The sequence below is a fragment of the Variovorax soli genome (assembly GCF_031454625.1).
Lineage (GTDB): Bacteria > Pseudomonadota > Gammaproteobacteria > Burkholderiales > Burkholderiaceae_C > Variovorax > Variovorax soli_A.
In genome coordinates this window covers 220,759-276,205 of record NZ_JAVDRF010000002.1, presented here as the reverse complement: position 1 = coordinate 276,205, position 55,447 = coordinate 220,759, and the positions used below count along the sequence as shown (strand labels likewise).

General features: G+C 67.9%; 56 protein-coding genes and 2 tRNA genes (1 of these 58 cut by a window edge). 42 read left to right on the top strand and 16 right to left on the bottom strand.

Annotation, left to right across the window (positions count from 1 at the left end; genetic code table 11):
* Positions 1-29: 29 nt before the first annotated feature.
* The 14 genes from J2739_RS05210 to J2739_RS05145 all read left to right on the top strand — a co-directional run bounded on the left by J2739_RS05210 (position 30) and on the right by J2739_RS05145 (position 13,425).
* Positions 30-1,712 (top strand): FAD-dependent oxidoreductase, encoded by a 1,683-nt coding sequence (locus J2739_RS05210; RefSeq protein WP_309899237.1) that lies wholly within the window; start codon positions 30-32, stop codon positions 1,710-1,712.
* Positions 1,713-1,810: 98 nt separating this feature from the next.
* Entirely contained in the window at positions 1,811-2,515 is a 705-nt protein-coding gene (locus J2739_RS05205) for a glutathione binding-like protein (RefSeq protein WP_309899235.1), read from the top strand.
* 39 nt (positions 2,516-2,554) lie between these two features.
* Positions 2,555-2,631, top strand: a tRNA-Pro gene (locus J2739_RS05200).
* A 349-nt stretch (positions 2,632-2,980) separates the two neighbouring features.
* Positions 2,981-3,247, top strand: a complete 267-nt coding sequence (locus J2739_RS05195) for a hypothetical protein (RefSeq protein ID WP_309899233.1) — start codon at positions 2,981-2,983, stop codon at positions 3,245-3,247.
* Positions 3,248-3,730: 483 nt separating this feature from the next.
* Entirely contained in the window at positions 3,731-4,630 is a 900-nt protein-coding gene (locus J2739_RS05190) for a LysR family transcriptional regulator (RefSeq protein ID WP_309899231.1), read from the top strand.
* 133 nt (positions 4,631-4,763) lie between these two features.
* Positions 4,764-5,774 (top strand): Bug family tripartite tricarboxylate transporter substrate binding protein, encoded by a 1,011-nt coding sequence (locus J2739_RS05185; RefSeq protein ID WP_309899228.1) that lies wholly within the window; start codon positions 4,764-4,766, stop codon positions 5,772-5,774.
* Positions 5,775-5,800: 26 nt separating this feature from the next.
* Positions 5,801-6,709, top strand: a complete 909-nt coding sequence (locus tag J2739_RS05180; RefSeq protein WP_405053830.1) for an amidohydrolase family protein — start codon at positions 5,801-5,803, stop codon at positions 6,707-6,709.
* 59 nt (positions 6,710-6,768) lie between these two features.
* Positions 6,769-7,692, top strand: a complete 924-nt coding sequence (locus J2739_RS05175; protein WP_309899949.1) for a Bug family tripartite tricarboxylate transporter substrate binding protein — start codon at positions 6,769-6,771, stop codon at positions 7,690-7,692.
* Between the two features lie 51 nt (positions 7,693-7,743).
* Positions 7,744-8,433: an RraA family protein gene (locus J2739_RS05170; RefSeq protein ID WP_309899226.1), complete on the top strand. Its 690-nt coding sequence runs from the start codon at positions 7,744-7,746 to the stop codon at positions 8,431-8,433.
* Positions 8,430-9,359, top strand: coding sequence for an NAD(P)-dependent oxidoreductase (locus J2739_RS05165; RefSeq protein ID WP_309899224.1), 930 nt, complete (start codon positions 8,430-8,432; stop codon positions 9,357-9,359). The genes J2739_RS05170 and J2739_RS05165 overlap by 4 nt, the downstream gene beginning before the upstream one ends.
* A gap of 197 nt (positions 9,360-9,556) precedes the next feature.
* The gene (locus J2739_RS05160) at positions 9,557-10,546 is read left to right on the top strand and encodes a tripartite tricarboxylate transporter substrate-binding protein (protein WP_405053829.1); all 990 of its coding nucleotides are present in this window, start codon (positions 9,557-9,559) and stop codon (positions 10,544-10,546) included.
* A 56-nt stretch (positions 10,547-10,602) separates the two neighbouring features.
* Positions 10,603-11,574 (top strand): tripartite tricarboxylate transporter substrate binding protein, encoded by a 972-nt coding sequence (locus J2739_RS05155; protein ID WP_405053828.1) that lies wholly within the window; start codon positions 10,603-10,605, stop codon positions 11,572-11,574.
* 3 nt (positions 11,575-11,577) lie between these two features.
* On the top strand, positions 11,578-12,483 hold the full coding sequence (locus tag J2739_RS05150) for an amidohydrolase family protein (protein ID WP_309899222.1): 906 nt from the start codon (positions 11,578-11,580) through the stop codon (positions 12,481-12,483).
* Between the two features lie 30 nt (positions 12,484-12,513).
* Entirely contained in the window at positions 12,514-13,425 is a 912-nt protein-coding gene (locus J2739_RS05145) for an SMP-30/gluconolactonase/LRE family protein (RefSeq protein WP_309899220.1), read from the top strand.
* A gap of 195 nt (positions 13,426-13,620) precedes the next feature.
* Here J2739_RS05145 and J2739_RS05140 read toward each other — a convergent pair whose 3' ends face one another.
* Positions 13,621-14,523, bottom strand: a complete 903-nt coding sequence (locus J2739_RS05140) for a LysR family transcriptional regulator (RefSeq protein WP_309899218.1) — start codon at positions 14,521-14,523, stop codon at positions 13,621-13,623.
* A gap of 143 nt (positions 14,524-14,666) precedes the next feature.
* Here J2739_RS05140 and J2739_RS05135 point away from each other — a divergent pair, with 143 nt between their 5' ends.
* The gene (locus tag J2739_RS05135) at positions 14,667-15,044 is read left to right on the top strand and encodes a cupin domain-containing protein (RefSeq protein WP_309899216.1); all 378 of its coding nucleotides are present in this window, start codon (positions 14,667-14,669) and stop codon (positions 15,042-15,044) included.
* 26 nt (positions 15,045-15,070) lie between these two features.
* The gene (locus J2739_RS05130; protein ID WP_309899214.1) at positions 15,071-15,559 is read left to right on the top strand and encodes a c-type cytochrome; all 489 of its coding nucleotides are present in this window, start codon (positions 15,071-15,073) and stop codon (positions 15,557-15,559) included.
* A 331-nt stretch (positions 15,560-15,890) separates the two neighbouring features.
* On the opposite strand, the gene J2739_RS05125 is transcribed toward J2739_RS05130, so the two are convergent.
* Complete coding sequence (locus J2739_RS05125; RefSeq protein WP_309899212.1) at positions 15,891-16,079, bottom strand: hypothetical protein; 189 nt, start codon at positions 16,077-16,079, stop codon at positions 15,891-15,893.
* 136 nt (positions 16,080-16,215) lie between these two features.
* Between J2739_RS05125 and J2739_RS05120 the strand changes: the two genes are divergently transcribed.
* Positions 16,216-16,292: transfer RNA gene (locus J2739_RS05120), tRNA-Arg, on the top strand.
* 27 nt (positions 16,293-16,319) lie between these two features.
* Here the strand turns inward: J2739_RS05120 and J2739_RS05115 are convergent.
* The gene (locus J2739_RS05115; RefSeq protein ID WP_309899210.1) at positions 16,320-16,514 is read right to left on the bottom strand and encodes a hypothetical protein; all 195 of its coding nucleotides are present in this window, start codon (positions 16,512-16,514) and stop codon (positions 16,320-16,322) included.
* A 185-nt stretch (positions 16,515-16,699) separates the two neighbouring features.
* On the opposite strand from J2739_RS05115, the gene J2739_RS05110 reads away from it, so the two are divergent.
* Positions 16,700-17,920: a RecQ family ATP-dependent DNA helicase gene (locus J2739_RS05110; protein ID WP_309899208.1), complete on the top strand. Its 1,221-nt coding sequence runs from the start codon at positions 16,700-16,702 to the stop codon at positions 17,918-17,920.
* Between the two features lie 41 nt (positions 17,921-17,961).
* Positions 17,962-18,462: a RecQ family zinc-binding domain-containing protein gene (locus J2739_RS05105; RefSeq protein WP_309899206.1), complete on the top strand. Its 501-nt coding sequence runs from the start codon at positions 17,962-17,964 to the stop codon at positions 18,460-18,462.
* A gap of 38 nt (positions 18,463-18,500) precedes the next feature.
* On the opposite strand, the gene J2739_RS05100 is transcribed toward J2739_RS05105, so the two are convergent.
* On the bottom strand, positions 18,501-19,598 hold the full coding sequence (locus J2739_RS05100; protein WP_309899204.1) for a response regulator: 1,098 nt from the start codon (positions 19,596-19,598) through the stop codon (positions 18,501-18,503).
* 385 nt (positions 19,599-19,983) lie between these two features.
* Here J2739_RS05100 and J2739_RS05095 point away from each other — a divergent pair, with 385 nt between their 5' ends.
* Genes J2739_RS05095 through J2739_RS05060 form a run of 8 tightly spaced genes read left to right on the top strand, consistent with a single transcriptional unit; the run spans position 19,984 to position 28,018 of the window.
* Entirely contained in the window at positions 19,984-21,777 is a 1,794-nt protein-coding gene (locus J2739_RS05095; protein ID WP_309899202.1) for a methanol/ethanol family PQQ-dependent dehydrogenase, read from the top strand.
* Positions 21,778-21,781: 4 nt separating this feature from the next.
* Positions 21,782-22,624, top strand: coding sequence for a substrate-binding domain-containing protein (locus J2739_RS05090; protein ID WP_309899200.1), 843 nt, complete (start codon positions 21,782-21,784; stop codon positions 22,622-22,624).
* On the top strand, positions 22,621-23,181 hold the full coding sequence (locus tag J2739_RS05085) for a c-type cytochrome (RefSeq protein ID WP_309899198.1): 561 nt from the start codon (positions 22,621-22,623) through the stop codon (positions 23,179-23,181). Before J2739_RS05090 ends, J2739_RS05085 begins: the two co-directional genes overlap by 4 nt.
* Positions 23,182-23,187: 6 nt before the next feature.
* Positions 23,188-24,150: a cytochrome c oxidase subunit II gene (gene coxB / locus J2739_RS05080; protein WP_309899196.1), complete on the top strand. Its 963-nt coding sequence runs from the start codon at positions 23,188-23,190 to the stop codon at positions 24,148-24,150.
* A gap of 7 nt (positions 24,151-24,157) precedes the next feature.
* Positions 24,158-26,122: a cytochrome c oxidase subunit I gene (gene ctaD, locus J2739_RS05075; protein ID WP_309899194.1), complete on the top strand. Its 1,965-nt coding sequence runs from the start codon at positions 24,158-24,160 to the stop codon at positions 26,120-26,122.
* A complete protein-coding gene (locus J2739_RS05070) occupies positions 26,119-26,715 on the top strand; it encodes a cytochrome c oxidase subunit 3 (RefSeq protein WP_309899192.1) in 597 nt (198 codons plus the stop codon). Before ctaD ends, J2739_RS05070 begins: the two co-directional genes overlap by 4 nt.
* Before the next feature lie 14 nt (positions 26,716-26,729).
* A complete protein-coding gene (locus J2739_RS05065; RefSeq protein ID WP_309899190.1) occupies positions 26,730-27,089 on the top strand; it encodes a hypothetical protein in 360 nt (119 codons plus the stop codon).
* Complete coding sequence (locus J2739_RS05060; protein WP_309899943.1) at positions 27,086-28,018, top strand: cytochrome c oxidase assembly protein; 933 nt, start codon at positions 27,086-27,088, stop codon at positions 28,016-28,018. The genes J2739_RS05065 and J2739_RS05060 overlap by 4 nt, the downstream gene beginning before the upstream one ends.
* 90 nt (positions 28,019-28,108) lie before the next feature.
* Here J2739_RS05060 and J2739_RS05055 read toward each other — a convergent pair whose 3' ends face one another.
* Both J2739_RS05055 and J2739_RS05050 read right to left on the bottom strand, forming a co-directional pair.
* Positions 28,109-29,143 (bottom strand): RNA methyltransferase, encoded by a 1,035-nt coding sequence (locus tag J2739_RS05055; protein WP_309899941.1) that lies wholly within the window; start codon positions 29,141-29,143, stop codon positions 28,109-28,111.
* A 100-nt stretch (positions 29,144-29,243) separates the two neighbouring features.
* The gene (locus J2739_RS05050) at positions 29,244-30,041 is read right to left on the bottom strand and encodes an exodeoxyribonuclease III (protein WP_309899187.1); all 798 of its coding nucleotides are present in this window, start codon (positions 30,039-30,041) and stop codon (positions 29,244-29,246) included.
* Positions 30,042-30,127: 86 nt separating this feature from the next.
* On the opposite strand from J2739_RS05050, the gene J2739_RS05045 reads away from it, so the two are divergent.
* The 3 genes from J2739_RS05045 (at position 30,128) to J2739_RS05035 (ending at position 32,787) form a co-directional block, all read left to right on the top strand.
* Positions 30,128-31,213 carry an ATP-dependent DNA ligase gene (locus tag J2739_RS05045; RefSeq protein WP_309899185.1) on the top strand — a complete coding sequence of 362 codons (1,086 nt, stop codon included), beginning with the start codon at positions 30,128-30,130 and terminating at the stop codon, positions 31,211-31,213.
* Positions 31,214-31,275: 62 nt separating this feature from the next.
* Entirely contained in the window at positions 31,276-32,100 is an 825-nt protein-coding gene (locus J2739_RS05040) for a YihY family inner membrane protein (RefSeq protein ID WP_309899183.1), read from the top strand.
* A gap of 39 nt (positions 32,101-32,139) precedes the next feature.
* Positions 32,140-32,787: a glutathione S-transferase family protein gene (locus tag J2739_RS05035; protein ID WP_309899939.1), complete on the top strand. Its 648-nt coding sequence runs from the start codon at positions 32,140-32,142 to the stop codon at positions 32,785-32,787.
* A gap of 34 nt (positions 32,788-32,821) precedes the next feature.
* On the opposite strand, the gene J2739_RS05030 is transcribed toward J2739_RS05035, so the two are convergent.
* Positions 32,822-33,772: a ring-cleaving dioxygenase gene (locus J2739_RS05030; protein WP_309899181.1), complete on the bottom strand. Its 951-nt coding sequence runs from the start codon at positions 33,770-33,772 to the stop codon at positions 32,822-32,824.
* Positions 33,773-33,819: 47 nt separating this feature from the next.
* Entirely contained in the window at positions 33,820-34,497 is a 678-nt protein-coding gene (locus tag J2739_RS05025) for a nitroreductase (protein WP_309899178.1), read from the bottom strand.
* A gap of 183 nt (positions 34,498-34,680) precedes the next feature.
* On the opposite strand from J2739_RS05025, the gene J2739_RS05020 reads away from it, so the two are divergent.
* The 6 genes from J2739_RS05020 to J2739_RS04995 all read left to right on the top strand — a co-directional run bounded on the left by J2739_RS05020 (position 34,681) and on the right by J2739_RS04995 (position 41,035).
* Positions 34,681-35,592, top strand: a complete 912-nt coding sequence (locus J2739_RS05020) for a LysR substrate-binding domain-containing protein (RefSeq protein ID WP_309899176.1) — start codon at positions 34,681-34,683, stop codon at positions 35,590-35,592.
* Between the two features lie 119 nt (positions 35,593-35,711).
* Positions 35,712-36,824, top strand: a complete 1,113-nt coding sequence (locus tag J2739_RS05015) for an iron-containing alcohol dehydrogenase (protein ID WP_309899174.1) — start codon at positions 35,712-35,714, stop codon at positions 36,822-36,824.
* Entirely contained in the window at positions 36,821-38,197 is a 1,377-nt protein-coding gene (locus tag J2739_RS05010) for an amidase (protein WP_309899172.1), read from the top strand. Before J2739_RS05015 ends, J2739_RS05010 begins: the two co-directional genes overlap by 4 nt.
* 117 nt (positions 38,198-38,314) lie before the next feature.
* Positions 38,315-38,734 (top strand): cupin domain-containing protein, encoded by a 420-nt coding sequence (locus J2739_RS05005; RefSeq protein ID WP_405053827.1) that lies wholly within the window; start codon positions 38,315-38,317, stop codon positions 38,732-38,734.
* A 313-nt stretch (positions 38,735-39,047) separates the two neighbouring features.
* Entirely contained in the window at positions 39,048-40,094 is a 1,047-nt protein-coding gene (locus tag J2739_RS05000; protein WP_309899169.1) for a glutathione S-transferase family protein, read from the top strand.
* Between the two features lie 53 nt (positions 40,095-40,147).
* On the top strand, positions 40,148-41,035 hold the full coding sequence (locus J2739_RS04995; protein WP_309899167.1) for a tryptophan 2,3-dioxygenase: 888 nt from the start codon (positions 40,148-40,150) through the stop codon (positions 41,033-41,035).
* 30 nt (positions 41,036-41,065) lie between these two features.
* On the opposite strand, the gene J2739_RS04990 is transcribed toward J2739_RS04995, so the two are convergent.
* Positions 41,066-42,442, bottom strand: a complete 1,377-nt coding sequence (locus J2739_RS04990; protein ID WP_309899165.1) for an MFS transporter — start codon at positions 42,440-42,442, stop codon at positions 41,066-41,068.
* Between the two features lie 363 nt (positions 42,443-42,805).
* On the opposite strand from J2739_RS04990, the gene J2739_RS04985 reads away from it, so the two are divergent.
* A complete protein-coding gene (locus tag J2739_RS04985) occupies positions 42,806-43,783 on the top strand; it encodes an amidohydrolase family protein (RefSeq protein WP_309899164.1) in 978 nt (325 codons plus the stop codon).
* Here J2739_RS04985 and J2739_RS04980 read toward each other — a convergent pair.
* Positions 43,770-44,738 carry a LysR family transcriptional regulator gene (locus J2739_RS04980; RefSeq protein ID WP_309899163.1) on the bottom strand — a complete coding sequence of 323 codons (969 nt, stop codon included), beginning with the start codon at positions 44,736-44,738 and terminating at the stop codon, positions 43,770-43,772. The genes J2739_RS04985 and J2739_RS04980 overlap by 14 nt on opposite strands.
* 31 nt (positions 44,739-44,769) lie before the next feature.
* Positions 44,770-45,306 carry a MarR family winged helix-turn-helix transcriptional regulator gene (locus J2739_RS04975; protein ID WP_309899160.1) on the bottom strand — a complete coding sequence of 179 codons (537 nt, stop codon included), beginning with the start codon at positions 45,304-45,306 and terminating at the stop codon, positions 44,770-44,772.
* 122 nt (positions 45,307-45,428) lie between these two features.
* On the opposite strand from J2739_RS04975, the gene J2739_RS04970 reads away from it, so the two are divergent.
* Positions 45,429-46,694, top strand: coding sequence for an acyl-CoA dehydrogenase family protein (locus J2739_RS04970; RefSeq protein WP_309899159.1), 1,266 nt, complete (start codon positions 45,429-45,431; stop codon positions 46,692-46,694).
* A 13-nt stretch (positions 46,695-46,707) separates the two neighbouring features.
* Positions 46,708-47,250 carry a flavin reductase family protein gene (locus J2739_RS04965; RefSeq protein ID WP_309899157.1) on the top strand — a complete coding sequence of 181 codons (543 nt, stop codon included), beginning with the start codon at positions 46,708-46,710 and terminating at the stop codon, positions 47,248-47,250.
* 27 nt (positions 47,251-47,277) lie between these two features.
* Here J2739_RS04965 and J2739_RS04960 read toward each other — a convergent pair whose 3' ends face one another.
* Positions 47,278-48,102, bottom strand: a complete 825-nt coding sequence (locus J2739_RS04960) for a crotonase/enoyl-CoA hydratase family protein (RefSeq protein WP_309899155.1) — start codon at positions 48,100-48,102, stop codon at positions 47,278-47,280.
* Between the two features lie 102 nt (positions 48,103-48,204).
* On the opposite strand from J2739_RS04960, the gene J2739_RS04955 reads away from it, so the two are divergent.
* The gene (locus tag J2739_RS04955) at positions 48,205-48,594 is read left to right on the top strand and encodes a DUF488 domain-containing protein (RefSeq protein WP_309899153.1); all 390 of its coding nucleotides are present in this window, start codon (positions 48,205-48,207) and stop codon (positions 48,592-48,594) included.
* A 43-nt stretch (positions 48,595-48,637) separates the two neighbouring features.
* Here the strand turns inward: J2739_RS04955 and J2739_RS04950 are convergent, their stop codons facing one another.
* Positions 48,638-49,540, bottom strand: coding sequence for an SDR family oxidoreductase (locus J2739_RS04950; RefSeq protein ID WP_309899152.1), 903 nt, complete (start codon positions 49,538-49,540; stop codon positions 48,638-48,640).
* Positions 49,541-49,633: 93 nt separating this feature from the next.
* Here J2739_RS04950 and J2739_RS04945 point away from each other — a divergent pair, with 93 nt between their 5' ends.
* Complete coding sequence (locus tag J2739_RS04945) at positions 49,634-50,509, top strand: CoA transferase (protein WP_309899150.1); 876 nt, start codon at positions 49,634-49,636, stop codon at positions 50,507-50,509.
* A 4-nt stretch (positions 50,510-50,513) separates the two neighbouring features.
* Here the strand turns inward: J2739_RS04945 and J2739_RS04940 are convergent, their stop codons facing one another.
* A complete protein-coding gene (locus J2739_RS04940) occupies positions 50,514-51,491 on the bottom strand; it encodes a Bug family tripartite tricarboxylate transporter substrate binding protein (protein ID WP_309899148.1) in 978 nt (325 codons plus the stop codon).
* Positions 51,492-51,670: 179 nt separating this feature from the next.
* On the opposite strand from J2739_RS04940, the gene J2739_RS04935 reads away from it, so the two are divergent.
* Positions 51,671-52,117, top strand: coding sequence for a universal stress protein (locus J2739_RS04935; protein ID WP_309899146.1), 447 nt, complete (start codon positions 51,671-51,673; stop codon positions 52,115-52,117).
* Positions 52,118-52,120: 3 nt separating this feature from the next.
* Here J2739_RS04935 and J2739_RS04930 read toward each other — a convergent pair whose 3' ends face one another.
* Together J2739_RS04930 and J2739_RS04925 are read right to left on the bottom strand one after the other, a co-directional pair.
* Positions 52,121-53,032, bottom strand: coding sequence for a hypothetical protein (locus tag J2739_RS04930; RefSeq protein ID WP_309899144.1), 912 nt, complete (start codon positions 53,030-53,032; stop codon positions 52,121-52,123).
* 95 nt (positions 53,033-53,127) lie between these two features.
* Positions 53,128-55,447: the 3' portion of a YgiQ family radical SAM protein gene (locus J2739_RS04925; protein ID WP_309899142.1), read on the bottom strand. 80 nt of this gene lie beyond the right edge of the window; 2,320 of the gene's 2,400 nt are visible here — the last part of the coding sequence; its start codon lies beyond the right edge, outside the window; the stop codon is at positions 53,128-53,130.

The following is a 55,447-nucleotide window of genomic DNA, read 5'->3' as shown; positions in this document are numbered from 1 at the left end:
CGAGCGATGCGCCCCCAGGAGTTCTCCCCATGACCGCTGAAGCCCCCGCCCGCACCATCGAAAGCCGGCACCACCAGATGTTTCCCACGCTGAGCGACGCCGAGATCGAGCGCGTGCGCCGCTTCGGCAGCCTGCTTCGGTACGCCCGGGGCGACTGCCTGTTCCGCGCCGGCGAGCCCGGCCCCGGCATGTTCGTGGTGCTGAAGGGCATCGTCGCGATCACGCAACGCGACGGCCTGGGCCGCGTGGTGCCGATCGAACGCCAGGGGCCGGGGCAGTTCCTGGCCGAGATCGCGCAGCTCTCGGGCCGCCCAGCCCTGGTTGACGGCCATGCGGACGAGGACGTCGAAGCGCTCCTGGTCCCGCCCGAGCAGCTGCGCGCGCTGATCATCGCGGAGGCCGACCTTGGGGAACGCCTGGTGCGCGCCATGATCCTGCGCCGGGTAGCGCTGATCGAATCGGGCGGCAGCGGCCCCGTGCTGATCGGGCCGCCGCAGTCGCCCGGCCTGCTGCGGCTGCAGAATTTCCTGCGCCGCAACGGGCACCCCTATCACGTGGTGGATGCCTCCGAGGACGCCGACGCCCAGGCTCTCCTCGAGCAGTACGGTGAGGCCGAGCTGCTGGTGGTCTGCCCCGACGGGTCGGTCGCCTCCAATCCGAGCGAGCACGCGCTGGCGCTGTGCCTGGGCATGGTCGATTCCGCCGAGCATGACGAGCTGTTCGACGTGCTGGTGGTGGGTGCGGGGCCGGCCGGGCTCGCCACCGCCGTCTATGCGGCCTCCGAGGGCCTGCGCGTGATTACCATCGATTGCCGTTCCTTCGGCGGCCAGGCGGGCGCCAGCGCGCGCATCGAGAACTACCTGGGCTTCCCGACCGGGATCTCGGGCGGCGCCTTGGCGGGCCGCGCCTTTGTCCAGGCGCAGAAATTCGGCGTGGAGATGCTGATCCCGGCCCAGGCAGCCTCCATGGACTGCAGCGCCGCAGAAACCCGTGGCGAGATCTCGGTCCGCCTCGCCGACGGCCGGCGGCTGCGCGCGAGGACGGCGGTGATCGCCAGCGGCGCCCGCTACCGCCGGCCCGAGGTGCCGCGGCTGGCCGATTTCGAAGGCCGAGGCATCTGGTACTGGGCCTCGGCGCTGGAAGCCAAGCTCTGTGCCCACCAGGAGGTGGCCCTGGTCGGCGGCGGCAATTCGGCCGGCCAGGCTGCGGTCTTCCTGTCGCAGCATGTCAGCAAGCTCAACCTGCTGGTGCGCGGCCCCTCGCTGGCGGCGACCATGTCGCGCTACCTGATCGACCGCATCGAGGCCACGCCCAACATCGAGCTCCATCCCCACACCGAGCTGATCCGCCTGCATGGCGAGCCCGATTCGGGACTCGATGGCGCCAGCTGGCGCGACCGGCAGAGCGGCGCCGAATTCGCGTGCCCGGCCCGCAACATCTTCCTGTTCATCGGCGCGGTGCCGGAGACCGAATGGCTCGAAGGCTGCGGCGTCAAGGTCGACAAGCACGGCTTCGTGCTCACGGGCGCGGCCGCGCGCGGCGGCTTTCCTGCCCGCCCCGCCGCTGCGCTGGAGACCAGCGTGCCCGGCGTGTTCGCGGTGGGGGACGTGCGCTCGGGGTCGGTCAAGCGCGTGGGCGGCGCCATCGGCGAGGGCGCGGCCGTGGTTGCGCTGATCCACAAGCACCTGGCCCCGAGCACCGTGGAGGCCTGAAAGGCGGCGCGGCGCTGCCGGCATCCGGGAAGCGTCCTGCACGAAAGACCACCGGCCGCTATGCTGGCCGGCCGTCCTTCATCCGTGGAACCCCTCGCATGTCCCAAGCGCCCATCGACGTCTATTCCTGGCCTACCCCCAATGGCCACAAGATCCACATCATGCTGGAGGAGTGCGGCCTGCGCTACCGCGCGCACCCGGTCAATATCGGCAAGGGCGATCAGTTCGAACCCGGCTTCCTGAAGATCAGCCCGAACAACAAGATCCCGGCCATCACCGACCCCGACGGGCCGGACGGCAAGCCGATCTCGCTCTTCGAGTCCGGTGCCATCCTGGTCTACCTGGCCGGCAAGACCGGCCGCTTCATGCCCGCGAGCGATCGTGGCCGCTACGAAGTGCTGCAGTGGCTGATGTTCCAGATGGGCAGCGTCGGCCCGATGCTCGGGCAGGCCCATCACTTCCGGCTCTACGCGCCCGAGAAGATCGCCTACGCGATCGACCGTTACAGCAACGAGGCGCGGCGCCTCTACGGCGTGATCGACAGGCAGCTGGCCAACCACGCCTTCATTGCCGGCGACAGCTACACCATCGCCGACATCGCCATCTTCCCGTGGCTGCGCAACTGGGAGGGCCAGGGCATCGTGCTGACGGACTTCCCGCACCTGAAGAAGTGGTTCGAAGGCATCGCTGCCCGACCGGCGGTGCAGCGCGGCGTCAAGGTGCTGGCAGACCTGCGCCAACCCATCACCGGCGACAAGGAGCGCGAGGTGTTGTTCGGGAAGACGCAATACGAACGCCGCTGACGGGTTGCGACGCCGCCCAGGCTAGAATCGCAGGCTCGTCGGGGTGTAGCGCAGCCTGGTAGCGCATCTGCTTTGGGAGCAGAGGGTCGAAGGTTCGAATCCTTTCGCCCCGACCATGAAAAAGTGAATGCCGATATGGGTTTACCGCCTGTATCGGCATTTTGCTTTAATGGCACTTTGCCTACGTTTTTTCGCCAGTGTCCACGTTCTCGAGCACGCCCGTGAAGGAGAAGCAAAGAGGGGCGGGGACACACTGTACCGAGCAGCCGTCACTCGTCCACCGAGCCAATTTTGCTTAATAGCCGAGGTTCGGTCACGATTGCCACCATGCCTTAAGGGAACATGTCTCTGCGCTCCGTTTTCTCAGCATCCGGTCGAAAACTGCCCTCGGAGCGGTCGAGAACATCGTCGGTCTACGCAACGACCGACTGCAAGCGCTGCAACCATCCTGAGTTTCAGATTCGCGTGTCGAACAACGCCATGCTGGCGGAAGACATCTCCTGCCTCCTGCGGTTCTTCGAGCAGCGGGTTGCCCACGGCATGAAGTTCCGAAGCGGTGAGAGCCTTCAGGTCGGCTGGATGTTCACCATGCTTGAGGACGGACCAGAAGGGTTTCTACGAGTTCTTGAGCCCGACATGAAGGTCAAATTCCTCGCAGTGCCCGCGGGATTGCAAGTTGTCGTGGACGGCGCGCGCATCGGCGTGCTTGGGGAAAGCGGCGAGTGCAACTGACTGCAGGCTCGCACCTAAGCGAGTTGAACAAGCTCAGGCAGCAACTCGCGTCCTCAACAGCCCGGTCTTGCGAACGCCGAGGCCAGCTACCGGCCCAGAAGCGGTCCCAACGTGAACCCTCAACTCAGCTAGGAGACATGCCAAGCGTGACGATTGACGTCGTAAGCTTCGACCCTGTGCGTGACCAGTACGCGCTGCATCTGGTCGAAGACGAAAAACTGCTCGACCGTGTCGACGAGGGGGCGCCCGATTGAAAGCAATTCAGGACCGGGTGTTCAGGGCCGTCGACGCAGCTATTGATGGGCAGCTCGCACGGAAGTACCCGGAAACGCTTGGGCAGACGGGTCGAATCAGGTGGACTGGCCCTTCGGGAACGATGATGAAGTCGAGGTGTTGGCAGTGCGAAGCCGAAGGCGCGGTGCGCATCGGGCTTGGGGTCTGCCGTGGGCACCGTGCTTCCGTGAGCCAAGGCGCCGGCTGACGATGGATCTGCGCGATCTTCAGTACTTCGAGGTGATCGCCGAACTCGAGCACATGGGGCGGGCCGCCGAGCGGCTGCACCGTACGCAGCCTGCGCTGACCAGTTGTGTCCGGCGATTGGAAGAGGCATGCGGCGCCGCCCTTTTCGAGAAGACGGGGCGCGGCATCACCCTGACCACAGCCGGCCATGCCCTGCTGAAGTGGGCGCAGCGGACGCGCTTCGACGTGGAGAGTGCGCGTCGCGAGATCCGCGACATCGGCCGTGGCCTCAAGGGCACCATCAACGTAGGCATCGTGCCGACGGCAGCGCAATTCCTGCTCCCGCCAGCCGCGCGCGAGCTGATGGCCGAGGCACCGGGCATCACTCTTCGAACAACGGTCGGCCTCGGCGACATCCTGACGCCGCTCCTTCACGCCGGCGAGATCGACCTCATGGTCGGAACCGAAGGGAGCAAGGAACCGGGTTTCACCTCGCAGTTCCTCGCGGAGGACCTGATCGTCGTCGCTGCCAACAGCACGCACGAAATCTTCCGAAAGCCCAAGCCGACGCTCAAGGACCTTCGAGGCTACCGGTGGGTGCTGCAACCACCCGGCGCACCCACGCGTGACTGGCTTGACCAGACCTTTGACCGGCACCGCCAGCCGCGCCCGGTCGTGCAGGTGGAAAGCACTATGCTGCTGATGCTTCCCAGCCTCATCAATGAAACCGGCCTTTTGAGTTTTATCTCACGCCTGCATCTGCAGGAGGGGCGCTCCGGTGCGGCCTTGCGCGAAGTGCAGATCAAGAACACGACGATGCGTCGACGCATGGTGGTGACGTACCGCGAGAGCGGCTATGTGTCGCCGGCAGCGCAGCGGCTGATCGGTCTGCTGGCGAAGCACGCTGCGGCGACGCTGGGTTGATACCCCAAGCGGGATTTATCGATTTCAAGAAATTATTGATTAGACCGCGCTGACATCAGCGCGAATACTTGCACTCCACGAATGCACCGGTCCATCCATAGGGCCGAGCAGTTCGACCAACGGAGACAAGTTCATGCTGATCGTTCGCACCCGCAGCGCCGCTTCGCGTCGCCTCCTCATCGCTGTCGCCGCCATCGCGGCAAACGTTCCCCTCGTGGCTCCGATCGGCGCATCCGCGCAGGCTGCCTATCCGTCGCGCCCGATCCGGTTGATCGTGCCGTTCCCGGCAGGCGGCGGCACCGACCTCATCGCACGCGAGGTCGCCAACAAGGTGGCGACCTCCAACGGCTGGTCGATCGTGATCGACAACAAGCCCGGCTCGGGCGGGAACCTCGGTGTCGACGCGGCCGCGAAGGCCGTGCCAGACGGCTACACGCTGGTGCTCGGGCAGACCAGCAACCTGGCGATCAATCCCACGCTCTACACGAAGCTGCCGTACAGCGTCGACAAAGATCTCACGCCCGTCGGCCTGGTCGCGAGCGCGCCGCTCGTGCTGGTGGTGTCGTCAGACTCGCCGTATAAGACACTGGCCGACATCGTGGCCGCGGCCAAGGCCAAGCCGGAGGCGCTGAACTATGCGAGTTCGGGCAGCGGCACCGTCGCCCACCTCGCCGCCGAGCTGTTCCAGAAGACCGCGAATGTCAGGTTCACGCATGTGCCCTACAAGGGCGCGGCGCAGGGGACGACCGATTTGATCGGCGGCCAGATCCAGATGTACATGTCGTCGATTCCGACGCTGATCGGCCACATCAAGAGCGGCAAGATGCGCCCGATCGTCGTCACTTCGCTCAAGCGCACCGCCGACCTCCCGGACGCGCCTACCGTGGACGAATCCGGGTTCAAGGGCTTCGAGGCCGCCACATGGTTCGGGGTCGTCGGGCCTGCCGGTCTCCCCAAGGACGTGGTCGCCAAGCTCAACACCGCCTTCAACAAGGCCATCGAAGACCCTGAGGTAAAGCGCAAGCTCGCCGCGCAAGGTGCGGAGGTGCGAGGCAGCACGCCGGAAGCCTTCAGCGCGTACATCCGCTCGGAGACGGTGCGCTGGGGCAAGGTCGTCAAAGAGTCGGGTGCCAAGGTCGACTGAGACTGTCACGAAGCCGGAGTCCCAAGATGCAGGCGTTGAACAGTGATGCGCTCAGCGCACCGTTCTCCGCAGGGACGGGTCGTGCCAGCGTCGACGTGCCAGCAGGCGCGTGCGACTGCCATATCCACGTCTATGACAGCCGCTATCCGGTAGTGCCCGGTGCACGGCTGACGCCGCCGGACGCAAGCGTCGCGGACTACCGGCAGCTGCAGCGGCGCACCGGGACCGAGCGCGTCGTCTTCGTGACGCCGTCGACCTACGGGACCGACAACACCGCCATGCGCGAAGCGCTCGCCGCCTTCGGCGACCGTGCGCGCGGCGTGGCGGTGATCGACGAGCGGACCGGCGCAGCCGAGCTGCAGGCATTGCACGACATCGGCGTGCGCGGCATTCGGATGAACCTTTCGCTGGGCGTCACGCATTCGACGGACCAGCTGGAGACCCTGGGCCGGCGCGTCGCACCCCTGGGCTGGCACCTGCAGCTGCTGGCGCCACCCGACGTGCTGGCCGCTTTGGAATCCCGTCTCATGCAGCTGCCGGTGCCCGTCGTCTTCGATCACCTGGCCCGCATCGCGCCGTCGCAGGCCGGCAAGCATCCGGCGCATGGATTGGTGCTGCGCATGCTCGACGGCGGTCGGGCCTGGGTGAAGCTGTCGGGCGCCTACATCGTCAGCGAGGCCGGCCCGCCTGACTACGCCGACGTCGAGGCGCTGGCGCGCAGCTACCTCGCGGCCGCACCCGACCGGGTCGTGTGGGGCAGCGACTGGCCGCATGCCTCCGCCACGGCAGGCCATCAGCCGATGCCCGACGACGCGCGGCAGATGGAACTGGTCGCCGCATGGACCCAAACGCCCGACGCCCTGCGGCGCGTCCTCGTCGCCAACCCCGCCGTGCTCTACGGCTTCGACGTCCAAGCTCTGGAAGAACACAAGTGATTTCTCGCCATCGACGCGCCTTCGGCGCCTTCGCCGTGTCCTGCATCGCCCTGGCCGCCATGCCGGTTCGCGCGCAGGGGGATTGGCCCACAGGCCGCCCCATCACGTGGGTGGTGCCGTACCCGCCCGGCGGCACGACCGACATCCTGGGCCGCGCCATCGCGCTGCGCCTGGGCACCTCGCTCGGTGCCACCGTCATCGTCGACAACAAGGCCGGCGCGACGGGAACGATCGGATCGGCCTTCGTCGCCAAGGCGCCGGCGGATGGCTTCACCCTGCTGGGGACGTCCATCGGCCCCCAGGCCATCGTGCCCAGCTTGCTGCCCAAGATGGCCTACGACCCGGTCAAGGCCTTCGAGCCGATCACGCTGATCGGCACGATTCCCCACGTCCTGATCGTCGGCAACGGCCAGACCTTCCGCACCGTGGCGGAGCTCGTGGCCGAAGCCAAGTCGAAGCCGGAGGTGCTCTCGTTCGCATCCGGCGGCAACGGCACCATCCTGCAGATGCAGGGCGAATTGCTGCGCCTGCAGACCGGCACGCGCATGACGCACGTGCCCTACAAGGGCGACACGCCGGCGATCCAGGACGTGCTCGCGGGCCATGCCACTTTCATGTTCGCGCCCGTCGCCGCCGCGCTGCCGCACATCCAGAGCGGGCGGCTGCGCGCGCTGGCCGTGACCTCGGCGGCGCGCCTGAAGTCGCTGCCCAACGTGCCGACCATGGGCGAGGCAGGCTTCAAGGATTTCGTGGTCGAGCAGTGGCAGGCGGTTTATGCGCCTGCAGGCACACCAGCGCGCGTGGTGCAGCGCCTGCACGAGAACATCGTGCGGATCCTGAAGGACGCCGAAGTCGTCGCCATGGCCGACAAGCTCGGCGTCACCCTCGTCGGCAGCACGCCGAAGCAGCTCGCCGACACCCAGAAGGCCGACCTCGCCAAGTGGGCCCGCGTCATCAAGGACGCCAACGTCAAGGCCGACTGACCGTCCCGCTTCACCCCGTCTTTGTCCTGATTCTTTTCTCGAAAGCCAACCATGTCCACCAACACCCCCGACATCATTCGCGACTTCGAACGCGTTCCCGCGCACATCGTGGCCCAGGCATCCGAACTGCAGCCCGCCATCCTGGCCGACGTCGCCGGCCGACGCGGCGCGATGCACGGCCGCATCAAGGCGCTTCGTCCGCGCATGAAGCTCGCCGGCACCGCCTTCACCGTGGAAGTCCGCCCCGGCGACAACCTGATGATCCATGCCGCCATTGCGATGGCGAAGCCGGGCGACGTGCTCGTCATCGACGGCAAGGGCGACCAGAGTTCCGCGCTGATGGGCACGATCATGATGACCGCCTGCCAGAAGCTCGGCATCGCCGGCGTCGTGATGGACGGCGCCTGCCGCGACAGCATCGAGATCGACGAGATGGACTACCCGGTGTTCTCGATCGGCACCAACCCCAACGGCCCCACCAAGGCGATCGGCGGGCGCATCGGCCACCCGGTCTCGGTGGGCGAGGTCACCGTGTACCCCGGCGACTTCGTGATCGCCGACGCTGACGGCGTGGTCGTGGTCGAGCGCGAGAAGATCGAGTCCCTCCTGCCCGCGGCAGCCAAGAAGGTGCGCGACGAGGCGGCCCGCATCGCCGCCATCAAGGAAGGCGACACCGCCGCCAAATGGCTGACCAGCGCGCTGCGCACCGCGGGCGTCCTCAAGGAAGGGGAGGCGCTGTGAGCAAGGTCCTGGTGACCGGCGCGGACCTCGCACCCCAGGCACTGGCCCTGCTCGAAGGCCACGAGGTCGTGTACGCGGGCAAGACCCCCACCGAGGACGGACTGATCGCGCTCTGCAAGACGCATGATCCTGTCGCGATCATCGTGCGCTACGGCAAGGTGGGCCCGGCCGTGATGGACGCGGCGCCCTCGCTCCAGGTGATCTCGAAGCACGGCAGCGGCACCGATACCATCGACAAGGGGGCCGCCAAGGCGCGCGGCATCGAAGTGGTCGCGGCCGTAGGGGCCAACGCGGCCGCCGTGGCCGAGCAGGCGCTGGCGCTGCTGCTGGCCTGCGCGAAGTCCGTGGTGCAGCTGAACGCACGCATGCATGCGGGCCACTGGGACAAGGCGACGCACAAGAGCCTCGAACTGGGCGGGCGCACCGTCGGCCTGCTCGGGCTCGGCGCCATCGGCCAGCGGTTCGCGAAGATGGCCGATGCCATGGGAATGCGGGTCATCGGCTTCGATCCCTATGCGACGAACCTCCCGGCCTACATCCCATCGGTGGACCTCGACACCATCTGGCGCGAGTCGGATGCCATCTCGCTCCACTGCCCGCTGACCGACGACAACCGCGGCCTGATCGATGCGCAGACGCTGGCGAAGTGCAAGCCGGGGGTCGTCATCGTCAACACCGCGCGCGGCGGGTTGATCAACGAGGCAGATCTGCTCGCGGCGGTCCGGTCGGGGCAGGTGGCGAGCGCCGGCCTCGACAGCTTTGCGGCGGAGCCGATGTCCGCCGGACACCCGTTCCAAGGCCAGGAGCGCATCGTCCTGAGCCCGCACATCGGCGGCGTGACGAGCGATGCCTACGTGAACATGGGTGTCTGTGCCGCGAAGAACCTGCTGGCCGTATTGGCGCGGCGGGCCACGGCCAACGCCTAGCGCGGAAGGGAGCGCGCTTCGGCGCCTTCGCAGGCTCGGGCGCGGTGCATGTGGCGGCAAACGGTCGCCGAACCCGAAAAGAAACGGGACAACCATGACCTCCTCTGTTCCGAGAAGAAGAACGATGCTCGGGCGCGCCGCAGGCACTGGCCGGCATCGTGTGCGTCCCCGGTGGCCCTCGATTGAAAGTGAACACCATGTCCCATCCATCCCATCAACTCCTCTTTGCCATGTCGATCCTGGCGGCGGCCGCGCTGCTGGCCGCCCCGGCCTCGGCCCAAACTGCCGCTTATCCCACCAAGCCGGTTCGCATCGTGGTCGGCTTCTCCGCGGGTGGCCCGACCGACGTGGTGGCCCGCGCCTTCGCGGACTTCGCATCGCGCTCGCTCGGGCAGCCCTTCGTGGTGGACAACAAGCCGGGTGCCAACACCATCCTCGCCGCCGAGGCGGTCGCCAGCGCCCCGGCGGACGGCTATACGCTGCTGGTTGGCGCCACCAACCACGCGATGATCCCGGCGCTCTACAGCGCACGGGTCAAGTTCGACGCGGTGCGCTCCTTTGCGCCGATCTGCACCGTCGCGGTCAGCCCGACCGTGCTCGTGGTCGGCCCTGCCATGCAGACGCCGACGCTTGCGGCGTTCCTGCAGCAGGTGAAGGCCAAGCCGGGCCAGCGCACCTATGCGACGCCCGGGACCGGCAGCTCCGGCCATTTCGCCAGCGAGCAATTCACCCGGCTGACCGGCACGACCATGAACCACATCCCGTACAAGGGCGCCGCGCAGGCCGTCACGGACCTGGTGGGCGGGCAGGTCGACAGCTCCTTCGCGACGCTGGGGTCGGTCCTGCCGCAGGTGCAGTCCGGCAAGCTCACGGCGCTCGCGGTCGCCTCGCCGCAGCGCTCGGCGCTATTGCCGAAAGTGCCGACCTTCGAGGAGGCGGGCGTGAAGGGTTACAGCGCCGATGCCTGGTACGGACTCCTTGCGCCGGCAGGAACACCACCGGCGATCGTCGCCGCGCTGGAGAAGGCCGCCCAGGCCTTCGCGCAGGCGCCCGCCACGGTCGACAAGCTGCGCGGGCTGGGTATGGATGCGCGCAGCGTGTGCGGCACATCCTTCGGCACTCAACTGCAGCGCGAAGTGCAGAGCTACAGCCGCATCGCGCGCGAGCTCGATCTGAAGACCGAATGACGACTCCGCGCGCCGAACCGCGTCGCGCCTTCCAACGAACACCAGGAGAACCTTTGATGTCCTTGCCTCTTTTTGCCGTCACCCGCCGCATCGCCATGGCCGCCGTCGCCTTGACCGCGCTGGCGGCGCACGCCGCCTTCCCCGACCGTCCGATCACGATCGTCGTGCCCTATGCCCCGGGCGGCGCCGCCGATGCGGTCGCGCGCGTGCTGGCTGCGCGCATGGGCGAGAAGCTGGGCACCAGCGTGATCGTGGACAACCGCGCCGGCGCCAGCGGCACGATCGGCGTGGCCTACGTCGCAAAGGCCAGCCCCGATGGCTACACCATGCTCTACGACGCCACGCCGTACTCGATCAACCCGCATCTCTTCCCCCGCATGCCCTATGCGGCGGATGCGCTGCAGCCTCTGTCGCTGGTGCTGGTCGCGCCCAACGCGCTGATCGTGAAGGCCGATTCGCCGTACAAGACAGTGGCGGATCTCGTCGCCAAGGCCAAGGCCACGCCCGGCAAGCTGAACTTCGCCTCGGGCGGGAGCGGCACGGTGCAGCGCCTGGCCACGGAGCTCTTCCGGCAGAAGCTCCAGCTCGACATGGTGCACGTGCCCTACAAGAGCGGCGGCCCCGCCATTGCCGACGTGATGGGCGGCCAGGTCGACTTCATGTTCGGCACCGTGGCGGCCACTTACCCGTTGATCAGTGCCGGCAAGCTGCGCGCGCTGGCCGTGTCCTCGCCTCAGCGTTCGCCGCGCCTGCCCGACGTTCCCACGGTGGCCGAGACTGTGGTTCCCGGCTACGAGGCCTTCGAGTGGAACGGCATGTTCCTGCCGGCCAAGACCCCGAAGGACGTGGCGGACAAGCTGCAGAAGGCCGTCGTCGACGTTCTCAAGGAAGACGAAGTGCAACAGCGCCTGAGGGACCTGGGCGCCCAGCCCGTGGGCTCGACGCCGGCCGAGTTCGCGACCTTCCTCAAGAAGGAAGACGCGAAGTGGGGCGACGTGGTGAAGAAGGGCGACATCAAGCTGGATTGAGCGATGCAACCTTTGCCTCCGCTGTCGCAGCCGGTGCCGCATTCGGTCGGCCTGGGCCGGCCATCGCACCGACTGCCCGCATGGGCCTGCGACAGCCACATGCACATCTTCGACACGCGTTTCCCGCCGTCGCCGCATTGGCGTAGGCAGCCGCCCGATGCGCCAGTGGTCGCCTATCGGCAGCTGCAGCAGCGGCTGGGCACGTCACGCACGGTAGTCGTCACGCCGTCCACCTACGGCACCGACAACGCCTGCACGCTCGATGCGCTCGCGCAGCTGGGCGACGATGCGCGCGGCGTGGCGGTGGTGGATTCGCAAGTTGGCGCATCGGCGCTGGACCGGCTCGCCGCGCAGGGCATCTGCGGGCTGCGCGTGAACTTCGTGACGCCGCAGTCGTGGGGCACGACGACGCCGGAGATGCTCGCGACGCTGGCCCGGAAGGTGGCGCCGCTCGGCTGGCATGTGCAGGTCTTCATGCACCCCGAGCAGGTGGTCGCGCTGGCGCCGGACCTCGCGGCATTGCCGGTGCCGCTGGTGATCGACCACCTGGCGAGCATCGATCCGGCGCAGGGCCCCAGCGCCAACGGCTTCGACGCGGTCCGGCGGCTGCTGGATGGCGGCAACACGTGGGTAAAGCTCTCCGGCGCCTACATGCGATCGGCCATCGGCGGGCCGACCTATGCGGACACGTGGCCGCTGGGTCGCGCGCTGGTGCGATCGGCGCCAGAGCGCCTGGTGTGGGGAAGCGACTGGCCCCACACCACCGAGGCACCGGGAACCGTGGACGACGCGGCCCTGCTGGACACGCTGCAGGCCTGGTGCGATGGTGATGCCGGCACCATCGGCAGGATCCTCGTCGACAACCCCGCGCGGCTCTACGGGTTCGCGAGTCCGCCTTCCGGCGGATAGATCCGTCACGCAACTTCTCCTCTCATCGCCATGTTCCTGATCCAGCCCCCGACCGTCCGCGAACTCACACTATTCAGCGCCATGCCCGACGCGTTTCGACGTCCCCAGCGAAGCGCCTGGGCCGATGCCAACCGCGGCGGTGCAGCCACCGACTCCTTCCTGGAGGGACCGGTGTTCGACGGCGCCGGCAATCTCTACGTGAGCGACATCCCGTGGGGCCGGGTCTTCCGCATCGACCCGCAAGGCGCATGGACGCTGGTGGCGGAATACGACGGCGAGCCAAATGGCATGAAGTTCCTGGATGCCACGACGCTGCTCATCACCGATTACAAGAACGGCCTGATGCGCCTGGACGTGGCGTCGGGCCTCGTCAGCCCCTACCTCGAGCGTCGCAACAGCGAGCGCTTCAAAGGCCTCAACGACTTGATCTTCGACGCGCAGGGCAATCTCTACTTCACCGACCAGGGCCAGAGCGGCCTGCACGACCCCACGGGGCGGCTCTTCCGCCTGCGCCCGAGCGGCCAGCTCGACCTGCTACTGAACAACGTGCCCAGCCCCAACGGCGTGGCACTGTCGCCGGACGGCAAGGTGCTCTACCTCGCAGTAACGCGCGGGAACTGCGTCTGGCGGGTGCCTCTCTTGCCGGATGGCAGCGTCTCGAAGGTCAGCCAATTCTTCACGTCCTATGGGCCTAGCGGGCCTGATGGCTTGGCAGTGGACGAAGATGGCCGGCTCTTGGTGGCCAACCCAGGCCTCGGCTATGTATGGGTGCTCAACGCGCGCGCCGAGCCGGTCGAGGTGCTTCGCGGCGCGGCTGGCGCGTCGATTACCAACCTGGCATTCGGTAACTCGGGTCGGAGAACGTTGTACGTCACCGACTCCACGCGTGGTCGAGTTCTTTGCGTGGAGATGAAGGTGCGGGGACTTCCTCTCCGGCTCTGATGAGGCGGTTCGTGCCTTATCCTGCGCAGCCGGCCCAAGGTGAGAACTCCCGCCCGGAACCTCAACCCTGCGCTCAAGGCCACGTGGACAAGCCACTGACTTGCCCACATGCGAACGGGCTCGACCACTGCCGGCCGCTGTGGTGAGCGTCGCCCTCCGCTCAAGACGGCAAGACGCCTCGCCCGCTGGGACCTTTCAAGCACGCGCCGACCGACCCCGCAGCGCGTTCAGCATCTCGATCGCCGCGCGCACACGTGACGGAATCAGGCGCCCGGATGGATAGACGACGGAGATGGGCATGGCCTCCGGACGGCATGAGGGCAGCAGTTCCACCAGCTCGCCTCGCGCGAGTTCCTCTTCGACCAGCAGATCCGGAAGCTGACAGATGCCCGTTCCCAGCTTGACCGCCTCCAGCAGGCCCTCGGTCTCGTTGACGCGAACATGGGGTGCCGGAGACAACTCGACTTCGATCCCGCGTTGGCGGAATTGCCACGGGCGATCGCGCCCGCTGGTAGGAAGCCGGAACACCACCGTCGCGTGCTTCCCCAGTTCTTCGATTCGGCGCGGCACGCCGTGCGCCTTCAGGTAGGCCGGGCTCGCGCACAAGACAAGACCCTGCTGATCCACGCGCCGCGCGACGAGCGTCGAATCTTGCATCTGCCCAATGCGCACCGCCAGGTCGATGCCGTCGCGGATCAGGTCCACCTTGGTATCAGTCAGCCGCACGTCCAGCCTCAAGGCGGGGTGCTGACGAATCAGTTGCGCCAGCAGCGGCATCACGAACTTCTTGCCGTAGAACACTGGCAAGTCGATGCGCAGGCTGCCCGTGGGCTCGGCACGCGTGCCTGAAGCCTCAGCCTGCAAGTCCTCGACCTCGGCCAACACGCGCTGGCATCGCTGGAACAGCCGCTCACCGTCGGGTGTCAGCGTCACCTGCCGAGTGGTGCGGTGAAACAGCTTCACGCCAAGCGTCGCTTCCAGTCGCGCGACGGCCTTGGCCAGCGTCGACGGCGCGAGGCCCTGCTCGCGGGCCGCGGCGGCAAAGCCGCCGTGCTTGGCGGTAGCGGCAAAAGCCATGAACTGCTGAAGCCCGTGCATCGCGTACGCCTCGATTGAAGAATAAATGCCGTCAATGTTAAGACACCGCACGGTCTTCTCGAATCAATCGAGCGTGGCCACACTGCGAACACCGCAGCGCAATCCGGCCTGCGCCAACCGATTCAAGCCTTGGAGATTCAGCCATGCCCCTCATCCATCAACGTCCTCCCGAGCCCTGCGAACTGCCGGGCATCCTGCACAGCACCTGGGCCGGCGAAGCCGACGGATTGCGCCAGTTGTCCGTCTGGCGCCAGACCATGGCACCGGGCGGCGCCACGCCCGCGCACTGCCACGACTGCGACGAGGTCGTGCTGTGCGTTGGTGGCTGGGGTGAGGTTCACAGCGATGGTCAGGTGCAACGCTTTGGCGCCGACACAACCGTCGTGCTTCCGCGCGGACAGGTGCACCAGATCTTCAACGTCGGGCCGATGCCGCTGGAGACGATCGGGATCTTTGCAGCCACCCCGGTGATGACTCGCGAGCCTGGCGGCGAGCCGCTGGACCTGCCCTGGCGCACGTGACGCATTCATGGATCAAGGAGAAACTCATGAAGGCATTCCCCTTGCCGTGGGGCCTGGCCTTGGCGGCACTTTGCATCGCTGCGGTCGTCGGTCCGGCCTTCGGTGCGCGCGCCGGTGAACGCCCACGTGACGCCGTGGCGCTCGGCCGCTATCTGGTGCAGACCAGTGGCTGCAACGATTGCCATTCGCCCGGCTATGCGCAGCGCGGCGGCCAGACGGCCGAGGCCAGTTGGCTCACCGGCGACGTCGTCGGCTGGCGAGGCCCGTGGGGTACGACCTACCCCGGCAATCTTCGCTTGTTCATGGCCACGATGACGGAAGCGCAGTGGCTGCGGCATGCCCGAACGATGGAGCCGCGTCCGCCCATGCCCTGGTTCAACATCCGCGCGATGTCGGATACCGACTTGCGCGCCATCTACCGGTACGTCAAGGCCGCCGGTCCCGCGGGCCTGCCCGCGCCGGCCTACGTCCCGCCCGGTCAGCCGGTGTCCGGGCCGGTGATCCAGTTTCCTTGACGGCCGCGCGCCATGCACCATCACTCAGGTCCATGCCGGCTTTTTTTCTTTCCGGGCTCGCGGTCCTCGACGCTCAGGCCTTCCTGGCGTGCTCGGCCCTTCTCGCGGTGCGTGGCGCGCGCCTCACCGGTTTCCTGGGTCCGAAGAGAGGGGCTGCAGTGGGCGTCGTCGGCTCGAGCGCCCGCTCCATGCCGCGAGCGAAGGCCTGGCAAGCCAGCCTGAACTCGGCGACCGCCTGAAGATATTCGCGACGCGCAGCCTTGGTGCTCATGGCCGGAAGGTACTCCAATCGCGGCATCGCCGCATCTCGTCGCGCCGGGACCAGCGGCCGTCAGCTGACGGGCAATTGCTCCGGCATCGGCTCGGGCGGGCGCGAGCGCGGCTCCTCCTGCGGACGATCGCGGCCCAGGTCATCGATCATCTTTTCGCCGACAGGGTCCGGGCCGTCCAGAGGGATCGATTCCTCGAAGCCGATTTCCGGCTCCTCGTCGGGGGCCGCGCGGGTGGTATGGGTGCTCATGGGGGTGGACTCCATCTGAAAAACAAGCGCCACCTTGGCGCCCGAGCATCGGTGAGGCCCTCGGGCAAACTCCCCTGCCGATGTCGGCCGCCGCCGACGCCGCGCGTCCGCACCGTAAAATCGCGCACCTTCCTCACTGCCCGTAGCTCAGTTGGATAGAGCATCGGCCTTCTAAGCCGAATGTCGGGGGTTCGATTCCCTCCGGGCAGGCCAATGCATTTCGCCTGGAAGGCCCCACCATCACGCTTGCCCCGTTCCGCTCGACGGTGGCGCGTCGCTTTTCGCCGGCGCCGGGGGCGTGCCAGCCGGCGCTTCATGCCCAGCGGGTGGGGACGTCGGCAGTTCCACCGCAGCGCCCGGGTCCTCTTCTCCCGCGACGGATTCTTCGAAGTCCGGCGGCGTCGGGTCGCGGGAATGTGGGTCGGGGTTGTTCATGGCGGCTCTCCTTGACTTGAGGACAACACGTTCGAGCAGTGTCGACCTCGGTGTGGAACGAGGCGTCGGCAGCGCTCAAGGGCGCCCGTAGGAAAGGCGCTTGAAAGCGAGGGCAGGCCGGCGATGGCGACGTGAATCTCGATCGTCCTACCCGCACGGCGCCGGGGTACTCGTCTGATGCCCCGATGCCCGACCTCCCCTCCCCGCCGCAGCGGCGTCGCGCCCGGCGCCAGCGCGGATCGCCGGCGATCCCGGAGCGCCGGCTGCAGCGAACGCTGCGCACCGTCTTCGGCTTGCAATCCTTGCGCACCGGCCAGCGGCATGTCATCGAGCGCGTGCTCGAGGGACGATCGACCCTTGCGGTCATGCCCACGGGCGCGGGCAAATCCCTCTGCTACCAGCTTCCCGCCCTGCTGCTCCCGGGCTGCACCGTCGTCGTCTCGCCCTTGATCGCACTGATGAAAGACCAGCGCGAGAAGCTGCATGCGCTGGGCGTGAACGCCGTGCAGTTCAACAGCCAGGTCGAAGCCGACGAAATCCGGGCCGGCGAGGAGGCCATCCGCGAAGGCTCGGCGTCCATCGTGTTCACGACGCCGGAGCGCCTGGCCGATCGCGATTTCGCGGCACTTTTGCGAAGCCACGAGATCTCGCTGCTGGTCGTCGATGAAGCCCATTGCATCTCGCAGTGGGGGCACGACTTCCGGCCTGCCTTCCTCGGCATCGGCGCGATGGCCAAGGCACTCGGCGATCCGCCCGTGCTGGCGCTGACGGCGACAGCCAACGGCGAGGTCGCGGCCGACATCATGGAGAAGCTCGGCATCCCGGCGTCGGGCTGGATCGATACCGGGACCTACCGGCCCAACCTGCACTACGCAGTCGAGCAGCATGCGCGCGAGGAGGATCGCCTGAGACGCACGCTTGCGCTGGTCGCATCCACCCAGGGAAGCGGCATCGTCTACACCGCCACCGTCAAGGCGGCGCAGGCGGTGTACGAGGCCCTGCGCGCGGCGGGCGAATCGGTCGGGCTCTACCACGGCCGGCGCGGCGCGGCCGATCGCCGCGAAGCGCAGGACGCCTACATGGCGGGCCGGTTGCGTGTCATGGTCGCGACCAATGCCTTCGGGATGGGCATCGACAAGCCGGACATCCGTTTCGTCGTGCACTACCAGATGCCCTCCGGCCTGGATGCCTACTACCAGGAATCGGGCCGCGCGGGTCGCGATGGCCAGGCATCGGCGTGCACGCTGCTGTTCCTGCGCCGCGACAGGGCGCTGCAGCAGTTCTTTCTTGCCGGACGCTATCCCGCAGAGGAGGAGCTCGACTCGCTGCATCGCGCGCTGAAGACCGCGACGCGCAACGACCAGGCCCTCACGCTTGAGCCACCGCGATCGCGCAGAACAAGCTGAAGGCGGCGCTCCACCTGCTGCGCGGGCGGCGCATCGTCGACATGGATGGCGAAGGCCGCATTCGCCTGCTGCGAGCCGATCTCGCCGCGGCCGAACTGCGCGAGCTGCTGGACGCCTATCGGCGCAAGCGCGAGCAGGACCGCGCGACGCTCGAGCGCATGGTGTTCTACGCGCAAAGCGGGCAATGCCGGTGGCAGGTGCTGCTGGCCTACCTCGAGGAAGAAGCCCCGCCGCAGCGCTGCGGCACCTGCGACAACTGCCGCCGCATCGCCAGGCAAGAGGCAGCCCAGGCAAGGCAGCGCGTGGCCGCCGATGCGGCGGCGCCAACGCTGCGGCACCCCGCGCGCCCGCGTCTGCCGCGACCCGCCTTCGCCCCAGGGCAAGCGGTCAGGGTCAAGCGCTATGGCGAGGGTTGCGTGGTGAGCGCGGACGCGCTGTCCGTCACCATCGAATTCGCCGACGGCAGCCGCCGCTGCTTCCAGCCCGAGTTCGTCCAGGCGCTCCGAAGCCCGCGCACGGGTTCGAGCCCCACGATGGCTTGACGCGGGAGCAACGAATACGCAGCCGCGGCGCGCCGGCCTCAGGGAGCATCCGCCCGGCGTGGCGGCACGATCTTGGCAGCGGCGCGCAGCGCCTCGTCGAGCTGCGCCAGCGTGTAGGGCTTGCGCAGCCAGAAGGTACCGGGGGCGGGTTGCAGGGGCGGCGCCAGGCCAGTGGCGAAGATCACGGGAAAACCGCAGCGCTGCTGCAGCGCCTGCGCGAGCTCGCGCCCCGACAGCGCCGGCAGGCCGATGTCCGTCATCAGCACGTCGAAGGCACCCTCCAGGAAACGGCTCTTGGCGCCCTCGGCGCTCTGCACGCCCGTCGCCCAATGGCCGAGTTCCTGCACCCGACGCAAGGTGGCGGCCAGCGCATCCGGCTCGTCCTCCACGACGAGGATGCGCAGCTTGCGGCGAGGCAATGGGTCCGGTGACGCCGCGGAGGGCTCCCTCCACTCGGCGCGCCGTCGCCCCAGCCAGTCGAGCAGGCGGCGCCTGAAAGCTTCTTGCCAGTCGCGGTGCGAGAGCGCGTGGTCGGCGCCGTCGATCATCTGCACGTCGAGCGAGCGTGCCTGCGTGAAAGCGGCGGCGTAGTTCTCGATCACCGGCCGCGGGATCATGTCGTCGCTGCCCGAGCCGATCAGCAACGCATCGCCCCGGAATTCGGCGCAGGCCGCCAGCGCGCGGTTGTCGGCCGGACGCAGGCGCAGCAACCGGTAATTGGCGAGGTCGTCCTTGTCCAGCTCATCCTTGGGTCGGGTCCAGCCTTCGTCGCGGTAGAGCGCCGGCGCGCGCAATGCCAGCCAGCGCACCGGCCGCAGCCGGCTCGCCAACGCGGCCAGGTAGGCGCCGTAGCTGACGCCCACGATGCCGATGGAATGGAGCGGCTCGTCCGAGCCGGCGAGTGCGTCGTAGGCGGCCAGCAGGTCCTGAAGGTTGTCCTCGCGCGTCACGCGGGCGCGCTGCGCCGGCGACCATTCGGCGTTCGGCAGATCGACCAAACGACAGATCCAGCCCGCAGCGCAGAGGGCCTGCTGGAGCAAGCGGTAGCGGTCGCGGTGGTTGTCGTCCCAACCGGGCACCAGCAGCGCGCCAGGCCGGCGTGCTTCGGCAGCGGGAATGTGAGCCGGGCTGTTCATGCCTTTCGCGGGGCCTGGGGCAACAGCTCCACCATCCGGCGCGCGCGCATTCCGGCACGTCAGCCTTGGCCGTCATCCGCTGCCCGCCGGAGCCGCACAGCGGCGGAAGACCGGATCGCAGGCGAGGCGAGACTTCATGAGCACCAGGCGCGATGCGCGCGTCCTGCGCGACCCAGGCGCCCGCATCAAGGCGTTAGGCAATTGACGGCGGACAGATCGGCCTGCCGCCCTACAGCAGGCTTCGCGCGCGCTGCTACTTTGCGGTCGAAGCGGTAGGGCTCGCAGCTCAGGCGCGCGAAGCGAATGGGAATGCAGAGCTCATGCGCAGGGAATGTCCGCGAAGACGTCGATGCCGAATCGTACAAACACATCGAAGAAGGTCCGCATGGCGAACGCAGGCAACGCGGGGCGATGGGCCGCTTGCGTGGTGTGCCTCTGCGCCGTCTTCCACGCGGCCGCCCTCGCACAGGACCGGGCGGCCTCCCCGAACGATGGCGAGTGGACGATGCCCGCTCGCGACCACGCGAGCACGCGCTACAGCCCGCTCGCGCAGATCACGACGGCCAATGCGTCGGCGCTGCAGCTCGCCTTCACCTTTTCGACCGGCGTGGTCCGCGGCCACGAGGCCGCGCCGCTGGTGGTCGGCAGCACGATGTACATCGTCGCGCCCTACCCCAACGTGCTGTATGCGCTGGACCTTGCAAAGCCCGGCGGCGCGCTCAAGTGGAAGTTCGAGCCGAAGCCCGACGCCGGCGCGCAAGGCGTGGCCTGCTGCGATCTGGTCAATCGCGGCGCCGCCTACGCCGATGGGCGCATCTTCTTCAACACGCTGGACAACCAGACCGTGGCCCTCGATGCGCAGACCGGTGCAGAACTTTGGCGAGCGAAGCTCGGCGACATCAAGCTCGGCGAAACCATGACGATGGCGCCGCTCGTGGTGAAGAACAAGGTCCTGGTCGGCAACAGCGGAGGCGAGTTCGGCGTGCGTGGATGGCTCACTGCGCTGGATGCCGCCACCGGCAAGATCGCCTGGCGCGCCTGGAGCACCGGCCCCGATCGCGATGTGCTGATCGGCCCCGCCTTCAAACCCTTCTATCCGCAGGACCGCGGCACCGATCTCGGTGTGGGCTCATGGCCGCCCGAGGCCTGGAAGATCGGCGGCGGCAGCGTCTGGGGGTGGATCTCCTACGACCCGGAGCTCGACCTCGTCTACTACGGCACGGCCAATCCGGGTCCCTGGAATCCCGAGCAGCGCCCGGGTGACAACCGGTGGACCTCCGGGCTCTTCGCGCGACGGCCCGACACCGGGGAAGCCGTGTGGTTCTACCAGTTCAGCCCGCACGATCTGCATGACTACGATGGCGTGAACGAGAACATCCTCATCGAGGCGGAGTTCGGCGGCCGTGCGCGCAAGCTGCTCGTGCACCCGGACCGCAACGGCTACGTCTACCTGATGGATCGCACCAGCGGCGAGGTGCTGTCGGCCAAGCCCTTCGTGAGCGTGACCACCTCGCTCGGAGTCGACCTCAAGACCGGCCGGCTGATGTACGACCCGACCAAGGAGCCGAAGGCCGGCAAGACGATCCGCAACATCTGCCCGGTCTCGCCCGGCGGAAAGGACTGGCAGCCCTCGGCCTACTCGCCGCGCACGCGCCTCGTCTACATCCCCCATCAGAACCTCTGCCAGGACACCGAGACCTCCCAGGTCAGCTACATCGCCGGCACGCCCTACGTCGGCGCGGATTCCAAGATGTATGCCGGGCCGGGAGGCCACCGGGGCCTGTTCACCGCCTGGGACCCCATCGCAGGCAAGGAAGCATGGCGGCTCCAGGAAAACTTCCCGGTCTGGAGCGGCGCACTGGCGACTGCCGGCGACGTGGTCTTCTACGGCACCATGGAGGGCTGGTTCAAGGCGGTGGATGCGCGCAGCGGCAAGCTGCTGTGGCAGTTCAAGACCGGCTCCGGAATCATCGGCCAACCGGTCTCCTACCGCGGACCCGACGGAAAGCAGTACGTGGCCGTGCTTTCCGGCGTGGGCGGCTGGGCCGGCGCGATCGTCTCGGGCGATCTCGATGCGCGCGACGGCACGGCGGCAATGGGCTTCGTCAATGCCATGAAGGACCTGCCCTCCGCCACGACCAAGGGCGGCATGCTCTACGTCTTCATGCTGCCGGACTGAGGCCATGCAAAGCGCGGCGGCACTCCTTCTCGCCATGTTCGCAGCCGGGCTGTGCCAGGCCCAGGGCCGCCCGCTCGACTCGGTGGCTTCCGTCGAACCCGGCGCGCTGCGCGTCTGCGCCGAACCGGACAACCTGCCTTACTCGCGCCAGGACCAGAGCGGCTTCGAGAACCGCATCGCCCGCCTGGCCGCAGACGATCTGCAACTGCCGCTGCAGTACGCATGGCTGCCCGACCGCCGCGGCTTCGTGCGCAAGACCCTCGGCGCGAATGCCTGCGACGTGATCATCGGCGTGCCCGAGGGCGACGAGCGCGTGCTGACCACGCGCGCCTACTACCGTTCGACCTATGTCTTCGTGCAGCGCGAGGACCGCACCGGCGATGCGCCCGCGCTGAGCAGCTTCGACGACCCCCGCCTGCCGGCGCTGCGCATCGGCGTGCAGCTGGTGGGCAACGACCTTGCCGCCACACCGCCCGGCTATGCCCTCGCGCGGCACGGCGCGCTGCGCCGCGTGAGCGGCTTCACGCTCAACGGCGACGGGCCGCCGGCCTTGCGCATGGTCCGCGCCGTGGCCGACGGTGCGCTCGATGCCGCCGTCGTCTGGGGACCGCAGGCAGGCTACTTTGCAGCGCAGGCGGGGACGCCGCTGCGCATGTCGCCGGCCCCGGCACCGGCCGACCTCGGCATGCCGTTCGCCTTCTCGATCGCCATGGGCGTACGCAAGGGCGACACGGCCATGCAGCAGCGGCTGGACGATTTCCTGCGGCGCCGCGCCGCGGACGTCGATGCCATCCTCGATGCTTATTTCGTTCCGCGGATCGCTGCGGCGGCGGGAGATCGGCCATGAACACGCCGCGGTGGTGCGCGTGGGTGGCGGCGGCCTCGGGCCTGCTCTTCCTCGGCGCCTGCGAGCGCGAACGTCGCCACTTCGATACGCCCCCTACCAACCAGGCGTCAGAAGCACCCACATCGCCGCGCACCAGCGTGCTGCAGCCGGCGCAGAGCCGCAGCGATCCCGTGCGCCCGCCGACCGGCGACGGCGGCGACTACGAACGCAACGCCTACAGCGTGGCCCAGGGCAAGCGCCTGTACCGCTGGTACAACTGCAACGGCTGCCATGGCCAGGGAGGCGGCAACATCGGGCCGGCGCTGATGGACGACACCTGGCGCTACGGCAGCTCGCCGGCGCAGATCTTCTCCACCATCATGCATGGCCGCCCCAACGGCATGCCCTCTTTCGCCGGCCACATGAGCGAAGACCAGGCCTGGCAGATCACCGCCTATGTGCGCTCGATGAGCGGGCAGCTCGACAAGGATGTCGCGCCGGGACGCGCCGACAGCCTGCAGGCCAGCGAACCCGAAGCCGCGCGCGACCGCGAGGCGCCCCGCCCCGGCACCAAGTGAAACGCCATGCCGCTGCACGACGTCCTTGCACCCTTCGGTCCACAGGCTGCGCACGTGCATGCGCTGTGGAACCTGATCCTGCTCGTGTGCACGCTGGTGTTCGCGGCCGTGCTGGTCGCCTTGCTCGTTGCGCTGTGGCGAGCCCCGCGCGCGAGCGCCGCGACGCCCCCCGACCTGTCGGTGCTGCGCCGGCCGGAACGCGGGAGCCACCGCAGCGTCGTCGCCGCCGTGGCCGTCTCGACCCTCCTGCTGCTGGCGCTGATCGCCGCCAGTGTCTTCACCGACCGCGCCCTGGCCGGACTTTCGACTGCAAACGCCTTGCGGCTGGAGGTCACCGCGCACCAGTGGTGGTGGGAAGTCCGCTACATGGCCCCGAAGCCCAGCGACATCTTCATCACCGCCAACGAGATCCACGTGCCGGTCGACCGCCCGGTGATCGTCACGCTCAAGGGCGATGACGTGATCCACAGCTTCTGGGCGCCGAGCCTTGCCGGCAAGAAGGACCTGATCCCCGGACGCACGAGCACGCTGCAGTTCCGCGCCGACAAGCCGGGCGTGTACCGCGGCCAATGCGCCGAGTTCTGCGGGCTCCAGCATGCGCTGATGGCTTTCTTCGTGGTCGCCGATCCGCCCGAGCGCTACGAGGCCTGGGCGGCAGCGCAGCGCCAGTCCGCGGGCCCGCCTGCGCCGGGGGCTCCGCTGCGCGGCAGCCGCGTGTTCCAGAGCGCGAGCTGCGCGATGTGCCACGCGATCGACGGCAGCCCGGCGCAGGCCGTGCGCGGTCCGAACCTCACGCACGTCGCGAGCCGCGGCACCCTGGCCGCGGGCGCGCTCGCCAACACGCCGGACGACCTGCGGCACTGGATCACCGATCCGCAGCGGATCAAGCCCGGCACGAACATGCCTGCGACCTCGCTGTCGTCCAGCGAGCTGGAAGACCTGGTCGCCTACCTCCAAACCCTGCGCTGACACGACCATGGACGCCGCACCCGGAGACACCCCCGTTCCCCGCCTGAAGGACGGTCCGGCCCCGGGCTCGCCAGAGGCGCGCGCGCTGGACGCGACCTGGCGCGACCCGCCCGGCTTCATCGGCTGGTTCTCGGCCATCAACCACAAGACGATCGCGAAGCGCTTCATCGTCACCACCTTCGGCTTCTTCGTGGCCGGCGGCATCCTCGCGCTGCTGATGCGCCTGCAGCTCGCACGGCCCGGGTCGACGCTCATCGGGCCCGATCTCTACAACCAGCTCTTCACCATGCATGGCTCGACCATGATGTTCCTGTTCGCGGTGCCGGTGATGCAGGCCGTCGCCATGTACCTGGTGCCCCTGATGGTGGGGACCCGCAGCGTCGCCTTTCCGCGCATGAACGCCTTCGCCTACTGGATCTTCCTTTTCGGCGGCCTGATGCTGTACATCGCGTTCCTGCTCGACGCGGGGCCGGATGCCGGCTGGTTCGCCTACGTGCCGCTCGCCGGACCCGACTTCTCGCCCGGCAAGCGGGTCGACTTCTGGGCCCAGATGATCACCTTCACCGAGCTGTCGGCGCTGCTGGAGGCGGTCATCCTCATCACCACCGTCTTCAAGCTGCGCGCGCCGGGCATGACGCTCAACCGCATTCCGCTCTTCGTCTGGGCCATGCTCGTGACCTCCTTCATGGTGCTCTTCGCCATGCCGTCGGTGATGCTCGCGAGCACCATGCTCATCATGGACCGGCTGGTCGGCACGCACTTCTACAACCCGGCCGAGAGCGGCGATCCGGTGCTCTGGCAGCACCTGTTCTGGTTCTTCGGCCATCCCGAGGTCTACCTGATCTTCATCCCCGGGCTGGGCTTTCTCTCGGCCATCATCCCGACCTTCGCACGGCGGCCGATCTTCGGCTACACCGCGATGGTCCTGGCGCTGGTCGCCACCGCCTTCCTCGCTTTCGGGCTGTGGGTCCACCACATGTTCGCAGTCAACCTGCCGGAGCTCGGCAAGAGCTTCTTCACGGCCGCGAGCATGCTCATCGCGGTGCCCTCCGCGATCCAGCTCTTCTGCTGGATCGCGACCCTGTGGACCGGGCGGCTCGACCCGAAGACGCCGCTGCTCTTCGTGCTCGGCTTCTTCTTCATCCTCGTGCTGGGCGGCATGACCGGCATCATGCTGGCCTCGGTTCCGCTGGACCTGCAGGTGCACGACACCTACTTCGTGGTCGCGCACCTGCATTACGTGCTGATCGGCGGCGCGGTGTTCCCCCTCTTCGGCGCCTTCTACTACTGGTATCCCAAGATCACCGGCCGGCTGATGAGCGAGCGGCTCGGACGCTGGAACTTCGGCCTGTTCTTCATCGGCTTCAACGTGGCCTTCTTCCCGATGCACCTGCTCGGGCTCAAGGGCATGACGCGCCGCGTCTACACCTACCAGGCCGGCCTCGGCTGGGACAGCCTGAACCTCGTGGCGACCATCGGCGCCTTCATGATTGCAGCGAGCGCGCTGATCTTCGTCGTGAACGCGGTGCGCAGCCTGCGCCATGGCGCGCCGGCCGGCAACAACCCCTGGGGGGCGGGCACGCTCGAATGGGCCACCTCCTCGCCGCCGCCGGCGTGCAACTTCCATGCGATCCCGGTGGTCCATGGCCGCGACCCCGTCTGGCAGCCCGCGCCGGTGCAGCCCGAAGGCGCGCCTTCCTTCACGCATGTTGCGGGGCTGGCCGCCGATGCGCGCGAACTGCTCGCCACGACGGTGCTCGATGCACGCCCGGACCTGCGGCTCAACTTCCCCAATCCGACACCGTGGCCCTTCCTCGGCGCGGTGGCGGTCACCCTCCTCTTCGTCGGCTCGATCTTCACGCCGTGGGCCGTCGTGTGGGCGAGCATCCCCGTCGCCATCGCGCTCACCGGCTGGTTCTGGCCGAGCCGGGCGGAGAACTCGGAGCATCTCGCGCTGGAGAAGAAGCCATGAGGCGGGCGCTCGACATCTCCGCGCTGCCGAGCTATGCCTTCGGCCATCGCAGCCTGATGTGGTGGGGCACCTGGGGCCTGATCGCCATCGAGGGCACGCTGTTTGCGTTGACGGTCGCAAGCTACTTCTTCCTTCGCAGCCAGTCGGACGCCTGGCCTATCACCGCGCCGCCGCCCGCGCTGCTCTGGGGCAGTGCGAACACGGTGCTGCTGCTCGTGAGCACGCTGCCCAATCACCTGGCCAAGCGGGCCAGCGAACGCAGCGAGCTCGTGCGCACGCGGTGGTGGCTGATGGCCTGCCTGCTGTGCGCACTGGTCTTTCTCGTGCTGCGGGTGTTCGAGTTCCGCTCGCTTTACACGCGTTGGGACAGCGACGCGTACGGCTCCATCGTCTGGACGCTCCTGGGGCTCCACACGGTGCACCTCATCACCGACACCTACGACACGGCCGTACTGACGCTGCTGCTTTTCACCGGCCCGATGGAGGGCCAGCGATTCTCCGACGTGAGCGAGAACGCGCTGTACTGGTACTTCGTGGTGCTGTCGTGGCTTCCGATCTATGCGGTGATCTATTGGGCGCCGCGATTTCACTGAACCGGGAGAGAGCCATGAACCTGCGCGCCCCCAAGATCTGGCTCGGCTTGCTGGGGGTGCCGGTCGCGGCGCTCGGCTATCAGCTGGTCGCGTATGCCCTCGTTCCCTACAGCTGCGACCGGCAGGCGCCGGCGCCGCTGCATGCCTTGAGCGCCCTCGTCCTGCTGGCCTGCGTGGCCTGCACGCTCCTCGCTGCCCACGAGTGGCTCCGCCTGCATGCCGCAGCCCCTGACGGTGTCGACGACGACGCGCCCCTCCCCGCGACGCGCAACCGCTTCCTCGCGGTCTGCGCAACCGTGGTCGGCGGCCTCTTCACGCTGGTGGTCGCCTCGCAATGGATGGCCGCGTGGGTGGTGTCGCCTTGTCTGCAATGACCGAGCGCATCGTGCCAACCGTGGCCGGGCGAGTCCGGGCTGGCCTCCTGGCGGCACTCGCCGCACTGCCCGCCGCCGCGTGGGCCCACGCGCCCGAGGCGGGGGCGCGGGCCGGCACCTCCATCCCCTGGACCTTCGAGCCCTGGGTCGTCGGAAGCCTTCTCGTGAGCGCGGCGCTCTATGCCCTCGGTCTGCACCGCCTGTGGCGCAAGGCCGGCAGGGACCGGGGCGTGCACGGCACCCAGGCAGCGGCTTTCGCGGCCGGCTGGCTGGTGCTGGTGGCGGCACTGGTTTCGCCGCTGGACGCACTGGGTGGTCTGCTCTTTTCCGGCCACATGGTCCAGCACGAATTGCTGATGGTGGTGGCCGCGCCGCTGCTGGTCATGAGCCGGCCGCTGGCCGTGTGGACCTGGGGACTGCCAAGCACCTGGCGTCGCGCCGCCGGGCGCTGCGCCGCGAGCGCTCCGGTGGCCTGGCTCTGGCGCCTCCTGACCTATCCGCCGGCCGCATGGGCGCTTCACGGCGTTGCGCTGTGGGGGTGGCATGTGCCCCCTGCCTTCGAGGCCGCGCTGGCTTCGAACGCGATTCACGCACTGCAGCACATCAGCTTCCTCGTCACCGCCCTCCTGTTCTGGTGGGCGCCGCTCGGCCGCGCCGCGCGCACGGACGCCGGTGCCTCCATGCTCTATCTCTTCACGACCATGGTGCACACGGGCGCACTGGGGGCGCTTCTCACCCTGTCGCCCACGCTCTGGTATCCGGCTTACGCGGGCAGCACCGCGGCATTTGCGCTCGACCCGCTGGAAGACCAGCAGATCGGAGGCCTGATCATGTGGATACCGGCCGGCCTCGCCTACCTCGCCGCCGCACTGGCGGTGATGGCGCGATCGCTGCGGGAAAGCGGCGGACGGCAGCGTGCCGTGCCCTGAGCCGTACCTTCCGGTGCGATGTTCCCGACGCCCGCATGCGCCGGCAGGCTTCGCGATGTCCACGAGCCCCGCAACGCAGGCGATGCCCACCTAGCGCCAGTCGTCGGCCCTTCGAATCGGAATCTGCATCCCGGCTGCGCGCGCTCTCAGCTGACCGCACCCGCCATCGACGTCCTGGCCGGCCGAGTAGCGAAGCTTGGTCAGGATGCCCCGCTCGTGCAGCGTGCGCGCCATCCCTTCGCAGCGCTCCCATGACGGGCGGCTGAAGGCCGCGCCATCCACTGCATTGAAGGGAATCATGTTCAGCACGCCGTACTTGCCGGAGAGCAAGCGGACGATGCCTTCGATCTCTTCTTCTCCGTCGTTGACACCTTCCAGCAGCGTCCACTGGTATTGGACCGGGTAGCCGCTCGCCCGGGCATAGCGTTCGCCCGCGGCGACCAGTTCCTCTGGCGTCATGGCCGGCGCGCGAGGGAGGAGCTCCCTTCGCAGCCGGGCGCTTGTCGTGTGCAGCGACAGTGCCAGCGCCGGCCTGACGCGTCCCTGGTGCAGCCTCTCGAACGCGCGTGGATCGCCCACGGTGGAGAACACCAGGTTCTTGTGGCCGATGTTGCCCACCGTGCCGAGCAGGTCGATCGCCTCCAGCACGTTGTCCAGGTTGTGGGCCGGTTCGCCCATGCCCATGAACACCACCTTGCTGACCGGCCGGCGCAAGCGCGCGAGGGCGACCTGGGCAACGATCTCGGCGCTTCCCAGCTGGCGCAGCAGGCCGTCGCGGCCCGTCATGCAGAACCGGCATCCAACGGCGCACCCCACTTGCGACGAGACGCACAGGCCCCCTCGGGGCAGCAACACGCTCTCCACGGTCTGCCCATCTGCGAGCGCGACGAGCAGGCGCTCGGAACCATCCGCGCCGGGATGAACCGAGCGGATGCGCGCCAACGCCGCCAGCTCGGCCTCGATGGACGGCAGTGCAGCCAGCAGCGACGCGGGGAAAAAGCTCTCGGGCCGACGCCTGCCGCTGTCCCGGGGCAGGGCATGGGACCACAGGCGCAGGACCCGCTGCTCGTGGAGGGGGCCCGCGCCGGCTTCGCGGAGCCGCCGCTTCAGTTCGTGGATTCGCATGCGCTGCCGATGGCAATGGCCTCTGGGTGTCGATGAGGGGACGTCCGGCCGCTCCCGTCGGGCCGCCAGCGACGAGATCATGGCACGTCAGGGCGCGCAGTCAGGGCGGAACGCCGGCACTCGATGGCAACGCGACTTCGGCCCACACCGGCGCATGATCGCTGGCGCCCGCGCGGCCACGGACCTCGCGGTCCACGTTTGCATCGGTCAGCATGGCGGCGAGCTCGTCGTTGAGCAGCAGGTGATCGATGCGCAAGCCGGCGTTGCGCGGCCAGCGATTGCGCCAGTAGTCCCAATAGGTGTAGATCGCCTCGCCCGGATGCAGCAAGCGGATGGCATCGGTCCAGCCCTGCTCGAGCAGCCGCGCGAAGGCGGCGCGGCTCTCCGGCTGCAGCAGCGCGTCGTGCCGCCACGATGCGGGGTTGTAGATGTCGGCATCGGTGGGCACCACGTTGAAATCGCCCGCCAGCACCGCGGGAAGTCCGCACTCGAAGAGCCTGCGCGCGTGAGTGCAGAGGCGCTCGAACCATTCGAGCTTGTAGTCGAACTTGGGGCCGGGACACGGATTGCCATTGGGCAGATAGAGACAGCCGATGACAACGCCATCGACCACGGCTTCGATGTAGCGGCTCTGGTCGTCCTCTGTGTTGCCGTCCAGCCCGCGCCCGGTCTCGATCGGCTCCTTGCCGCGCGCCAGGATGGCCACGCCATTCCATGCGCGCTGGCCATGAAAGACGGCACCGTAACCGGCCTCGCGCAACGCGGCCGCCGGAAAGCTCTGGTCGGGGGACTTCAGTTCCTGCAGGCAGGCCACGTCGGGCCTGGACTCGTGGAGCCACTCGAGCAGCCGAGGCAGTCGGCCGTTGATGCCGTTGACGTTGAAGCTCGCGATCTTCATGGTGCGTGAAATCGGGGAAGAAAGACGTCGCCATCATGGTCGGAGTTCCTTCAGGAAACACGTAGGCGCAGTGGTTCATTGCATCGATGAAATCCGGAAACACAGCGCCTGCGTCCATACCGCCGATGCTCGCCAAGAGCGCCACGAGCCTGCCGCAGGGCGATGGATTCCTGTTCGAGCCGAAGTGGGACGGCTTTCGCGCGATCGTCTTTCGCGATGCCCGCGGCGTTGTGATCCAGAGCCGCGAGGGCAAGCCGCTCGACCGCTACTTCCCCGATCTGCACGAAGCCTTCGCGGCAGCGCTGCCCGAAGGCTGCGTGCTCGACGGCGAGATCGTCGTTGCCACGCCGCGCGGGCTCGACTTCGACGCGCTCCAGCAGCGCGTGCATCCGGCCGCGTCCCGCGTGGCGCGCCTGGCCGCCAAGACGCCCGCCTCGTTCGTGGCCTTCGACATGCTGGCGCTGGAAGGCCGCGACCTGATGAGCAGTCCGCAGGCCGAGCGCCGCCTCCTGCTGGAGGCATTGCTCGCGGAGCCGGTGCCCGCGATCCGTCTGACGCCCATGACCACCGATCGCGCGCTGGCGCTGCGATGGCTGCAGCATTTCGAAGGCGCCGGCCTGGACGGCGTGATCGCCAAGTGGGCGGACCAGCCCTATCTGCCGGGCAAGCGCGCAATGGTGAAGATCAAGCACCAGCGCACCGCGGATTGCGTGGTCGCGGGCTTCCGTTGGCACAAGAGCGGGACGGACGCCGTGGGCTCGCTGCTGCTGGGCCTCTACGATGAAAGCGACGTCCTGCAGCACGTCGGCGTGACCTCTTCGTTCGACATGGAGACGCGCAGGCGACTGGCCGTGGAGTTGCAGCCCTTGCGCGACAAGGCGTTGCAAGGGCACCCCTGGTCCGGGTGGGCAGGCGCCGCTGCCGGCGGAGGGCAGCAGCGAATGCCGGGGGCTCGCAGCCGCTGGAGCGGAAGCAAGGATCTTTCGTGGGAGCCCTTGCGCATCGAGCGCGTGTGCGAGGTCCGGTACGACCACCTGCAAGGCGATCGCTTCCGCCACGCCACCCTCTTCCTTCGGTGGCGATTCGACAAGCCGCCCAAGGCCTGCCGCTACGACCAGCTCGAAGTCACGCCACCCTACGAACTTGCCCGTGTGTTCTCCGCGCATCCTTGAAGCGGCTCGCGCTGGTGCTGCCCGCGCGACGCGCGTAGCATCCATCGATTTTTTCGAGCCCGATGATCAACCTGACCCATCTGACGATCCAACGCGCCCGGAAGGAGCGCCTGGCCCAGGTCGCCGGGAGCCTGACCTTCACGACCCTGCTGTCGATCGTGCCCTTGCTGGCGGCCAGCTTCGCGCTGCTCGCGCGATTTCCCATTTTCAAGCGGTTCAAGGACGCGTTTCAGGAGCTCCTGTTGAGCCGGCTGCTGCCGGCAGACATCGCGCGCACGGTCCTGAGGTACCTGAACCAGTTCACCGCGAACGCCAGCGGCCTGACTTGGGTCGGTTCGCTCTTCTTGCTGGGCACGGCCATCGCGATGCTGCTGACCGTGGAGAACGCACTCAACCAGATGTGGCAGGTGCGGCGCAACCGGCCCTTCTTCAGGCGGGTTGGCTTGTACCTCCTGATGCTGGTGGTCGGGCCGCCCGTCCTGGGCCTGAGCCTGTGGGCGACCTCGTACCTGCTGGGCATTTCCGTGGGCCTGATCGGCGCGCTGCCGCCATCGCTCTCGTTCGTGCTCGACCTCGGACCGCTCATGCTCGGCGTGGCTGCACTGACCGGCATGTTCTATCTCGTCCCGAACACCAAGGTACGGCTGCGCGATGCCGTCGCCGGCGGCTTGATCGCCAGCGTGGCTTTCGAATTCGGCAAGCGCGGCTTCACCGCCTACCTCGTCAAGGTGCCCACCTACAAGGCGCTGTACGGGGCGTTCGCCACGCTCCCGCTGTTCCTGCTCTGGGTGTACTTCTCGTGGCTGGTCACGCTGGTCGCGGCCATGACGGCGGCCAACCTGGCGCTCACCCGGCGGCGCCCCGAACGCAAGCCCGCCCGGATGTAGCAGGCAGGATGGGCTTGCCAGCACCGGGCAGGATACGGGATCATCCCTCCTCGGTTCTTCCTCTCTCGTGCGAGTCGATACATCCTGCGCCTCTATGACAGCCGCTACTCCGGCAACTGCTGGAAAGTCCGAATCCTGCTGAGCCAGGTCGGCCTTCCGTTCGAGCGCGTGACGCTCGATCTCGCCAAGGGCGAGGCCGCGGAGCCGGCGTTCCGCCGAAAGAGCCGCTTCGCACGGGTGCCGGTGCTCGAATTCGACGACGGCCGCACCCTGGTCGAGTCCGGGGCCATCCTGCTCTACCTGGCCGAGGGCACCCGCTTCATTCCCCAGGACCCATTCCTGCGCGCGGAAATGCTGGGCTGGCTGTTCTTCGAGCAGGCCGATCTGCAAAAGCCGATCGCCGTGCCGCGCGTGTGCCACCTGCGCGGGCTGGCTGCCTCCATGGCAGACGACATCGCCCGCTTCCACAAGGAGGGGCACGCCGCGCTCGAGAAACTCGAGCAATGGCTCGCTCCGCGCAGCTGGCTGGTCGGCGACGGCTACACGCTCGCCGACCTGGCCCTTTCATGCTATGTGTCGCTGGCCGACCAGGGCGGCTACGACATGGCGCGCTACCCGGCCATCCGCGCCTGGACGGAGCGCGTCGCCGCGCAGCCCGGCTGGGTGCCGCTGCTGCCCGGCGAATAGGCCGCGCGCCTCGGCGGGGCCGGGCGCGTTGCCTTCACGCCGAGATGGGCTCCAGGCGGCCGAGCAGTTCCTCCTTGCGGTCCCGAAGCCACGGGGGCAGCTGGAACTCCTCGCCGAAGTGGCCGGGTTCCTCGTCGATCGCAAAGCCGATGTCGGTCGTCGCGGCCTCGAAGATCACGCCGCCCGGCATCTTGAAGTACATCGATCGGAAATAGTTGCGGTTGACGGACTCCGAAGCGTCGATGTAGCCCATGCCCATCAGCTTGTTCTTGATCTGCATCTGCTGCTCTTCGGTGTCGACCGCGAAGGCGACATGGTGGATGGTACCCTCGCCGTAGATCGACGATCCCTGGAGGCGATCCGGTTCGTGGAGGAACTCGACGATGGTTCCGGGCGCCCCGTCGCTGGTCTCGAAGCGGTGGTAAGGACCCGACTCACCGGCATGGCGAAAGCCGATCGCTTCCTGCATGAAGGTGATCGACTCGGCCACCTCCCGCAACGACAAGGTGATGCTGTGCACGCCCCGGATCGCGAAGGCCTCGGGAATATCCTCGGCCACGCACGGCTCGCGCGTGTCTCGGTCCGAAGCGACCAGGTCGAACTCGATGCCGCAGGGATGATGGAAGCGCTGGCGCTGCTCGCCGAAACGCGCCACCACCTCCTTGTCGTAGGCCACGCCACGGTCCGCGAAGCGCGCGCGCCAGAAGTCGAGCGATCCGCTCGGCACGGAGTAGTTGATGACCCGGATCTGGCCCGAGCCGCGCCGCCCCTTCACGCCTTTCTGCTTGAAGGGAAAGGAGGTGACGAGCGTGCCGGCATCCCCTTGGCGGTTGCCGTAGTAGAGGTGGTAGATCGGGGCTTCGCCGTCCAGCAGCACCGTCTTCTTGACCAGGCTCTGTCCCAGCAGCTTGACATAGAAGTCCACGTCCTCCTGGGCGCCACTGACGCAGGCGGTGAGGTGATGAAAGCCTTTGATGATCGACATTCGGGGTTCCTTGTGGTTGAGGGTTGTCTTGAATCGTGCGCTGCCGTTCAGTCGTGGACGAAGGTGGTGAACTCCTCCACCTCGAGCTTGTGCAGCGCCATGCGGTTCTCCGGCATGCTGTTGTCGGCGTAGCCGAGCGACATCCCGGCGATCACCATCTCGCCCTCTGGAATCCGGAGCTCGGCGCGCAGCACCGGGTATTGCAGCGACCAGATCTGCTGCGGGCAGGTGTCGAGGTCCCTCGCCTTGGCGGCGAGCATGATGTTCTGCAGGAAGCAGCCATAGCAGATGAAGCTGGCCCATTCCAGGCGGCGGTCCATCGTGAAGATGATCCCGACCGGCGCGTCGAAGAACAGGAACTGCCGCTCCACGTCACGCATGCGCCCTACCTTGTCGCTTCGGTGCACGCCCTGCGCATCCCCGAGCTGGCCGCGGAAGGTGTTGAAGCGCGACGAGTAGGGTTCATGCAGCGGCTGCGGAAAGAAGGGGTACTCGGGCGACAGCTTCTCGGGCCCTGCGCGAAATGCATGGACGGCCGCCGAAGTCACGCGCTCGCGCGCCCCGCCCGTGACGACATAGCAGCGCCATGGCTGCGTGTTGCTCGAGCTGGGTGCGTACTTGGCGACGGACAGGATTTCCCTCACGGTTTCAAGAGGTACGGGGCGGTCGAGGAAGCCGCGCTTCGTGCGGCGCTCGCAGATCAGTTCGTCGATCAGTGAGTTCATTGATGTGTCTCCATCCGGGTGGCGGTCGTGCATCGACCGGGCCCTTGAATCGTAGGAATCGCGAACCGGCTTGAGAAGCCGACGCGGCTTGCACGCAAGGTTGCGGATTTCTGGACGATGGGCGAAACGGGCTCGCCACGGCTATGCTCGAAGCGATCCCCTCTCCGACACGATGCGCCACCGATGCTCGATCTCAAGGACGTCTACTACTTCGTGCAGGTCGTCGACCGCGGCGGCTTCACCTCGGCCGGCCAGGCCTTGCGGCTGCCCAAGTCGACGCTGAGCCACAGGGTGCAGGAGCTCGAGGCCTCGCTGGGCGTTCGGCTGCTCAACCGGACCTCGCGCCAGTTCGGCACGACCGACATCGGCAAGGAGTTCTACCAGTACGCCGTGGCGATGCTGCGCAGCTCCGACATTGCCGAAGAAGCGATCCGCCAGCGCCTCGCAGAGCCGAGCGGCGTCATCCGCATCACGACCACCGCCGAGATCGCGCAGTTCGCGCTGCGCGACCTGCTTCCGGTCTTCCTCAACCGCCATCCCAAAGTGCAGATCGTCGAAATCGCGACCGACAGGCTGGTCGACATCGTCGGCGAAGGCTTCGATCTGGCGATCCGCGGATACACGGCACCGATGCAGAACTCGACGCTCGTGCAGCGCGCCATCGCGACGGTGCCGTGGTTCCTGTTCGCCAGCCCGGCCTACCTGGCGAGGACGAAGGAGCCCCAGCATCCGGAAGAGCTCCTGCACCACACGAGCATCTCGATCGTGCGCAACGGTCCTGTGCAATGGCAGCTGAAAGGCCCCGGCGGCAAGGAATTCGTGGTGGCGATGGCCCCGCGCTTCCAGAGCAACAGCATGATCTCCCTCAAGGAAGCCGCCTGCGCCGGCCTCGGCATCGCGGCGCTGCCGGGCTACATCTGCCGCAGCGAGATCGCGGCCGGCTCGTTGCGCCAGCTCCTGCCCGGCTGGATCGCGGCCGACGCCCGCATTGCGGCGCTCATCCCCTACCGCACCGGACTGCTGCCCGCGGTGCGTTCGCTGGTGGACTTCCTGGCCATCGAGATACCGAAGGTCACGGACTTCGGCGGCCACTAGGCACGCGCTTCCATCGTCCAGAACGCTGGACGCAGAGTCCCGGCAAGGGGGGCTCCCGCACCCCCGCATCGGTCTTATCGTCGCAGTCCTCCGACTCCACCGGATTCAGGACCGATGACATGAACCAACTGAACTGCCTGCCGCAAGATGCGGTGTTCTGGGGCGAGAACACCCTCGCCACCGCGCTTCCCCGTGTCGTGAACCACGGCATCGAGCGACCGATCGTCTTCACCGTCGAGCCGCTCGAAGCGCTGGCCCGCAGCCACGTCGAGCCGCACCTCGAGGACATGGCCGGCTATTTCACGGGCTTGCCTGCGCATGTGCCCGACATCGCGGTGCACGCGGCGCTCGAAGCCTGCCTGCGCTCCGATGCGCGCGCCATCGTCGGCCTCGGCGGCGGCTCGGTGCTCGATGCCGCCAAGGCGGTCTCTCACCTGCACCACGGGCGAACGGGCAGGCACCTGCCGATCGTTGCACTGCCGACGACGCTCTCGGGCTCGGAGTTCTCGCACTACTTCGGCATCACCGAAACCGATGGACCGCAGAAGTTCAAGCGCAGCTACGCCGTGCGCGAGACCACGCCGAAGCTCGTGCTCATTGACCCGCTGCTGGTGCGCGACACGCCGCGGGCGCTGCTGCTGTCGTCCGCCATCAAGGGCATCGACCATGCGGTGGAGGGCATGCGCAAGGTGACGCGCAGCCATCCGCACGCGATCATGGCGGCCAGCGGGGTGGATCGCTTCCTGCGGGTGCTCGAGAAGTGGCCCGCGAAGATCGAGACGCGGCAGGCGCTCGAGGCGGGCCTCGTGATCGACGACGACCTGCTGCAGCTGCAGCTCGGCGCCTGGCAGTGCTACTTCTCGCCGGCATCCGTCATCTATGGCTTGAGCCACCGCATCGGCCACATCCTCGGCGGCAGCTTCGGCCTGCCGCACAGCGCGACCTCGTGCATCACGCTCGCGCCGGTCATCGAAGCCTGCGCCGCCTACTACGGCGACAAGCTCGAAGCTCTGTCTCCCGGCGGACCGGGAGCCGCAGCGCGGCTGGCCGGGCGGATTTCCGCCGTGGTCGCGAAGCTCGGCCTGCCGAACCGCATCGGCGCCTTCGATCTCGACCGGGCGAAGCTGCCCGAGGTGGCCGCGCTGCTCACGGCCCACTACCCCGAGGAAGTCGCGGACCTCGGCCCCGATGCGCCCGCGCGCCTGGATGCGCTTCTGGAGCGCCTGTGGTGAGCGTCCCCGCGCTGCGCGCCGCGTCGCTGCGGCAATCGCTCGACGATCTTGCCGGCGGCGGCCTGCGGGCGAGCGAGCTCGTGCAGCGCACGCTCGACAAGGCCGACGATACGCAGCGCCGGCTCAATGCCTTCGCCACCATCGCGCGCGAACAGGCCATGGCCGCCGCCGCCGCGAGCGATCGCCGCTACGCCGAAGGCACGCCACGCGCACTCGAAGGCCTGCCCATCGGCGTCAAGGACCTGATCGACACCCGGCACATCGAGACGCGCTACGGATCGGCCGCCTTCATCGGCAACATCCCGTCCGCCGATGCCTGCGTCGTGCGCACGCTCGTGGATCAGGGCGCGATCGTGGTCGGCAAGACGACCACGCACGAATTCGCCTGGGGCGTCACCACGGCGAGCGCTGCCTTCGGCGACACCCTCCACCCGCAGGACCCGCGGCGCATCCCCGGCGGCTCCAGCGGCGGCGCGGCCGTGGCGATTGCCGACGGCGTGATGGCTGCGGGCCTGGGCACGGACACCGGCGGATCGGCGCGCATTCCCGCCGCTCTCTGCGGCGTCGCCGGCTTCAAGCCGAGCTACGGCGCGCTGCCGACGCAGGGCGTCTTCCCGCTGGCCGCCAGCCTCGACCATCCCGGTCTGCTGGGGGCGAGCGTCGACGACATCCGCGTGCTCGCCGATGCGCTGGGCATCGCTGCGGGGCCGGGTGCCGCGGAGGAGCCCGATGGCGACGATGCGCGCATCGGCGTCCTCTGCGCGATCGGGCCAGTGCCTCCCGCGTGCGAGATCGCCGGCGCCTTTGCGGTGGGCGCGGATACGCTCGCATCGGCCTTCCATCTCGAGGAGCTGAATGCGGAGGAGCTCTTCAGCGGCAGCTTCGACGCCTTCGCGCACATCGTGCTGGCCGAAGGTGCACTCGTGCATTTCGCGCGCCACGACCCCGACTGGATCGCCGCGCACTATGGCGCCGAAACCGTCGAGCGGCTGGCGCGCGCCCGTTCGATGCGGCTGGAGGACTATGCACTGGCACAACAGGCGCGGCGAAAGCTCGCTGCGGGCCTCGCGCGGCTCATGGCCAGGCACCGCTTCATCGTGCTGCCCACCACGCCGTGCACCGCGCCGCCCATCGGCGAAGCGGCGTTGACGATCGGTGCCTGGGCCGGCAGCGTGAGGGAGGCCCTGATGGCCTACACGGCGCCCTTCAATCTCTCGGGCTGCCCCGCGATCTCGATCCCGCTGCCCCGCAGCGCCGGTGCGCTGCCGGCCGGGCTGCAGGTGGTGGCCCGCCCCGGCGACGACGCAGCGCTGCTGCGGATGGCCGGCCGGATGGAGCAGGTGCTGCACCCTCGGCTCGGTCGAATGCATTGACCTGAAGTCCGCTCATTGGTGATCGGCGCGCAACGCCGTGATCCCCTCCACGTGCCTACTGCATCGGGCGATGCAAACCTACGATCGGCTCGTGCCAACTCACGAACAGGAGACCCCATGAGATACACGGCAAGACACATCATCGCGGCATTGCTGATGGCCCCGCTGGGAGCGTTCGCGCAGCATGCCGGCGCGCCGCACGCGGCGCAAGACGCCGTCGTCAAGGAATTGATGACCAAGGAGCTCCAGGACATTCCCGGCAAGGAGGTCCTCATGATCACCGTCGACTACCCCCCGGGCAGCGCCGACCCGATCCATCGCCACGACGCGCACGCCTTCGTCTACGTGATCGAGGGATCGATCGTGATGGGCGTCAAAGGCGGCAAGGAAGTGACCTTGAAGGCCGGCGATACCTTCTACGAGGGCCCGGACGACGTCCACACGGTCGGCCGCAACGCAAGCAAGACCAAGCCCGCGAAATTCGTCGTCATGCTGGTGAAGAACAAAGGCGCCGAGTTCTTCATCCCCGTGAAGTAACCGTCTTGCTCGAACGGGGTGACGCCATGACTGCCATCGGCGGCCGGGCGTGGCGCTGGCTCGGCGCCTGATTCACGAAGTCTTGACGCACCCTGCCTCGACGTCGACGACGTCGAGGCTCTTCTTCGTCTGCCCGCAGCCTGCGCTCTCGGCATCGATCGTTCGTAATTCCGGGATTGTGCGTACAAGCATTGGCGGCTTCTCAAACCAGCGGCGAGGCACCACGATCGGGCTGCGTTCAGACCCTCTGAACCCCCACCCGTTCACTGATCCATGTGTACCTGCCCGGCAGGTCGAGAAGAGGAATCCGATGATGAATCATGCCCCGCTGATGGAGATGGCCGCCGCGGCCCGCGCCGCCATCCTGGACCCGAGCCGCATCGCCCTGGTGGGCGCGCAGGCGAATCCGCGCTTCGAACTGTTCCACGCCGCGAGCTCGCTGTGCTCGCAGAAAGTGCGCACGGTGCTCGCCGAGAAGCGCTTGTCCTATCGCTCCGACGACATGCTCATCCTGAGTTCGATGGGCCCCGAGGGTGTGATCCCGGCCGAGCATTACAGCCCCGCTTATGTCCGCTTGCGGCTGGTCGCGGCGCGCGAGTCGGGGCGTGCGTTCGTGAGCGGCTACAGCGGCCGGACATCGGTCGAGACGGAAGGCTTCGATCCCTGCGTGGTGCCCTTGCTCGTGGACTACCAGGCCGGCCGGGTGGTCGCGGATTCGCGCCAGATCTGCTGCTATCTCGACGCGGTGTCGCGCCAGCCGACCCAGCTGCTGCCGGACGATGCGCAGGCGCGCAACGAGGTGATGCGACAGGTCGGCATCGTCGACCGGATTCCGAACGGCGCGTTGCTGTACGGCTTTCATCCGGATGCCGACTTCCGGCCCGGCGCCCTCAAGGTGTCGATGGAAACGGTCTACGACTTCAAGATCACGGCGCTGGAGCAGCTGATCGCCGACAACGCCGGCGAGCCTGAACTGGTGGCCGCCTACCGCGCCAAGATCGTGAAGGAGAGCGGCGGCAGGACGCTGCGCCACGACCCGGCGTTCCAACGCGCGGCCCGCGACGGACTGGGCGGGTTGCTGAAGGATCTGGAACGCGACCTGGCTGCGAAGTCCTTCTCATGCCTGCACGGGAATCCTTTCTCGCTCGCCGATGCGTTCTGGGGCGTCAACCTCGTTCGCCTGAACTACCTCGGACTGTCCTCGATGTGGCGCGGGCTCCCGCATGTCCAGCGCTACTTCGAGGTGCTCGCCAGGCGGCCCTCGCTGTGCAAGGAAGCGATCCAGGCATCGGTCAGCTCGATGCCGCGTTCGACGTACATGGACGCTGTCGTGGACTGCTCTGCCGGCGTGTTCGCGTGACGAAAGCGATGCCGGCCGCCATGCCACAGGATCAACACACGCAGGAGCCAACCATGAACGACACCCTTCACCCCCACGAGAACGCGTCGAAGGGGCAGACACCCTACAGCGCGTGGATTCAGACGGACGTGCTCCACTCGCTGCAACGCACGGTCAGCGACCATCCCGGCGAGCATGCATGGATCGTGCATGTCCAGGTGTCCGAGCTCTACTGGATGCTCATCATCAAGGAGATCCAGACGGCGCAGGCGTGTCTGCGCGACGACAACCTGGCACAGGCCCAGCGGACCTTGCTGCGCGTCGTCGCCCATCACGCACCCCTGGACGCGATCTGGCGCTCGATCGCGTGGATGACCCCCAACGACCTGCTCGCCATCCTGTCGCGTGCGGCCGCCACGCACGGCAAGGACACGGCCCTCCAGGGCTGGACGTACAGGCACATGGCGTATCTCCTCGGGATCAAGCAGGCGGAACATCTGCAGCACTTCGCCCCGCAGCCCGATCGCTGGGCGCAGCTCGACAAGGCGCTGGGCCAGCCGAGCCTCTACGACGACGTCCTGGCCCATCTGGCGCGCATCGGCATGAACGTGCCGGGCGAGGTGTTCGCGCGCGACCTGCGTGCGCCGTACCGCCCGCGCAAGGAGATCGAACAGGTCTGGCGCGACATCTATGCCGAGCCAGCTGCGAGGCTCGAGCTCCAGCAGCTCGGCGAGACGCTGGCCGACATCGCCGAAGGCTTCACCCTGTGGAAGTTTCGCCACCTGATGGCCACGCGCAGGACCTTCGGCGCCCGGCCCGCGTACTTCGGCACCGAAGGCCTCGCATGGCTGGCGCCCACGCTGGACGAGATTCCCTTCCCGGAGCTCTGGTCGGCTCGCACCTTCATCGGCGATCCGAAGGCTGCTTCGCCGGCGGTCTGCCCGCATATGCACAAGCGCTGACGCCGGCGCGCGTGACGCCCGCCCCGGCCATCAGCCTCCGTGCGCGACGGATACGCTCGGCGCGGTCTGGGGCCGTTCGGGGCTCACGCCTGCGATGTGCATCGAGGCCGACCGCTCATGGTTGACGCACAGCACCGCGACCATGCCGATCACCGCAGGAATCGCGATGGCCATGAAGTTCTGCTGCAGCGGCAGGTTCATGCCGACCAGGGTGCCGATCAGGATCGGTGCCAGGATCGCGCCGCTGCGGCCGACGCCCAATGCCCAACCGAGGCCGGTGGAGCGGACCGCCATCGGATAGAACTGCCCCGTGTAGGCATTGGCCACGATCTGCGTGCCGATCGTCGATGCGCCCGCCAAGCCCACCAGGACGAACAGCACCGGCGTCGGCATCTTGTAGCCCAGCAGCGTCAGCGAGATGGCGGCCAATGCGTACATCGCGGCCAGCACGTACTTGATGTGGAACCTGTCAGCGAGCCAGCCCCCGAGGATCGCGCCGACCATGGCGCCGACGTTCAAGACCAGCACGAAGGTCAGCGCCGAGCCCAGGCTGTAGCCGGCGCTGGCCATCAGCTTCGTCAGCCAGGAGCTCAGCGCAAAGACCATGAACAGGCACATGAAGAACGCGATCCAGAACATGACCGTGCTGAAACCGCGGCCTTCGCCGAAGAGGTGCTTGATGGGCGCGCGGTCGGCCTTGTCTTCGGCCGGCACGGCGAAGCGATCGGTCGCGAGCGGCTGGTAGCCCGGGTCGAGCTTCGAGGCGATCGTCTTCAGCGCGTCGGTCCGGCCCGTTGCCAGCAGGAAAGGCATCGATTCCGGCAATGACTTCAGGATGAGCGGGATCAGCAGCATCGGCAGGCCCGCCGCAAAGAAGACGGATTGCCATCCGTAGCGCTCGATGAGGCTCTTGCCCAGGATCGCAGCGATGATCCCTCCGACGGCATAGCCGCTGAACATCAGCGTCACGAGCGTTGCGCGGATCTTCTTCGGCGAGTACTCGGTCATGTGCGCGACCACATTCGGCATCACGCCGCCGATGCCGAGCCCGGCGAGGAAGCGCATGGCGCCGAAAGAGACAGGATCCTTCGCGAAGCCGGCTGCGGCAGTGAAGATGCTGAACAGCCCCACGCAGATCACGATGGCCCAGCGGCGGCCGATCCGGTCGGCGATGGTGCCCAGGAAAATGGCGCCGAACATCATGCCGAACAGCGCCGAGCTCACCATGAAGCCTGCATGGGTCGCGTCCACGCGCATGTTCGCCATGATCGACGGCAGCGCGATGCCGACGACGGACAGGTCGTACCCGTCGAACACGATGATCAGTGCGCACCAGAACAGCACGAGCCCGTGAAAGCGGTTGAAGCGGGCATCGTCGGCCAGCTTGTGAAGGTCGATGTGACGCATGACTCTTGTCTCCGAACGAATGGGAAAGAACGGGTTTCCGGGCACTGCCTGGCGATGCCTCGGATGATGGGAAGCCCGGCTTCGCCGGTCCAACGCTTATTTCGGATATCCGCTATGAAGCCTGTGAATGTTGGGGCGGGTCTTCCCACCCACTGTTCCGTTCCGTCGAAGTCCGTGCATGTCATCTATTACCCACCGCAGCGTGACGGCCCGCTCCTCCATGCGCTTTGCGAATGCGCCACATCACCGATTTTCGTTAGACCGGCGCTCGATGCCCTCGTAGATTCACCGAGGAGGCAAGCGCCGATGTGGCGCTGCCATGAATCGGGTCATTGCGGCGCACGGCCGCACAAAGGAATGGACATGCAAGGAAAGATCGGTCTCGAGGAGCACTTCGCGATTCCCGAGACGTTGCAGGATTCGGCCGGCTTCGTGCCTGCCGACGACTGGCGGGAGCTGAGCAGCCGCCTCCTCGACATCCATGAAGGCCGCCTGCGCCAGATGGACGCGCACGGCATGGAGATGATGATCCTCTCGCTGAACGCGCCTGCCGTTCAAGCGGTGCCCGATCCGGCGAAGGCCTGCGCGCTCGCGGTGCGCGCCAACGATTTCCTGGCAGAGCAGGTGGCGCGGCGGCCGGATCGCTTCCAGGCCTTCGCGGCCCTGCCCATGCAAGATCCCGACCAGGCCACCCGGGAACTCGAGCGGTGCATGACGGAGCTGGGCTTCCGCGGCGCGCTCGTCAACGGCTTCTCGCAGGTCGGCACGCCCGACAACGTCGTCTACTACGATGCGCCGCAGTACGCCTCCTTCTGGGCCGCGGTGGAGCGGCTCGACGCGCCCTTCTATCTGCATCCGCGCAATCCGTTGGCAAGCTGGGCGCAGATCTATGAAGGCCATCCCTGGCTGATGGGCCCCACATGGGCCTTCGCGCAGGAGACTGCCGTCCATGCCCTGCGCCTCATGGCGAGCGGCCTCTTCGATCGCCATCCAGGGCTCAAGATCATCCTGGGCCATCTCGGCGAGGGCCTGCCCTACAACATGTGGCGCGTCGATCACCGCAATGCCTGGGTCCAGGCACCCAAGGGCTATCCGGCCCGGCGCAAGCTCTGCGACTACTTCCACCAGAACTTCTGGCTCACCACCTCCGGCAACTTCCGCACCCAGACGCTGATCGACGCGATGCTCGAAGTCGGATCGGACCGCATCCTTTTCTCGACCGACTGGCCTTTCGAGAACGTCGACCATGCGTCGGACTGGTTCGACGACACAAGCATCAGCGAGGCCGACCGCAGGAAGATCGGCCGGACGAATGCGTTGGCGCTGTTCAAGCTGAACTAGCGAGCGGGCCATCGGCCTGTGCCCCGGGCGCTCGTCGCGATCGTTCGTGGAACAGGCCGAAGATGAGCTCCCGCAGCCAGCGATTGCCGCTGTCCTGGTGAAAGCGCTCGTGCCACTGCTGGCGTATCTCGAAAGGCGCGACCTCGAAGGGCGTCTCGACCGCATGCAGGTCGGCGCGCGACGCCACCATCGCCTTGGCGAGGCGGGCCGGCACGGTCAGCAGCAATCCCGACGCGGCGACGATCGCCGACAGGCCCAGCGAGTGGGCAGCGGTCAGGACGACCCGGCGTCGATCGAGCGCCCCCGCCCGGTCCAAGGTCTGCTGGAGCTGGGTTTCAGTCGTTCCGTGGGGCCGATAGGCGATGTGTTCCGCTGCCAGGTAGTCCTCGAGTTCGATGCGCTCGCGGGTGCCCAGGCGAGACGCCTTGGACATCAGCACGACGAACGTCTCGTCGAACAAGCGCTGCTGGTAGAACGAAGGCCCCATCGGCTCCCAGCTTCCCAGCGCGATGTCGACTTGTCCGTGGAGCATCCGCTGCCGGGCATCGGCCACGGAGACATCCACCGTTTCGAAGCGAACGCCGGGCGCGATGCCGCGTGCCACCGAAAGCAGCTCGGGGATCATGACCAGTTGCCCGATGTCGTTGACGGCAATCCGGAAGCTGCGGCTGGTCGTCGCCGGCTCGAAGGTCCGGCCCTGGTCGACGGCCTGCATCAGGCAGGCGATGCCTTCCTCGATGGGCGCGACCAGACGCTCGGCGACGGGCGTGGGGACCATCCCATCCGCAGAGCGCACGAACAGCGCGTCGTTGAAGCGCTCGCGCATGCGCTTGAGGGCGTTGCTCACCGCGGACTGCGTCATGCCGAGGCGATCGCCCGCGAGCGTGACGCTGCGCGTGGCATAGATCGCCTGGAACACCAGGAAAAGATTGAGGTCGATGGAGTTGATGTTCACTGCGCCGTCTCCGTTCTTCTCCTGCGCGCGCTCACTCGTTGTCCAGCACCGCCAGGTTGTCGTAGACCATCCGCAGCATGTCGCGAAGGGAGTCGGCTTGCGCAGGGCTCAGCCCGGACAGCGAGACGCGCTCGTACACCTGCGCGAGGGGGATGATTCGCAGCGTGAGGTCGCGCCCTGCCTCGGTCAGGCTGAGGGCGAGCGCACGCGCATCCGCGTCCGATCGATCGCGTACCAGCACGCCGCGCTGCAGAAGACCGTCGACCACGCGTGAAAGGGTGGACGGTTCGGTCGATGTGTGCAGCGCGAGATCGGAGAGCCGCTGATGCGCCTGATGGTGCAGGGCGACGCAGACCCGCCACTCGGTAAGCGAAAGCTTGAACTGCTTGAGTTCCCTGCTGAACGACTGCCCCATCCTCGTTCCTGCACGTGCAAGCAAGTAGGGAATGGCTCGTTCGAGGTCGTGCTGGGTGGCTTTGTCTGCAACTGCAGGCGTTTCAAGAGGCTCCTCGGGTCGAGCCTTGCGCTGTCGCGAAGGCGGGGCTTCGGGTGCTTTTCGCTTGACCATGGGGCATCTTACAGGCAAAAAATGGCATCCGTTTAGCGTAAACCCGCAGCCATTATTGATTGCATTTGCAAATGTATTGGGCTCCAATGTCGCTTCCGACCCAGATCACTCTTGGAGAACCCATGACCGATGCCGCCAGCCTGTTCGCCAGGCTCAACCATGTCGACCTCCCTGCCGCGGGCCGCAAGTCGCCGGTGAAGGACGCCCCGCCGCTCGACAAGATAGTTGCAGCCGCAACTGAACTGGTGCCGATGCTTCGCGCCCGAGCGCAACGCACCGAGCAGGAGCGGCGCGTTTCCGAAGAGACGACGCGGGCCTTCCACGACGCAGGCTTCTTCAAGCTGATGCAGCCCGCGCGCTACGGCGGCTACGAGTACGGATTCACTGCATTCATCGACGTCGTGAGCGAGCTGGCACGCGGCTGCACGTCTTCGTCCTGGGGCTGCTCCCTGGGGGCCATCCATCAGTGGCTGGTCGGGACCTTCCCCGAGGAGGCGCAGGACGACGTATGGCGCAAGGACCCGAGCGCGATCGTCTGCGGGTCCTATGCGCCGGCAACGATGGCGGAGAAGGTCGACGGCGGCTACCGCGTGCAGGGCAAATGGCTGTTCGCTTCCAACGTGGACAACTCGCAGTGGGCGTTGCTGGGGGTTCAATTCCCGCCAGAGGAAAAGGGTGCGCCGCCCAGCGCGGGCTTCCTGCTCGCGCCACGGGCGGACTGGTCGATCGAGGACAACTGGCACGTGGCCGGCCAGGCGGGGACGGGCTCCAAGGCCGTCGTCATCGACACGCCGGTCTTCATTCCGCAACACCGCAAGCTGAGCTTCGCGGAGGCGTCCTCGAACGCCCCGCCCGGCGCCGAGGTCAATGCGAATCCCCTCTATCGCATCCCCTTCCTTTCCGCAGTGCCCGTGTGCCTCGTGTCGCCCATCATCGGAACCGCGCAAGGCGCCGTCGACGCGCTGATCGAGCTGGCCGGCTCGCGGGTCACCCGCGGCGCCGTTGCGGGCGGGGGCAACAGGCTGAGCGAGTTCTTCCCGGTGCAGTCTCGCCTCGCCGAAGCCTCGGCGAGCGTCGATGCCGCGCGCCTGCTCCTCTACCGCGACACGGCGCAGGTGGAGCAGATGGCGGCCGAAGGGCGAATCATCAGCGTCGAGCAACGCATTCGCAATCGCCGCGACCACGCGTTCGCCGCGCGCCTGTCGCGCGATGCGGTCGAGGCGGTGTTCGCCAGCGTGGGCGGCGCGGGCCTGGCGCTGAACCAGCCGATCCAGCGCATGTGGCGCGACGCGAACGCCATCTCGCGCCATATCAGCCTGAACTGGGACGCCGTCTCTTCGATGGTCGGGCAGTACCTGCTCGGCCTCGAGCCGAAGGGCCAGTACTGATCGAGGATCGGCGATGTACTCCTGGGCTCTCATCACGGGCGATCCCGCCGACACGATGGATGCGCGCCAGCTGCGGCAAGCGCTGGGCGCCTTTCCGACGGGGGTCTGCCTCGTCACCACCACGACGCCCGACGGCAAGCGCGAAGGCATGACGATCAACTCCTTCGCGTCGGTTTCGCTGGATCCGCCGTTGATCCTGTGGAGCATCCGCGACGACACCCGAAGCGCCGACGCATTCCTGGCGTCGCGCTCCTTCAACCTCAGCGTGCTGAGCGCCGACCAGCGGGAGCTGGCCGGGCATTTCGCGAGACCGGCCGCGGACAAGTTCGAGCGTTTCGCCGAGGCCTTCGAGCCCGGCTCCAACGAATGCCCACGGCTCGTCGACAGCGTTGCGACCTTCGAATGCTCGACGTACTCGCGTCATCAGGAAGGCGATCACACGATCATCCTCGGGCGCGTGGACCGCTTCTCGAGGACCGAGACGCCGCCTTTGCTCTTCCATTCAGGGCAGATGGGATCGTTGTGGGAACTCGCGGCAACCCTGGCGCGGCCCTGACGGGGCCATCGTCGGGATCGGATTCCGCTAGCCCGGCGGGTCGAAGTGCGGCGCCCGCCGCTCGATGTTGGCGCGCACCGCCTCGCATTGGTTGGCGCCGCCGATCAGCGCCTTCTGCTCCACCGACTCCGCCAGCAGGAGATCGGCCGCGCTGTGGGCCATTGCCGCGTTCAGCAGCCGCTTGCCGGCGCGGATGGCGTCGGGGCTCTTCTGCGCGATCTCGTGCGCCATCTGCAGGGCATCGGCCAGCGGATCGGCCGACACGCGGGTCGCGAAGCCCAGCGCCACCGCCTCCTCGCCCGAGAAGATCCGGCCGGTGAAGGTGAGCTCGCGTACCACGTCGGTCCGCGCCAGTTCTCGCATCAGCACCATGCCGCCCATGTCGGGGACCAGGCCCCACTTGATCTCCATCACCGACAGCTTCGTGTCCGGCGCCACCAGCCGGATGTCGGCGCCCAGCGCCAGCTGCAGCCCGCCGCCGAAAGCGACGCCGTGCACCGCGGCGATCACCGGCACCGGCACCTCGCGCCAGACCATGGCGACCTGCTGCGCCGCGTTGGCGATGCCATGGGTGCGCACCAGCAGATCGGCCGCCGCGCCTTCGCCGAGGACCTCGCCCGCGCCGGCCTGCCCCATGCGCTCGAAGGACTGCATGTCCAGCCCTGCGCAGAAGGCCTTGCCTCGGCCCGAGAGCACCACCGCGCGCACGCGAGCGTCGCTGCGCAGCCGCTCGCCGGCGTCGATGAGCGCGTCGAACATCGCCGGGTCCAGCGCGTTCATCTTGTCGGCACGCGCCAGGTGCAGCTCGACCACGCCGTCGGCGTGGCGGATCGATTCGATGCGGTCGTTCATGGCATGTCTCCGGGTTCGTTCGATGGAAGCGAGTATCGAGCCTCGGCGATGATCGCAGCTGTCACCCGGTCAACAGGGCATTCCGTTCAGGAGGAGACATCCATGGCCATCCGCATCGTCCGTCTCGGCAGCGAGCGTGCCTCCGGCGAGGGCTTGCGCATCGGCACCGTGCGCCGCCCGCCGCGCGGCGTCCCGAAGACGAAGTTCGCCTCGGAAAACTGGTACGACGTCTGGTACCCCAACCTCGCGCCCTCGGTCGACACCATGAAGGCCGCCCAGGCGGCCGAGACGCCGGCGCAGTGGGCCGCCTTCGGTCGCAAGTTCAAGGCCGAGATGGCCGAGCCCGACGCCAGCCACAGCCTCGACCTGCTGGCCGCCCTCTCGCACAAGAGCGCGTTCTCGATCGGCTGCTACTGCGAGGACGAGGCGCATTGCCACCGATCCTTCCTGCGCGAACTGCTGAAGGCGCGCGGGGCGGAGATCGTGGACTAGGTGCGCCGGTTCGCGCTCGGGCGCGAGCATCCGCGCGCTTGCCCTACCTCTGCGCCTTGTCCTTCTGGTTCTGCGCCTCGATGCGTTCGCGTGCTTCCTGCCACTGGGCATCGCTCCACTCGCGCAGCTCGTAGAAGTTGCCGCCGGTGGCCAGGGCCTGGCCGCCGTCCATCATGATGCTCTGGCCGGTGAGCCAATCGCATTGGCCGGGCGCCATCAGGAAGGCGGCCAGGTTCTGCAGCTCGCTCATCTGGCCGGTGCGGGCCATCGGGTTGCGCAGCTTGCTGCGCGCGCCGGGCTCCTCGCCGGGGTTGAGGCGCTTGCTCATGCCCTCCGTGGGGATCTCGCCCGGGCCCACGGCGTTGAGCCGGATGCCGTAGCGCGCCCATTCGGTCGCCAGCGACTTGGTCATGACCTCGACGCCGGCCTTGCTCATCGCCGAGGGCACGACATAAGGACCACCGTTGTCGACCCAGGTCACGATGATGCTCATGACGCTGCGGTACGGATCGCCCGCCTTCCACTGCCCGGCCTTGGCCTCGGCGACCCAGCGCTTGCCCACCGCCTGGGTCACGTAGAAGCTGCCGTGAAAGACGATGTTGGCGACGGCATCGAAAGCGCGCGAGGAGAGGCTCTCGGTCGGAGCGACGAAGTTGCCGGCGGCGTTGTTGACGAGGCCGGTCAGGCCGCCGGTCTGCCAAAGCGCCTCGACCATTTCCTCCACGCTCTGCGCGTTGCGGATGTCGACCCCGAAGGCATCGACCCTGCGGCCGGGAAACTGCGTGCGCCATTGCGCGGCGGTCTCCTCGACCACCGACTGGCGCCGGCCGCAGATCGCGACGTCCGCGCCCAGGCCCAGGAAGCGCTCGGCCATTGCCTTTCCGAGCCCGGTGCCGCCGCCGGTGACGAGGATGCGCCGTCCGGCCATGAGATCGCTCTGGTACATGTGGGTCTCCTTGGTTCTGTGGATCAGCATGGTAGAGCGACGCGGCCCAGCCGGTAAGCTTCCAAGGTGACAGCAGCGCCCAAGGACTTTCTCATGCCCGCTTCTCCCGAATCCGTCGTCGCGCCCCTGGCCGGCGTGCGCGTGCTGAGCCTCGCGCTCAACCTGCCTGGCCCCGCCGCCCTGATGCGCTGCCGCGCCATGGGCGCCACCTGCCTGAAGTTCGAGCCGCCCGGCGGCGACCCGATGGCCCGCTACAACCGGGACGCATATGCAGCGCTGCACGAAGGCGTGCACGTCCAGACCGCCGACCTGAAGACGGAGGCTGGCCTGGAACAGCTGCACCACGCCCTGGACCGGACGCAGGTGCTGCTGACTTCCTTTCGCCCTTCTGCGCTGACGAAGCTCGGGCTGGGATGGCAGCCGCTTCAGGCGCGCCATCCGGCGCTGTCGCAGGTGGCGATCGTCGGCGCCCCCGGCGAGCGGGCCGAGGAGCCGGGGCACGACCTCACCTACCTGGCCGAGAGCGGCCTGGTGACCGGCACCGAGCTGCCGCCCACGCTCTTTGCCGACATGGGGGGCGCGCTGCTCGCGAGCGAGGCGGTCCTCCAGGCCATGCTCCACGCCCGCGCGCGACCGGGGACCGGCGTGTACCTCGAGGTCGCGCTCAATGCCGCGGCCGACTGGCTGGCACTGCCCCGCAACTGGGGCCTGACGCGACCCACGGGCGCGGTGGGCGGCGCCCATGCGGGCTACCGCGTCTACCCCTGTGTCGATGGGCGCGTGGCAGTGGCGGCGCTGGAGCCGCATTTCGCGGCGCGCCTGTGCGAGGCCGCTGGCCTCGGCGCCCAGGACATGATGGCGCCGGCCACGCGCGAGGCGCTGGCCGCCTGGCTGCGCACCCGCACGCGCGCCGAGCTCGACGCCGTCGCGCGCGAGCGCGACGTGCCGCTGCTCACGCTGGAAGGCTGAGCCGTCACAGCTTGATGCCCGCCGCCTTCACCGTGGGCCCGAGCACGCCGACCTGGTCCTTCACGAAGCTCTGGAAGCGTGCGGTCGTCTCGGGCGTGCCGACGATGCCCAGCTCGATCAGCTTCTTCTGCACCTCGGGCATGACCAGCACCTCGTTGCAGGCGGTGTTGAGCCTCGTGACGATGTCCGCCGGCAGCCTGGCCGGCCCGCTCAGGCCGAAGAAGTTCTCCAGAACCAGCTTGGGCTGGCCGAGCTCGACCACCGTCGGCACCTCCGGCGTCAGCGGCGAGCGCGCCGGACTCGTCACCGCGATCGGCACGAGCTGGCCGCTCTTGAAGAAGGGCACGAAGGCCGTGAGCACATCGATGCCCACCGGGATCACATTGGCGATCAGGTCGGTGGTCATCGGCGCGCCGCCGCGGTAGGGCACGTGCACCAGGTTGGCACCGGTGATCCGTTTGATCAGCTCGCCGTGGATGTGGCCGACGGAGCCGGGCCCGCCGGAGCCGAAGTCCAGCCGGCCGTCCTTGCGCGCCTTCGCATCCATGTCGGCGAAGCTGCGGATGCCCGAGTCCTTGCTGGCCATCAGCACCAGCGGCGCCGAGCCCAGGTAGGCGATGTGCGTGAAGGCCGCGACCGGATCGTAGGGCTGCTTTTCGAGGGCGAAGGGCCCGAGCGCGATCGGCGTCGTGTTCGAGAGCATGAGCGTGTAGCCGTCGGGCGCCGCCGCCGCGACCTGCGCCCCGCCGATGGTGCCGCCCGCGCCGGGCTTGTTGTCCACCACCACCGACTGGCCCAGCTTCCTGCCGAGCTGCTCGGCCATCACCCGGGCCAGGATGTCGCTGGCGCCGCCGGCCGGGAAGGTGACGATGATCTTGATCGGCCTGTCGGGCCACTCGGCGAAGGCCGGCAGCCCGATCGACGCAGCGCCGGCGGCGAACAGCTGGAGCGCACGGCGGCGCGTGGGGCGAATGAAGGTCATGGCGTCTCCAAAGCAAGAGCGATGCCCGTGTGCACGCATCATGCGAGCGCAGCAGTGGGACCACAAGCCCCTGGATGCTAGGCGGCTTGGTCTAGAACCGCCTCGCGCGGCTTGTTGCGCGCGCGGCGCAGCGCTACGCTGGCAGCGGGGACGGGCGTCTCCCGTCCCGGGAGAGCGCCATGTATGAACGCATACTCGTCGCCACCGATGGTTCCGAACTCTCGGAACTCGCCGTGACCGCCGGGATCGAGCTGGCCCTGCTGATGAACGCGGAGCTGGTCGCCGTCAAGGTGGTCCACCACTACCCCTCCGGCTACTTCGAAGGCTCCCTGCTCCTGAGCCAGATGGAGGTCCAGCACATGCAGGGGCAGGCCGATGCCGAGGCGCAGCGCGTGGTCGATGCCGTGAAGGCCAAGGCCGACGCCCGGGGCGTCAGGAGCACACGCGCCGTGGTCATGAAGTCGGAGCTGGTGTCCGAGGCCATCATCGAGGCCGCCCGCGTCCACAAGAGCGACCTGATCGTGATGGCCTCGCACGGCCGCCGCGGCATCTCGCGACTGCTGATGGGCAGCGAAACGCTGCACGTGCTGACGCACTCGCACACGCCGGTGCTGGTCCTGCGCTGATGCTCAAGGCTTCGACGCGTCGCGCCGCCGATCGCTGCGCTTGAGCTCGAGGTAGGCGGCGAGGTCGATCTCGTGGAGCTGCACGGGGTAGCGCTTGACCTCCTCGAACCATCGGTGCAGTCGCTTCTCGGTGCGCTCCTGAGGCGGGGCATCGAGCCCCGCCAGGTAGGCATCGAGGGCGAGGAAGTAACGCATGGCGTTGCGCTCCATCAGGCCGCGCAGACCGCGGATGTAGTCGGGCTCGCCCTCGGGCGTCTTGCCGATCACGGTGAATCCCACCTTGTGGCTGCCGAAGGTCGCGAGATAGGCCATGGTGGCCAGCCGAGCGACCATGTTGTGGTCGTAGGCATAGCCGAAATGCAGGAAGGTCTGTCGATCGCTCAGCGGCACGGCCTCGAGCGTGACGCGGTAGTTGCTGGTGCCCAGCGGCCCGCCCTCGGCCGACAGCTTGACCGCCAGGTAGTCCTTGGTGTCGCTCGCGGTCCGGCGGATGAAGGACAGCTCGAAGGCCTGGTCCAGCGGCTTGTCGTAGCGCGGCACCACGCTGAGCGTGAGGGTCTCGCCCTCGGGCTGCCGGCTCACGCGGCAGCGGCGGTTGTTGATGTGCAGCAGCAGCATGTCGCACCATTGCGCGCCGTCGGCGAGCGCGGCGCGCACCTGTTCGAGCGGATGGTCGACCACTGCATAGACGTCGCCCTGGAGCCCGCCCTCCGTCTCGGCCGATTCAAGGTGCAACGGCCGGCGCAGCGGGCTGCGGGCGAGCTGGCCGGCCAGCTTCTGGTGCTGCGCGAGCAGGGCCGGCGCCGAACCGGCCTCGCCGGCGGCAGCTTCGGCGCCCGGGGCGCAGGCCGCCAGGAACAGCCCCAGCGCCATGCGCGACCCGAGCTGCAGGACAAGGGCTGGAAGCCGGTTCATGCACCACACCATACAACCAGCGGTCGATCGGCGCCGGAACGATCCGGCCGGCCCGACCGCGCCGTCGCCGGCCGGGCAGCAGCGCGCAGGTGGGCTCAGCGCCCCTTGCGCGCGAGCTTGGCGCGGCCGGTGCCGGTCTCGCGCGGCGGCAGGCCCGTGTGCTGCGTGAGGATGCGGCCTTTGGCGGGCTGCACCGGCGTCAGGGCGACCGGGGTCGAGTTCTTGCGCCGCGCGCTCTGGTAGCCCCCGTCGGTCAGCGGCTGGAAAGTCGGGATCAGGTGGTGCTTGCCGTTGCCGATCAGGTCGGCGCGGCCCATCTTCTTCAGCGCCTCGCGCAGGAGCGGCCAGTTGTTGGCGTCGTGGTAGCGCAGGAAGGCCTTGTGCAGCCGGCGCCGCTTGTCGCCGCGCACGATGTCCACCGTCTCGCTCTCGCGCGTGATCTTGCGCAGCGGGTTGCGGTTGGTGTGGTACATCGCAGTCGCCGTGGCCATGGGCGAGGGATAGAAGGTCTGCACCTGGTCGGCGCGGAAGCCGTTGCGCTTGAGCCAGAGCGCCAGGTTCATCATGTCCTCGTCGCTGGTGCCCGGATGGGCGGCGATGAAATACGGAATCAGGTACTGCTTCTTGCCCGCTTCGGCGCTGAACTTCTCGAACATCTGCTTGAAGCGGTCATAGCTGCCGATGCCGGGCTTCATCATCTTGGTGAGCGGGCCCTGCTCCGTGTGCTCGGGCGCGATCTTCAGGTAGCCGCCGACGTGGTGCTGCACCAGTTCCTTGACGTACTCGGGCGATTGCACCGCCAGGTCGTAGCGCAGGCCTGAGCCGATCAGGATCTTCTTGATGCCCTTGAGCGCGCGCGCTCGCCGGTAGATCTTGATCAGCGGATCGTGGCTGGTGTTGAGGTTCGGGCAGATGCCCGGGTACACGCAGCTGGGCTTGCGGCAGGCGGCCTCGATCTCGGGGCTCTTGCAGCCGATGCGGTACATGTTGGCCGTCGGCCCGCCGAGGTCGGAGATGGTGCCGGTGAAGCCCTTCACGCTGTCGCGGATGGCCTCGACCTCCTTGATGATCGAGTCCTCCGAGCGGCTCTGGATGATGCGGCCCTCGTGCTCGGTGATCGAGCAAAAGGTGCAGCCGCCGAAGCAGCCGCGCATGATGTTCACGCTGAAGCGGATCATCTCCCACGCAGGAATCTTGGTCGCGCCGTCGTGGCTGCCGTGCTCGTCGGCGTAGCGCGGATGCGGGCTGCGCGCATAGGGCAGGTCGAAAACGTGGTCCATCTCGGCCGTGGTGAGCGGGATGGGCGGCGGGTTGATCCAGACGTCGCGCGCGGTCGCGCCCTCGCCGTGCGCCTGCACCAGCGCGCGGGCATTGCCGGGGTTGGTCTCCAGATGCAGCACGCGGTTGGCGTGCGCGTAGAGCACGGGGTCGGCGCGCACCTGCTCGTACGAAGGCAGGCGGATCACCGAGCGATCGCGCGGCGGCGGTCGGACGCGGCCTTCCGGACTTGCTCCTTCTTGCGCTTGGGGAAGCGGGGCGGGGTGAGGGTCGCTCGCCTCGCGCAGGCTCGGGTTGCGGACGAAGTGGAGCGGCTTCGCCGCGCCCTCGCCTCGGCGCGCTCCCGTCCCCTTCGCTTCGGCGGCGGCAGCGACAGCCTGCGCTTCTTCTTCCTTCGCGCACGTGGCCCCGTTGGCCTTCGCCTGCTCCGAGACCATCAGGTACGGATTCACGTGCGCCTCGACCCGCCCCGGCAGGTCCACGCTGGTGGAGTCGATCTCGAACCAGCCTTCCGGCGTTTCCCGCCGCACGAAAGCGGTGCCGCGCACATCGGTGATCTTGTGGACCGGCTCGCGCGCTGCCAGGCGGTGGGCGATCTCGACGATGGCGCGCTCGGCGTTGCCGTAGAGCAGCAAGTCGCACTTGGCGTCCACCACGATCGAGCGGCGCACCTTGTCCTGCCAGTAGTCGTAATGGGCAATGCGGCGCAGCGAGCCCTCGATGCCGCCGAGCACGATCGGGACGTCGCTCCAGGCCTCCTTGCAGCGCTGCGAATAGACGATGGCCGCGCGATCGGGCCGCCGGCCGCCGACATCGCCGGGCGTGTAGGCGTCGTCGCTGCGGATCTTCCGGTCCGCGGTGTAGCGGTTGATCATCGAGTCCATGTTGCCGGCGGTCACGCCGAAGAACAGGTTCGGCCTGCCGAGCGCCTTGAACGGATCGGCGCTCTGCCAATCCGGCTGCGCGATGATGCCCACGCGGAAGCCCTGCGCCTCCAGCATGCGGCCGATGACGGCCATGCCGAAGCTCGGGTGGTCGACGTAGGCGTCGCCGGTGACGATCACGATGTCGCAGCTGTCCCAGCCCAGGGCCTCCATCTCTGCCCGCGAGGTGGGCAGGAACCTGGCGGTGCCGAAG

Coding starts and splice junctions, on each gene's coding strand:
- J2739_RS05210 (WP_309899237.1), top strand. CDS start 30: ATGACCGCTGAAGCCCCCGCCCGCACCATCGAAAGCCGGCACCACCAG.
- J2739_RS05205 (WP_309899235.1), top strand. CDS start 1,811: ATGTCCCAAGCGCCCATCGACGTCTATTCCTGGCCTACCCCCAATGGC.
- J2739_RS05190 (WP_309899231.1), top strand. CDS start 3,731: ATGGATCTGCGCGATCTTCAGTACTTCGAGGTGATCGCCGAACTCGAG.
- J2739_RS05185 (WP_309899228.1), top strand. CDS start 4,764: ATGCTGATCGTTCGCACCCGCAGCGCCGCTTCGCGTCGCCTCCTCATC.
- J2739_RS05180 (WP_405053830.1), top strand. CDS start 5,801: ATGCAGGCGTTGAACAGTGATGCGCTCAGCGCACCGTTCTCCGCAGGG.
- J2739_RS05175 (WP_309899949.1), top strand. CDS start 6,769: ATGCCGGTTCGCGCGCAGGGGGATTGGCCCACAGGCCGCCCCATCACG.
- J2739_RS05170 (WP_309899226.1), top strand. CDS start 7,744: ATGTCCACCAACACCCCCGACATCATTCGCGACTTCGAACGCGTTCCC.
- J2739_RS05160 (WP_405053829.1), top strand. CDS start 9,557: ATGTCCCATCCATCCCATCAACTCCTCTTTGCCATGTCGATCCTGGCG.
- J2739_RS05155 (WP_405053828.1), top strand. CDS start 10,603: ATGTCCTTGCCTCTTTTTGCCGTCACCCGCCGCATCGCCATGGCCGCC.
- J2739_RS05150 (WP_309899222.1), top strand. CDS start 11,578: ATGCAACCTTTGCCTCCGCTGTCGCAGCCGGTGCCGCATTCGGTCGGC.
- J2739_RS05145 (WP_309899220.1), top strand. CDS start 12,514: ATGTTCCTGATCCAGCCCCCGACCGTCCGCGAACTCACACTATTCAGC.
- J2739_RS05140 (WP_309899218.1), bottom strand. CDS start 14,523: ATGCACGGGCTTCAGCAGTTCATGGCTTTTGCCGCTACCGCCAAGCAC.
- J2739_RS05135 (WP_309899216.1), top strand. CDS start 14,667: ATGCCCCTCATCCATCAACGTCCTCCCGAGCCCTGCGAACTGCCGGGC.
- J2739_RS05130 (WP_309899214.1), top strand. CDS start 15,071: ATGAAGGCATTCCCCTTGCCGTGGGGCCTGGCCTTGGCGGCACTTTGC.
- J2739_RS05125 (WP_309899212.1), bottom strand. CDS start 16,079: ATGAGCACCCATACCACCCGCGCGGCCCCCGACGAGGAGCCGGAAATC.
- J2739_RS05115 (WP_309899210.1), bottom strand. CDS start 16,514: ATGAACAACCCCGACCCACATTCCCGCGACCCGACGCCGCCGGACTTC.
- J2739_RS05110 (WP_309899208.1), top strand. CDS start 16,700: ATGCCCGACCTCCCCTCCCCGCCGCAGCGGCGTCGCGCCCGGCGCCAG.
- J2739_RS05105 (WP_309899206.1), top strand. CDS start 17,962: ATGGATGGCGAAGGCCGCATTCGCCTGCTGCGAGCCGATCTCGCCGCG.
- J2739_RS05100 (WP_309899204.1), bottom strand. CDS start 19,598: ATGAACAGCCCGGCTCACATTCCCGCTGCCGAAGCACGCCGGCCTGGC.
- J2739_RS05095 (WP_309899202.1), top strand. CDS start 19,984: ATGGCGAACGCAGGCAACGCGGGGCGATGGGCCGCTTGCGTGGTGTGC.
- J2739_RS05090 (WP_309899200.1), top strand. CDS start 21,782: ATGCAAAGCGCGGCGGCACTCCTTCTCGCCATGTTCGCAGCCGGGCTG.
- J2739_RS05085 (WP_309899198.1), top strand. CDS start 22,621: ATGAACACGCCGCGGTGGTGCGCGTGGGTGGCGGCGGCCTCGGGCCTG.
- coxB (WP_309899196.1), top strand. CDS start 23,188: ATGCCGCTGCACGACGTCCTTGCACCCTTCGGTCCACAGGCTGCGCAC.
- ctaD (WP_309899194.1), top strand. CDS start 24,158: ATGGACGCCGCACCCGGAGACACCCCCGTTCCCCGCCTGAAGGACGGT.
- J2739_RS05070 (WP_309899192.1), top strand. CDS start 26,119: ATGAGGCGGGCGCTCGACATCTCCGCGCTGCCGAGCTATGCCTTCGGC.
- J2739_RS05065 (WP_309899190.1), top strand. CDS start 26,730: ATGAACCTGCGCGCCCCCAAGATCTGGCTCGGCTTGCTGGGGGTGCCG.
- J2739_RS05060 (WP_309899943.1), top strand. CDS start 27,086: ATGACCGAGCGCATCGTGCCAACCGTGGCCGGGCGAGTCCGGGCTGGC.
- J2739_RS05055 (WP_309899941.1), bottom strand. CDS start 29,143: ATGCGAATCCACGAACTGAAGCGGCGGCTCCGCGAAGCCGGCGCGGGC.
- J2739_RS05050 (WP_309899187.1), bottom strand. CDS start 30,041: ATGAAGATCGCGAGCTTCAACGTCAACGGCATCAACGGCCGACTGCCT.
- J2739_RS05045 (WP_309899185.1), top strand. CDS start 30,128: ATGAAATCCGGAAACACAGCGCCTGCGTCCATACCGCCGATGCTCGCC.
- J2739_RS05040 (WP_309899183.1), top strand. CDS start 31,276: ATGATCAACCTGACCCATCTGACGATCCAACGCGCCCGGAAGGAGCGC.
- J2739_RS05030 (WP_309899181.1), bottom strand. CDS start 33,772: ATGTCGATCATCAAAGGCTTTCATCACCTCACCGCCTGCGTCAGTGGC.
- J2739_RS05025 (WP_309899178.1), bottom strand. CDS start 34,497: ATGAACTCACTGATCGACGAACTGATCTGCGAGCGCCGCACGAAGCGC.
- J2739_RS05020 (WP_309899176.1), top strand. CDS start 34,681: ATGCTCGATCTCAAGGACGTCTACTACTTCGTGCAGGTCGTCGACCGC.
- J2739_RS05015 (WP_309899174.1), top strand. CDS start 35,712: ATGAACCAACTGAACTGCCTGCCGCAAGATGCGGTGTTCTGGGGCGAG.
- J2739_RS05005 (WP_405053827.1), top strand. CDS start 38,315: ATGAGATACACGGCAAGACACATCATCGCGGCATTGCTGATGGCCCCG.
- J2739_RS05000 (WP_309899169.1), top strand. CDS start 39,048: ATGAATCATGCCCCGCTGATGGAGATGGCCGCCGCGGCCCGCGCCGCC.
- J2739_RS04995 (WP_309899167.1), top strand. CDS start 40,148: ATGAACGACACCCTTCACCCCCACGAGAACGCGTCGAAGGGGCAGACA.
- J2739_RS04990 (WP_309899165.1), bottom strand. CDS start 42,442: ATGCGTCACATCGACCTTCACAAGCTGGCCGACGATGCCCGCTTCAAC.
- J2739_RS04985 (WP_309899164.1), top strand. CDS start 42,806: ATGCAAGGAAAGATCGGTCTCGAGGAGCACTTCGCGATTCCCGAGACG.
- J2739_RS04975 (WP_309899160.1), bottom strand. CDS start 45,306: ATGGTCAAGCGAAAAGCACCCGAAGCCCCGCCTTCGCGACAGCGCAAG.
- J2739_RS04970 (WP_309899159.1), top strand. CDS start 45,429: ATGACCGATGCCGCCAGCCTGTTCGCCAGGCTCAACCATGTCGACCTC.
- J2739_RS04965 (WP_309899157.1), top strand. CDS start 46,708: ATGTACTCCTGGGCTCTCATCACGGGCGATCCCGCCGACACGATGGAT.
- J2739_RS04960 (WP_309899155.1), bottom strand. CDS start 48,102: ATGAACGACCGCATCGAATCGATCCGCCACGCCGACGGCGTGGTCGAG.
- J2739_RS04955 (WP_309899153.1), top strand. CDS start 48,205: ATGGCCATCCGCATCGTCCGTCTCGGCAGCGAGCGTGCCTCCGGCGAG.
- J2739_RS04950 (WP_309899152.1), bottom strand. CDS start 49,540: ATGTACCAGAGCGATCTCATGGCCGGACGGCGCATCCTCGTCACCGGC.
- J2739_RS04945 (WP_309899150.1), top strand. CDS start 49,634: ATGCCCGCTTCTCCCGAATCCGTCGTCGCGCCCCTGGCCGGCGTGCGC.
- J2739_RS04940 (WP_309899148.1), bottom strand. CDS start 51,491: ATGACCTTCATTCGCCCCACGCGCCGCCGTGCGCTCCAGCTGTTCGCC.
- J2739_RS04935 (WP_309899146.1), top strand. CDS start 51,671: ATGTATGAACGCATACTCGTCGCCACCGATGGTTCCGAACTCTCGGAA.
- J2739_RS04930 (WP_309899144.1), bottom strand. CDS start 53,032: ATGAACCGGCTTCCAGCCCTTGTCCTGCAGCTCGGGTCGCGCATGGCG.